43 protein-coding genes (1 of these 43 running past the window's edge) are annotated in these 57,671 nt (G+C 53.8%); 15 read left to right on the forward strand and 28 right to left on the reverse strand.

What is annotated here, in order from left to right:
* Nucleotides 1–200: 200 nt before the first annotated feature.
* On the reverse strand, nt 201–1,427 hold the full coding sequence (locus ACFO3I_RS15005) for a DcaP family trimeric outer membrane transporter (RefSeq protein WP_377335274.1): 1,227 nt from the start codon (nt 1,425–1,427) through the stop codon (nt 201–203).
* A gap of 187 nt (nt 1,428–1,614) precedes the next feature.
* On the opposite strand from ACFO3I_RS15005, the gene acs reads away from it, so the two are divergent.
* Nucleotides 1,615–3,564, forward strand: a complete 1,950-nt coding sequence (acs, locus tag ACFO3I_RS15010) for an acetate--CoA ligase (protein ID WP_377335276.1) — start codon at nt 1,615–1,617, stop codon at nt 3,562–3,564.
* A gap of 81 nt (nt 3,565–3,645) precedes the next feature.
* Nucleotides 3,646–4,317, forward strand: coding sequence for a LuxR C-terminal-related transcriptional regulator (locus tag ACFO3I_RS15015; protein ID WP_377335278.1), 672 nt, complete (start codon nt 3,646–3,648; stop codon nt 4,315–4,317).
* 21 nt (nt 4,318–4,338) lie between these two features.
* On the opposite strand, the gene ACFO3I_RS15020 is transcribed toward ACFO3I_RS15015, so the two are convergent.
* Entirely contained in the window at nt 4,339–5,379 is a 1,041-nt protein-coding gene (locus tag ACFO3I_RS15020) for an AI-2E family transporter (protein ID WP_377335280.1), read from the reverse strand.
* A gap of 39 nt (nt 5,380–5,418) precedes the next feature.
* Nucleotides 5,419–8,961: a hybrid sensor histidine kinase/response regulator gene (locus ACFO3I_RS15025; RefSeq protein ID WP_377335282.1), complete on the reverse strand. Its 3,543-nt coding sequence runs from the start codon at nt 8,959–8,961 to the stop codon at nt 5,419–5,421.
* Nucleotides 8,962–9,140: 179 nt separating this feature from the next.
* On the opposite strand from ACFO3I_RS15025, the gene ACFO3I_RS15030 reads away from it, so the two are divergent.
* From ACFO3I_RS15030 to ACFO3I_RS15050, 5 genes are all read left to right on the forward strand, one after another.
* The gene (locus tag ACFO3I_RS15030) at nt 9,141–9,407 is read left to right on the forward strand and encodes a DUF4212 domain-containing protein (protein ID WP_377335284.1); all 267 of its coding nucleotides are present in this window, start codon (nt 9,141–9,143) and stop codon (nt 9,405–9,407) included.
* A 10-nt stretch (nt 9,408–9,417) separates the two neighbouring features.
* Nucleotides 9,418–11,133 carry a sodium:solute symporter family protein gene (locus ACFO3I_RS15035; RefSeq protein ID WP_377335286.1) on the forward strand — a complete coding sequence of 572 codons (1,716 nt, stop codon included), beginning with the start codon at nt 9,418–9,420 and terminating at the stop codon, nt 11,131–11,133.
* Nucleotides 11,134–11,256: 123 nt separating this feature from the next.
* The gene (locus ACFO3I_RS15040; RefSeq protein ID WP_377335288.1) at nt 11,257–13,077 is read left to right on the forward strand and encodes a putative nucleotidyltransferase substrate binding domain-containing protein; all 1,821 of its coding nucleotides are present in this window, start codon (nt 11,257–11,259) and stop codon (nt 13,075–13,077) included.
* Nucleotides 13,078–13,734 (forward strand): 3'-5' exonuclease, encoded by a 657-nt coding sequence (locus ACFO3I_RS15045; RefSeq protein WP_377335290.1) that lies wholly within the window; start codon nt 13,078–13,080, stop codon nt 13,732–13,734.
* 323 nt (nt 13,735–14,057) lie between these two features.
* Nucleotides 14,058–16,403 (forward strand): beta-N-acetylhexosaminidase, encoded by a 2,346-nt coding sequence (locus ACFO3I_RS15050; protein WP_377335292.1) that lies wholly within the window; start codon nt 14,058–14,060, stop codon nt 16,401–16,403.
* Here ACFO3I_RS15050 and ACFO3I_RS15055 read toward each other — a convergent pair.
* From ACFO3I_RS15055 to ACFO3I_RS15070, 4 genes are read right to left on the reverse strand one after another with little or no spacing between them, the layout of a single operon-like run.
* Nucleotides 16,400–17,860 carry a M81 family metallopeptidase gene (locus tag ACFO3I_RS15055; RefSeq protein ID WP_377335294.1) on the reverse strand — a complete coding sequence of 487 codons (1,461 nt, stop codon included), beginning with the start codon at nt 17,858–17,860 and terminating at the stop codon, nt 16,400–16,402. The genes ACFO3I_RS15050 and ACFO3I_RS15055 overlap by 4 nt on opposite strands.
* Nucleotides 17,861–17,869: 9 nt before the next feature.
* Entirely contained in the window at nt 17,870–19,363 is a 1,494-nt protein-coding gene (locus tag ACFO3I_RS15060) for a sodium:solute symporter family protein (RefSeq protein ID WP_377335296.1), read from the reverse strand.
* Nucleotide 19,364: 1 nt separating this feature from the next.
* Nucleotides 19,365–19,757 (reverse strand): RidA family protein, encoded by a 393-nt coding sequence (locus ACFO3I_RS15065; protein WP_377335298.1) that lies wholly within the window; start codon nt 19,755–19,757, stop codon nt 19,365–19,367.
* Between the two features lie 6 nt (nt 19,758–19,763).
* The gene (locus tag ACFO3I_RS15070) at nt 19,764–20,627 is read right to left on the reverse strand and encodes a MurR/RpiR family transcriptional regulator (protein WP_377335301.1); all 864 of its coding nucleotides are present in this window, start codon (nt 20,625–20,627) and stop codon (nt 19,764–19,766) included.
* Nucleotides 20,628–20,799: 172 nt separating this feature from the next.
* Between ACFO3I_RS15070 and ACFO3I_RS15075 the strand changes: the two genes are divergently transcribed.
* Complete coding sequence (locus ACFO3I_RS15075) at nt 20,800–22,020, forward strand: alanine racemase (protein ID WP_377335303.1); 1,221 nt, start codon at nt 20,800–20,802, stop codon at nt 22,018–22,020.
* A gap of 77 nt (nt 22,021–22,097) precedes the next feature.
* On the opposite strand, the gene ACFO3I_RS15080 is transcribed toward ACFO3I_RS15075, so the two are convergent.
* The 4 genes from ACFO3I_RS15080 to ACFO3I_RS15095 form a co-directional block, all read right to left on the reverse strand.
* Nucleotides 22,098–24,395 carry an acyl-CoA dehydrogenase gene (locus tag ACFO3I_RS15080; RefSeq protein ID WP_377335305.1) on the reverse strand — a complete coding sequence of 766 codons (2,298 nt, stop codon included), beginning with the start codon at nt 24,393–24,395 and terminating at the stop codon, nt 22,098–22,100.
* A gap of 21 nt (nt 24,396–24,416) precedes the next feature.
* The gene (gene psrA / locus ACFO3I_RS15085) at nt 24,417–25,058 is read right to left on the reverse strand and encodes a TetR family transcriptional repressor PsrA (protein WP_377335307.1); all 642 of its coding nucleotides are present in this window, start codon (nt 25,056–25,058) and stop codon (nt 24,417–24,419) included.
* A 212-nt stretch (nt 25,059–25,270) separates the two neighbouring features.
* The gene (locus ACFO3I_RS15090; RefSeq protein WP_377335309.1) at nt 25,271–26,614 is read right to left on the reverse strand and encodes a DUF2252 family protein; all 1,344 of its coding nucleotides are present in this window, start codon (nt 26,612–26,614) and stop codon (nt 25,271–25,273) included.
* 80 nt (nt 26,615–26,694) lie between these two features.
* On the reverse strand, nt 26,695–28,332 hold the full coding sequence (locus ACFO3I_RS15095; protein ID WP_377335311.1) for an amidohydrolase family protein: 1,638 nt from the start codon (nt 28,330–28,332) through the stop codon (nt 26,695–26,697).
* A 223-nt stretch (nt 28,333–28,555) separates the two neighbouring features.
* Between ACFO3I_RS15095 and rimO the strand changes: the two genes are divergently transcribed.
* The 4 genes from rimO (at nt 28,556) to ACFO3I_RS15115 (ending at nt 33,380) form a co-directional block, all read left to right on the forward strand.
* Complete coding sequence (rimO, locus tag ACFO3I_RS15100) at nt 28,556–29,959, forward strand: 30S ribosomal protein S12 methylthiotransferase RimO (RefSeq protein WP_377335313.1); 1,404 nt, start codon at nt 28,556–28,558, stop codon at nt 29,957–29,959.
* Nucleotides 29,960–30,231: 272 nt separating this feature from the next.
* Nucleotides 30,232–30,927 carry a 3-keto-disaccharide hydrolase gene (locus ACFO3I_RS15105; protein WP_377335315.1) on the forward strand — a complete coding sequence of 232 codons (696 nt, stop codon included), beginning with the start codon at nt 30,232–30,234 and terminating at the stop codon, nt 30,925–30,927.
* Nucleotides 30,927–32,615, forward strand: a complete 1,689-nt coding sequence (locus tag ACFO3I_RS15110) for a GMC family oxidoreductase (RefSeq protein WP_377335317.1) — start codon at nt 30,927–30,929, stop codon at nt 32,613–32,615. The genes ACFO3I_RS15105 and ACFO3I_RS15110 overlap by 1 nt, the downstream gene beginning before the upstream one ends.
* Nucleotides 32,616–33,380: a gluconate 2-dehydrogenase subunit 3 family protein gene (locus ACFO3I_RS15115; protein ID WP_377335319.1), complete on the forward strand. Its 765-nt coding sequence runs from the start codon at nt 32,616–32,618 to the stop codon at nt 33,378–33,380. It begins immediately after the preceding gene.
* Nucleotides 33,381–33,437: 57 nt separating this feature from the next.
* Here the strand turns inward: ACFO3I_RS15115 and ACFO3I_RS15120 are convergent, their stop codons facing one another.
* From ACFO3I_RS15120 to ACFO3I_RS15140, 5 genes are all read right to left on the reverse strand, one after another.
* Nucleotides 33,438–33,887 (reverse strand): energy transducer TonB, encoded by a 450-nt coding sequence (locus tag ACFO3I_RS15120; protein WP_377335321.1) that lies wholly within the window; start codon nt 33,885–33,887, stop codon nt 33,438–33,440.
* A 224-nt stretch (nt 33,888–34,111) separates the two neighbouring features.
* Nucleotides 34,112–34,966, reverse strand: coding sequence for a DMT family transporter (locus tag ACFO3I_RS15125; protein WP_377335323.1), 855 nt, complete (start codon nt 34,964–34,966; stop codon nt 34,112–34,114).
* Complete coding sequence (locus ACFO3I_RS15130) at nt 34,966–35,346, reverse strand: DUF1761 domain-containing protein (RefSeq protein WP_377335325.1); 381 nt, start codon at nt 35,344–35,346, stop codon at nt 34,966–34,968. The genes ACFO3I_RS15125 and ACFO3I_RS15130 overlap by 1 nt, the downstream gene beginning before the upstream one ends.
* Before the next feature lie 63 nt (nt 35,347–35,409).
* On the reverse strand, nt 35,410–35,757 hold the full coding sequence (locus ACFO3I_RS15135) for a hypothetical protein (protein ID WP_377335327.1): 348 nt from the start codon (nt 35,755–35,757) through the stop codon (nt 35,410–35,412).
* An 82-nt stretch (nt 35,758–35,839) separates the two neighbouring features.
* Nucleotides 35,840–36,556: a hypothetical protein gene (locus ACFO3I_RS15140; protein WP_377335329.1), complete on the reverse strand. Its 717-nt coding sequence runs from the start codon at nt 36,554–36,556 to the stop codon at nt 35,840–35,842.
* 363 nt (nt 36,557–36,919) lie between these two features.
* Between ACFO3I_RS15140 and ACFO3I_RS15145 the strand changes: the two genes are divergently transcribed.
* Entirely contained in the window at nt 36,920–37,654 is a 735-nt protein-coding gene (locus tag ACFO3I_RS15145) for a hypothetical protein (RefSeq protein WP_377335331.1), read from the forward strand.
* Here ACFO3I_RS15145 and ACFO3I_RS15150 read toward each other — a convergent pair.
* The 9 genes from ACFO3I_RS15150 to ACFO3I_RS15190 form a co-directional block, all read right to left on the reverse strand.
* Entirely contained in the window at nt 37,648–39,399 is a 1,752-nt protein-coding gene (locus tag ACFO3I_RS15150; protein ID WP_377335333.1) for an ArnT family glycosyltransferase, read from the reverse strand. The genes ACFO3I_RS15145 and ACFO3I_RS15150 overlap by 7 nt on opposite strands.
* Nucleotides 39,399–40,115 (reverse strand): TVP38/TMEM64 family protein, encoded by a 717-nt coding sequence (locus ACFO3I_RS15155; protein WP_377335335.1) that lies wholly within the window; start codon nt 40,113–40,115, stop codon nt 39,399–39,401. The genes ACFO3I_RS15150 and ACFO3I_RS15155 overlap by 1 nt, the downstream gene beginning before the upstream one ends.
* Nucleotides 40,096–40,827, reverse strand: coding sequence for a glycosyltransferase family 2 protein (locus ACFO3I_RS15160; RefSeq protein WP_377335337.1), 732 nt, complete (start codon nt 40,825–40,827; stop codon nt 40,096–40,098). The genes ACFO3I_RS15155 and ACFO3I_RS15160 overlap by 20 nt, the downstream gene beginning before the upstream one ends.
* A 150-nt stretch (nt 40,828–40,977) precedes the next feature.
* Nucleotides 40,978–42,765: a monovalent cation:proton antiporter-2 (CPA2) family protein gene (locus ACFO3I_RS15165; RefSeq protein WP_377335339.1), complete on the reverse strand. Its 1,788-nt coding sequence runs from the start codon at nt 42,763–42,765 to the stop codon at nt 40,978–40,980.
* A 1-nt stretch (nt 42,766) separates the two neighbouring features.
* The gene (locus ACFO3I_RS15170; protein ID WP_377335341.1) at nt 42,767–43,306 is read right to left on the reverse strand and encodes an NAD(P)H-dependent oxidoreductase; all 540 of its coding nucleotides are present in this window, start codon (nt 43,304–43,306) and stop codon (nt 42,767–42,769) included.
* Nucleotides 43,307–43,346: 40 nt separating this feature from the next.
* A complete protein-coding gene (locus tag ACFO3I_RS15175) occupies nt 43,347–44,105 on the reverse strand; it encodes an NUDIX domain-containing protein (protein ID WP_377335343.1) in 759 nt (252 codons plus the stop codon).
* 64 nt (nt 44,106–44,169) lie between these two features.
* Entirely contained in the window at nt 44,170–45,372 is a 1,203-nt protein-coding gene (locus tag ACFO3I_RS15180) for an ABC transporter permease (protein WP_377335345.1), read from the reverse strand.
* On the reverse strand, nt 45,372–46,157 hold the full coding sequence (locus tag ACFO3I_RS15185) for an ATP-binding cassette domain-containing protein (protein ID WP_377335347.1): 786 nt from the start codon (nt 46,155–46,157) through the stop codon (nt 45,372–45,374). Before ACFO3I_RS15185 ends, ACFO3I_RS15180 begins: the two co-directional genes overlap by 1 nt.
* A complete protein-coding gene (locus ACFO3I_RS15190; protein WP_377335349.1) occupies nt 46,157–46,936 on the reverse strand; it encodes a DUF3025 domain-containing protein in 780 nt (259 codons plus the stop codon). Before ACFO3I_RS15190 ends, ACFO3I_RS15185 begins: the two co-directional genes overlap by 1 nt.
* Nucleotides 46,937–47,172: 236 nt before the next feature.
* On the opposite strand from ACFO3I_RS15190, the gene asnB reads away from it, so the two are divergent.
* On the forward strand, nt 47,173–48,837 hold the full coding sequence (gene asnB / locus ACFO3I_RS15195) for an asparagine synthase B (RefSeq protein ID WP_377335351.1): 1,665 nt from the start codon (nt 47,173–47,175) through the stop codon (nt 48,835–48,837).
* A gap of 170 nt (nt 48,838–49,007) precedes the next feature.
* Nucleotides 49,008–51,002, forward strand: coding sequence for a hypothetical protein (locus tag ACFO3I_RS15200; RefSeq protein WP_377335353.1), 1,995 nt, complete (start codon nt 49,008–49,010; stop codon nt 51,000–51,002).
* Nucleotides 51,003–51,035: 33 nt separating this feature from the next.
* Here ACFO3I_RS15200 and ACFO3I_RS15205 read toward each other — a convergent pair whose 3' ends face one another.
* The 3 genes in view from ACFO3I_RS15205 to ACFO3I_RS15215 are tightly spaced (at most 60 nt apart) and all read right to left on the reverse strand, a layout consistent with a single transcriptional unit that may run on beyond the window.
* On the reverse strand, nt 51,036–55,583 hold the full coding sequence (locus ACFO3I_RS15205; protein WP_377335355.1) for an EAL domain-containing protein: 4,548 nt from the start codon (nt 55,581–55,583) through the stop codon (nt 51,036–51,038).
* Complete coding sequence (locus ACFO3I_RS15210; RefSeq protein WP_377335357.1) at nt 55,576–55,953, reverse strand: MmcQ/YjbR family DNA-binding protein; 378 nt, start codon at nt 55,951–55,953, stop codon at nt 55,576–55,578. The genes ACFO3I_RS15205 and ACFO3I_RS15210 overlap by 8 nt, the downstream gene beginning before the upstream one ends.
* 60 nt (nt 55,954–56,013) lie before the next feature.
* Nucleotides 56,014–57,671 carry the 3' portion of a S9 family peptidase gene (locus tag ACFO3I_RS15215; RefSeq protein ID WP_377335359.1) on the reverse strand. The gene runs 364 nt beyond the window's last position, so the window shows 1,658 of its 2,022 coding nt (coding positions 365–2,022); its start codon lies beyond the right edge, outside the window — the gene reads right to left on this strand; the stop codon is at nt 56,014–56,016.

The raw sequence follows: 57,671 nt of genomic DNA on the forward strand, positions 1-57,671 counted from the left end.
TCACCACCAGAGTCGCTTTCGCTTCACCCCGTCGGCATGGCGCGCATTATAGGGGCCCCAGAACTTTACGCAAGCGCTAAAGTGACATTTTGATGATAATCACGCTCAACCGCTCAACAAACGAGCAAAGCGAAGAAATAAACTACGAAAAAGCAAAAAAGGCCGCCGGAGCGGCCTTCAGTTTGACGGAAATGCCGTTATTAGAAGGTATACATAGCGCTGAACTGCACGCGATTTAAGTCACCGTCAGCACCAGACACCACTTCACGGGTGGCATGACGCAGTTCGACACCATACATCAGCTTACTGGCAGCCTGATAAATCAGGTTCACAGCAATGCTGCTGGTCTTGTCGGTTACAGCGCCACCGGTCAAGGCGGAGTCGTTGTCGATACTTTGCGCCGAATAAATAAAGTTAGAGCGCCATTTGTCGTCCCACATATGACGGTAAGCGAGCGCATAGGCAGTCACAGGAATAGCATCCAGGGTGCCATCAGCAGCTACGACTGCATCATTACTGGTATTCAAGCCTATATAGCGGCCTATGCCCTCCCCAGTGTTCACCGTGAAACGAATGTCGTCTTTGGGCGACAGATTGTATTTACCAGAAATAGACACGCCATAGCCATTAGTCTGGTCGTCGATACCTGCGGCCATATTCTCATAGGCGATTTCACGGGCGATCACCGCGACAGCAACAGAGCCCCAGGTATCCGCAAAGTTATACTTCAATGTCAGGTCAGGAATGCTGTTGTCATCACTGACGACACGGGCGCCACCACCAAAAGGAGTAATAGTGCTTTCCGGGTTTTCTGCAGACACAGACCAGCTACCTGAGGTGTAGCGCACCTGCGCCTGGCGGTTAAACACTGAACCGTCTGTGTTACCGACAAAATCCAGACTATCGGGTAATGACGCTACGTCCATAAAGTTCGACCAGGTCTGGCCAAAAATAAATCCATCGTAACTAATAAAGGCGTGACGAATTTCCGGTGAGTAACCGTTGGTGATCCGCTCATCCCCTATTGGGGTTGCCATCATGTCAAACTCGATACGACCGGTAATGGATTTACCATTATCCAGCTTGGTTGCACTATTAAAGAAGAAACGCGATTGACGCGCGTGAGCGTCAAACTTGCCGGATTCACCTTCGCCTCCGACAGGCGTCAGGCTAGGCACATAGAAGTCACGGCCAATCCCTGTGGTCAACTCGCCGTCCGGCGTGTCTGTATATAAGAAGTCGAGTTTAATGTAGCCCCCGTAAGTGAACTCGGTATCGCCAAAAGTCACTGCAGCCTGAGCAGGCACGGATAAAGTGGCAAGGCCAAGCCCCACAGCTACTGCCAGAGTGTTTTTTGTAAGCATTGTTGTTGTCTCCTGGTCCTGATTGATTTGTTTTTGTAGATAAGTCGTTTCAACTCTGGTCACTAAAAACCGATCCAACAATTAGCCTTTAGTCGCAGATGCTTTTTTATCCACACTGCAAAGCTGCTGCAGCAGTTTTGGCTAGACTAATGTCTAATATGGCCTTCGCAGTGAAACAGGTAGAACGAAGTCCATGACTTATCAGAACGTGACTTATGCGATCACGTCACCACAACAGGGGAACTTATCTATGACGCAAGCCCAGCTTTATCCAGTCCCGCCACAAGCCAAGGCCAGCGCGTTGGTCAATAACGAGCAGTATCTGGCGATGTATCAGGAGTCAGTTGAACAACCGGAGCAGTTCTGGGCGAAACACGGTCAGCGCATTCATTGGTTTACACCTTTTACTCAAGTGAAAGACACCAGCTTTGAGTTGGGTAATGTGCATGTGAACTGGTTCAGTGATGGCAGTCTGAACGCCAGCTATAACTGTCTGGACCGCCATCTGCCAGCAAAAGCAAACCAGGTCGCTTATTACTGGGAAGGTGATGAACCCGGCGTACAGAAAGCGGTCACCTATCAGGAACTCTACGACGAGGTGTGTCAGCTTGCGAATGCGATGCGCAAGCTTGGCGTCGGCAAAGGTGACAGGGTTACAGTGTACCTGCCGATGATCCCACAAGCGGCAGTTGCGTTACTGGCCTGTGCCCGCATCGGCGCCGTGCATTCAGTGGTTTTCGCCGGTTTCTCACCAGACGCGCTTGGCAGCCGTATTGTTGATTGTGATTCCAAGCTGGTGATCACCTCGGATCAGGCCGCCCGCGGCAGCCGTTTAACCTATTTAAAAGACAACACCGATCAGGCGCTGACTCATTTGGGCGACGCCAACCCTGTGCAGCACGTGATTGTGGTGAAGCATGTGGGCGAAAACATCGACCTGCACCCGGGCCGTGACCTGTGGTATCACGAGCTGGTTGACGCAGAGCCTAAGCACTGTGAACCTGAAGTGATGAGCGCCGAAGATCCGCTGTTTATTCTGTATACCTCAGGTTCAACCGGTAAACCAAAAGGCGTGTTACACACCACTGGCGGTTACATGGTGTGGGCGTCGATGACCCATCAATACGTGTTTAATTACCAGGAAGGTGACATTTACTGGTGTGCGGCGGATGTTGGCTGGGTGACTGGCCACACTTATATTGTTTATGGCCCCTTGGCTAACGGCGCAACCAGTGTGTTATTTGAAGGTGTGCCCACTTACCCAAGCGTAAAACGTATTGCGCAGGTGATCGACAAATACAAAGTTAACATTCTTTATACTGCTCCTACCGCTATCCGCGCGTTAATGGCGCATGGTTCTGCTCCTGTTGAAGGCGCAGACTTGTCCTCACTTAAAGTGCTGGGCAGCGTCGGCGAGCCAATTAACCCGGAAGCCTGGACCTGGTACCACGATAAATATGGTAAGGGCCAGTGCCCCATCGTGGACACCTGGTGGCAGACCGAAACCGGCGGCATCCTTATTACCCCACTGCCAGGCGCCACTGATCTGAAGCCTGGTTCTGCGACACGACCATTTTTTGGCGTGAAGCCGGCTATTGTCAGCAATGAAGGCGACATCCTTGAAGGCGCGGCCGAAGGCAATCTGGTGCTGCTGGACAGCTGGCCAGGTCAGATGCGCACCGTGTTTGGTGATCATGAGCGTTTCGAGCAAACCTATTTCAGCACCTATAAAGGTATGTACTTTACCGGTGACGGTGCTAAACGGGACTCTGACGGCTATTACTGGCTGACCGGCCGGGTGGACGACGTACTGAATATTTCCGGCCACCGTCTGGGGACTGCTGAGATTGAAAGCTGCCTGGTGGCGCATGAAGCCATCGCTGAAGCCGCAGTCGTGGGCTATCCGCATGACATTAAAGGCCAGGGCATTTATGTGTTTGTTGCGCCTCGGGTTGGCGTCGAACCCAGCGACGATTTAACCAAAGCTGTGCGGGATTGGGTGCGTAAGGAGATCTCCCCTATCGCGTCGCCGGATCTGGTGCAGTGGACACCTGGTTTACCCAAAACCCGTTCCGGCAAAATTATGCGCCGTATTTTGCGCAAAATTGCAGCCAATGAATACGATCAGTTGGGTGATATCTCCACTCTGGCCGATCCGTCAGTGGTTGAACACTTGATCCAAAACCGGTTAAACCGTTAAGCTCCGTACACTAAGCTGCCACTTTTTTACGTGGCAGCAATATCTTAGCTAAACCCGGCTACGGCCGGGTTAGGAGTTTATATGGCAAAACTCATTGTCGCAGACGACCACCCGTTGTTTCGTAATGCCCTCATTCACGCCATCAGCAATACCTTTGTCACCAAAGCCACTATTGAAACCGATAGTTTTGAGGCCACCTGCACTGCACTGGAACAACACCCGGATGCGGATTTGTTGTTACTGGACCTGCATATGCCGGGCAATTGCGGTTTCTTGGGACTGATCCAGCTACGCAAACAATACCCGACCCTGCCTATAGTGGTGATTTCTGCCAGTGAAGACACCGACGTGATCCGTCGTGTGATGTCCTTTGGTGCGTCAGCTTTTATTCCGAAATCAGCGCATCCGGCCGAAATAGGCAAAGCGCTGAGCGCGGTGATGGAAGGTGAACTCTGGGTGCAACCGGCATTGCGGGATCAGGTGCTGGACCAACACAACCAGACCGATTTGGACCTGGCAGCCAAAGTGGCCGACCTGACCCCACAACAATACAAGGTATTGTTTTACTTAACCGAAGGCTGGCTGAATAAACAAATCGCGTATGACTTACATATTTCCGAAGCCACGGTGAAAGCGCATATCACTGCAATATTCCGCAAACTCGGAGTCACCAACAGAACACAAGTGGTGATCCAGGCGCAGCGCTTACAGCTGGAGCCGCCAGCCGATAAGCTGCTAAACGCCCAGTTCTGAGGCCTGAACAACAGGAGCTGTTCAGGCGTTAAACTCTTCCATAAAAATTTGCCAGAAGGCTAAGAACAGCGCGGCCACCATAGGGCCCAGCACAAAGCCGTTGATCCCCATCAGCGATAAGCCACCCAAGGTAGAGAACAACACCAGGTAATCCGGTAGCTTGGTATCACGCCCCACCAACAGCGGCCGCAGTATATTGTCAGCCAGACCAATCACCAGGGCGCCATAGGCCACCAGGATGCTGGCAATCAGCCATTCGCCTGTCCCATATAAATACAAAGAGACCGGCAGCCAGACCAAAGCCGCGCCAACCGCCGGCAGCAGCGATAAGAAAGCCATCACCACGCCCCAGAGCACGGGCGCGGGTAAATCCAGTAACCAGAAAATAAAACCGCCCAACGCACCTTGCACCACAGCCACCACCAGATTGCCTTTCACTGTAGCGCGGGTCACTTCAGCAAACTTGGCAAACAACAAACGTTCACGCTGATCCCCCAGCGGCAGTGCTTTGACCATCAGCTCAACCAGGTGATGACCTTCACGCAGCAGGAAAAACGCCAGATACAGCATCAGGCACAAATCCAGCACAAAGCCAAAGGTATTTTGACCAATAGACAAGGCTTCTTTAGCCAGTAACCGACTGGCTTCCACCGCGGCACCGGATACCCGCTCACGCAGATCATTGGTCTCGATGCCAAGTTTGTTTAACAGTTCGGTAATGGCAGGAAAGGCCTGTCGGATGGTTTCAACAAAGGCTGAAGGGCTGACTTCACCACGTTGGATTTTGTCGTAAAACAGAGCGCCTTCCTGAATAAAAGCAGCACTGATCGCCAGAACAGGTAATACCACCACCAGCATACAAATCAGCAAAGTTAACAGAGCAGCCAAGTTAGGCCTGCCCCCCATCCACCGCAGCAGCAAGCGCTGCACCGGGTAGAAAATGACCGTAATGGCACAGGCCCAAAAAATGCAGCCCCAGAAGGGTTCAAGCAACCAGCCGAATGCCAGGCTGACCAGCACCAGCATCAATAGAAAAAAACGTTGTTCCAGTTTGGCTTGCATAGTCGTCCTTGCAGGTTTTTTAACTGTTCAGTCCGTATTCTACGAGGCTGAACCTTTTGTTTTCAAATGATTAATGCCTGCGCGCAATGCCGCCGGCTTGATCGGCTTGGCCAGAAACAGCAAACCAGCCTCTTTGGCGCGCTGCGCTAAATCAGGTTCTGGTGCGGCAGACACCAGAATGCCAGGAACCTTACCCCAAATCTGCAGCAACTGCTGATACAGCTGCAGACCGGTGAAACTTTGCCCCAGCTGATAATCCAAAATCAGTAAATCAGGTTTAGCCAGTGTCGGCGCTTGCTCCAGCAATTGCTCTGCCCGCACATAACTGCGTACCTGCCCCAGCTGCCACTGTTCCAGCAACAGCTGCAATGCCGCCAGGTTTGAGCTGTCATCATCGACGCAGCATACAGTCCAATCCGGCAACTGCGTGGTGGCATCTGTACCCAGCTCCGCTTTGCCAGCTTCACGTCGCTGTGGGCTTAACGGTAACCACAAGCTAAACACAGTGCCTTTGCCTACGGTGGAGCGTACTTCTATTTTATGACCCAGCAGTCTGGCCATCCGCTGAACCACCCCCAGTCCCAATCCCACGCCTTGCTGACCCCGCGCCGTACTGTCGACCCGATAAAAATCGTCGAAAATATGCCGCAGCTCCTGTTCCGCAATACCTGGACCAGAATCCCAGATTTGCAACAGCAGCTGGCCTCCCCGGCGGCGGCAACTGATCAGCACTTTGCCTTTGGGGGTGTACTTCACTGCATTGGATAAAATGTTTTGCACAATGCGGCGCAAATAGGTGCTGTCACTCTCCACCTGCCAGTCAGAAAACTTGCCACGGATTTGCAGTGCTTTTTGTCGCGCCAGCAGCCGGAATTCGTCCAGCAGCGGGTCCAGTAAATGGCGGATTTGCACCGTTTGTTTCTTCGGCAACAAGCGGCCGTCGTCCAGCCGGGCTATATCCAGCAGCGTGCCTATCAGCTCCTCAGTGGCCTTTAACGAGTTATCCAACTGGCTGACGACCGTTTGCTGTTTGTCCGACAAACTGCCGTCCTGCAAAGCTGCAGTAAAGAGTCTGGCGGCATTCAAAGGTTGCAGAATATCGTGGCTGGCCAGCGCCAGGAACCGCGTTTTGGACGCATTGGCCGCTTCGGCTTCGGCTTTTGCCTGCAGCAGTTGCTGTTCGGTCTGGCCACGCCGGTTCACCTCCTGCACCAGTTCCTGGTTAATTTCGCTGACCCGTTGGGTGCGTTCCTGCACCCGCTGTTCCAGATGGTCTTTAGCTTCCGCCAATTGCTGCACAGCGCGGACATGGTCGGTCACGTCGGTAAAGCTGGTGACAAAACCACCGCCGGGAATTGGATTGCCACGCATCTCAATTACGCTGCCATCAGGCCGCACGCGCTGGAACACATGGGTGGTGCCTTTTTGCATATGGCCTATGCGCTTGGCCACATGCTCTTCGGGCGCGCCTTCACCAAACAGACCGCGTTCGGCATTAAACCGTACGATGTCGGCGACAGGCCGGCCGATGCGGATCATGCCTTCCGGGTAATCAAACAACTCCAGATAGGCCCGGTTCCAGGCCACCAGTTTTAACTCCCGGTCAACCACACTGATGCCCTGACTCAAGTGTTCCAGCGTGGAAAAAAGGATTTTGCGGGAAAACTGAATCGCCTGTGTGGTGTCGTCAAATAAAGTCACCACGTCTTCCAGTTCAAGCTGACGGCCTTCGGTGGCGGCACTGACGACGGCCAGTGCTGAGGCCGCACCAATGACCCCAGCCAGTTCACGTTCAACGAAGGCCACCAGTTCCGGGCTGGCCCAGGCCGGTTGGTCATCAGGTTCCGGGTACCGGCGACGGTAATCGGCAATGGCCTCGACGGTGCGCTGGGCACCGATAAAACGTTCCAATAGCATCACCACGTCGGTGCGGCGAATACGTAACTTTTTCACCGGGTTTTCGCGGTGTTCAAGCGGTAAGGTTGGCTTCACAAAAGCAGCAGCCTGCAACCTGTCTTTAAAATTGACTTTAAACAGCAGGGAGAACAGCAGGTAACAAAACAGATTCAGACCCAAAGACCAGAACACACCATGGCTCAGGGTATCCAGTTCCAGCCCAAATAAAGCGGTTGGTTTGAGCAGTGCCAGTCCGAACAAGCCCTGGCGTACGATGGAATCGCTGAGCACACCCACAGCGGATAACTGAGGCACCATCAGGCAATAAAACCAGAGGAAAAAGCCCACAGCGAGACCGGCATAAACGCCAAACGCATTGCCGTGACGCCAGTACAGGCCGCCAATCACTGCAGGCGCCAGCTGTATAGCCAGCGCAAAGGCCAGCAAGCCGGTTTCTGCCAGCTCGTAGTTGCGGGCGAATAAGGCGTAATAGCCATAAGACAGCATCATCACCGTAATGATCATGGCGCGGCGCACCAGTAAAATCAGGCCGCTGTAGTCTTTCTTAAGTTGCTGGTTGGACGGGCGGCGCAGGATGGTCGGCATCACCACGTCGTTACTGATCATGGTGGACAGGGCCAGGGTGGAGATAATAATCATCGAGGTCGCCGCGGAAAAACCGCCGATAAACACCAAAGCACTTAAGGTATGCCAGCCGGACTGCTCCGGGATCAATAAGACAAAACTGTCGGCCAGCTGACGATGATCCGGAAACATCAGCATGCCGGTCAGCGCTATGGGGATCACCACCAAGGTGACTATCAGCAAGTAACTGCTGTACCAGCACCTGGCATGGCGTAAATGCCGATGGTCAACGTTTTCAACAAAACCAACATGGAATTGACGGGGCAATAAAAAAATCGCCGCCATCGCCAACACCGTTTTTGTGAAAAATGCCAGCCAGCTTTGCTCTTGATGGTCTGCTTTTAACGCCGTGGCGTGTTCAACAAAGCTGGATAACTGTACCTGTTCCGGCAGCAGCAACCAATAGGTCATCAGGGCGAGGCAAGTTAAGGCAAACAGCTTTACCAGCGATTCAAAGGCGATAGCCACCATCACCCCACGATTTTGCTCGGTCAGTGTCACCTTGCGGGTGCCAAACAGAATGGAAAATATCATCATGGTGACAGCGCAAAACCAGGCGGTGTCCTGCCACCAGGGGGCATCATGGTCGGCCATGCCCGCACCAAGCAGCACCTGATACGAACTGGCCACCGCTTTGAGCTGCAAAGCGATATAAGGGATCACTACCACCAGGCATAACAACGCAGTGACCAGCGCGATGTTTTTCCGTTTGCCGTAACGGGCGCTGATAAAGTCGGTAATAGAGCCGATATTTTGTTTTTTCGCGACGTACAGCAGCTTAAACAGAAAAGGCTGGGCAAACACAAAAATCAGGATAGGGCCCAGGTAGATAGGAATATAGTCCCAGCCCTGAGTCACCGCAGTGCCAACCGCACCGTAATAGGTCCAGGAGGTGCAATACACCGCCAGCGCCAGACTGTAGAGCAAGCCCCCATACTTTCGTAGCAGATGATCGCCAGCGTGCCGCTCGCCCCAGTTCGCGATAAAAAACAACAAACCTACATACATCAAGGCCAATACAGCGACAATCCACGCAGACAAGGCGCTCTCCTTATTATTTTTCTGCCCCTACTGTTGTGCTCCGGCCAGCGAAAGTCAACCTGAAGCCGAATCACCTTCGACTAAAGTCGGGCTATCACTCCATTAAGCCCCTGCTATGGTAAGGAAGCAAGTCAACAGATTTTTATAACAACCACAATAAACAACAAGAGGAAGACAACATGGCTTTTCAAAGCTCTGAACAGGCGCAGGCCTATTGGCGGGAGAATATCTCGCTGATGCTGAAGCTGCTCGTCATCTGGTTTGCCGTATCTTTTGGTGCGGGCATCCTGCTGGTCGATGTGTTAAACCAAATCCCGCTGTTCGGTTTTAAATTGGGTTTCTGGTTTGCCCAGCAAGGCTCGATCTACACCTTCGTAGTGCTGATTTTCGTTTACGTGACGAAAATGAATGCACTGGACCGTAAATACAACGTGCACGAAGAATAAGAGGCCAGCCATGGATTTACAGACCCTAACCTATATCATCGTAGGCGCGACCTTTGCGCTCTACATCGGCATCGCCATCTGGGCCCGTGCCGGTTCTACTCAAGAATTTTATGTCGCTGGTGGCGGCATTTCGCCGTTGGCAAACGGGATGGCCACTGCGGCCGACTGGATGTCCGCAGCGTCTTTTATTTCAATGGCCGGTATTATCGCCTTTATGGGGTATGACGGTTCCGTCTACCTGATGGGCTGGACAGGTGGTTATGTGTTGCTGGCACTCTGCCTGGCTCCCTACCTGCGCAAGTTTGGTAAGTTTACCGTGCCTGACTTTATTGGCGACCGTTACTACTCTCAGACGGCCCGTACTGTCGCTGTCGTCTGCGCCATTCTGGTGTCCTTTACTTATGTGGCCGGCCAGATGCGTGGTGTGGGTGTGGTGTTCTCGCGTTTCCTCGAAGTCGACATTGACACAGGTGTAGTCATCGGGATGGCCGTGGTGTTTTTCTATGCGGTGCTCGGTGGCATGAAAGGCATTACCTACACTCAGGTTGCCCAGTACTGCGTGCTTATTTTTGCTTATATGGTTCCGGCCATTTTCATCTCGCTGATGATCACCGGCCACGTCTTACCACAACTGGGTCTGGGTGCAACCCTGACCGATGGTTCAGACACTTACCTGCTGGCAAAACTGGACGGCTTATCGGCTGAGCTTGGTTTTGCGGCCTACACTGAAGGCACTAAATCCACCGCAGACGTATTTGCGATTACTGCAGCTCTGATGGTCGGTACTGCCGGTCTGCCACACGTCATCGTCCGTTTCTTCACTGTACCGAAAGTGCGCGATGCCCGTATCTCTGCGGGTTGGGCCCTGGTGTTTATTATGATCCTGTACACCACAGCACCAGCCATTGGCGCCTTTGCCCGCTATAACATGATCAACACCATTAACGGCCCGGATGCTCAAGGCACCTTAGTGACTGAAGCGCCGCAGTGGGTGGAAAACTGGTCGAAAACAGGCTTGATCAAACACGAAGATAAAAACGGTGACGGCCGCATGTTCTATTCAGGCGACGAGCGTAACGAGATGACCATCGACCGTGACATCATGGTACTGGCCAATCCGGAAATCGCTCAGTTACCAGATTGGGTGATTGCGCTGGTCGCTGCTGGCGGGATCGCAGCTGCCCTGTCGACCGCGGCGGGCCTGTTACTGGTGATCTCGACCTCGATTTCGCATGACTTACTGAAACGAAACCTGATGCCGAAAATAAGCGACAAACAGGAGCTATTGGCAGCCCGACTTGCCGCTGCGGTCGCCATTATGGTGGCGGGGTATTTGGGGATCAACCCACCGGGCTTTGTCGCGGAGGTGGTGGCATTTGCCTTCGGCCTTGCCGCAGCCAGCTTCTTCCCGGCCATTATTATGGGGATCTTCTACAAGAAGATGAATAAAGAAGGCGCTATCGCCGGCATGGTGGCAGGTATTCTGTTTACCGTCGGTTATATTCTGTACTTCAAAGGCATCTTCATCACCCCACTGGCGGAAAACAAAGCTGAAAACTGGCTGTTTGGTATTTCCCCGGAAGGGATTGGTACTATCGGTATGCTGGTGAACTTTGTGGTGGCCTTTGCCGTCAGTAAAGTGACCAAAGAAGTACCGCAAGACGTGCAGGATATCGTTGAGCAAATCCGCTTTCCAAAAGGCGCTGGTGAAGCTTCAGCTCACTAACCCCTGAAAGCCCAGACAAGGCGTGGTAACACGCCTTGTCTATTTCAGAGCTTTGACCTTTGCCTGTTATCGCTGGCCAACCGCCAAAGGTGAAATTTCTTTGCTACTCACAGGACAGATGCAATGGCCGTTCAGGATGTTGTCCATTTTCTACAGAACATTCCGCCTTTTGACGATCTTGCCCCCCATGTGCTGGACGAATTGTGCCGCGATATTCAGGTGTATTACGCAAGCCATGGCGAAGTGTTGCAACCAAAAACTGAACTGATGCTGGTCCGTTCCGGGCTTTTTGCGCTGCATGCAGAACATCAGCGACTGACCCACCTGCAAAGCGGTGATTTTTATGGCTACCAGTTGTTGTTAACCGGACTGGCCGACCCAGACCGTCTGGTCTGTGAAGAAGATGGCTTGCTGTATTTCTTTAGCCAGCAGCGCTTTGACGCTTTACGCCATCAGTACAAGAATTTTGATTTATTCTTCCAGCGCTTATTTGGTCGTCGGCTGCATCTGTACCAAAGCAGCCGGGAACAAAGTACGTCGACCTTAAAAGTGGCCGATTTATTAACCCGCCGCGTGGTGGCCATAGCGCCAGAGCAAAGTATTCAGCAGGCCGCCTCTCTGATGACTGAACAGCGGGTGTCCTGTTTATTGGTGGAGCAGCAGGATGAGCTGGTCGGAATCCTGACCGACCGGGATTTACGCAGCCGGGTACTGGCGAAAAACCTGCCTGCCTCTACCCAGGTGCAGCAGGTCATGACCAAACACCCGCATAAAATAGAACTCGACCGTTATGCCTTTGAAGCCATGGAGCTGATGAGCCAGCACAATATCCATCATCTGGCGGTTGAGGATAAAAACAAAGCCGTCGGCGTGTTGACCACCACGGATCTGATCCGCAGCCAGCAGGAACATCCGGTGTTTCTCATTAGCCACATTCACCGCCAGCAAACACCGGACGGGCTGACGGATATTCAGCCACAGATCCGCCAGTTGATGCTCAGCCTCGGTCAGCAAAAGCTGCCAGCGTCCGAAGTCAGTGCCATTCTCACCAGCATTATGGATGCACTGACCCACAGCTGGTTGCGGTTGGCCGAAATGCAACTGGGCCCGCCCCCCTGCGTTTACAGTTGGTTATGTTTTGGCTCGCAGGCCCGGCGCGACATGTTGCCAAGTGCCGATCAGGACAATGCGCTGCTGCTGGAAAAAGAACCGACCGGCCCGGTCGCCGACTACTTTGCTGCGCTGTCTGAATTCGTCTGTCAGGGGCTGGCCCAATCCGGTCAGGCCTTGTGCTCTGGATTAATTATGGCCAATCAGCCCAAATTACGGCTCAGCCTGAAAGGCTGGTCGGCCCGCTTTGCCCATTTCCTGCAAAGCCCGGATCCGCAGGCGCTGCTCGACAGCAGCATCTTTTTCGACTTACGGCTGGTGCATGGCAGCAAAGGCTTGTTTAACGCCTTGCAGCAGGATGTGCTTGCGCGGGCTCAGGGCAATGAGTTGTTTTCGTTCCATCTGGCCAAAAATGCCACAGAACGCCATCCACCGCTGGGCTTTTTCAAACACTTTTTATTGGAGCAAGACGGTCGGCAACGCAAAGGGCTGGATATCAAAAAACGTGGGGTCAGCCTGGTGACCGACTTGGTGCGGGTTTATGCGCTGGCTCATGGCATCAGCACCGTCAGCACTAAAGAGCGGCTGGCAGAACTGGAACAACTGCAAGCGATCAGCCGCTCCCAGCAACAAAATCTGTCCGGTGCCTACGATGTACTCGCAAGCCTGCGCTGGCAGACACAATGGCAGGATTTGCAGCGAGGCCATCATTTAAGCAACTTGCTCGACCCGGCTCAGTTGAATTTGCTGCAACGGCACCAGCTAAAAGATGCCTTTGCAGTGATCAGTGACGAACAACAAATTTTGCGGCAGCGTTTTTGCCGGGAGTATTAAATGTGGTCCTGGTTTCGCAAGGCTGAACCTGTGCATCAGCAAATCCGCCAGTATGAGACCGGATTGCCAGACAAGAGAGCACGGGCGCGCGACTGCAGCTACCTGGTGCTGGATTTTGAGACCACCGGGCTGGACCCTGGCAAACACCATATTGTCAGCGCTGGCTGGGTCTGCATTGAACAACAGCGTATTTTGCTCAGCTCCGCCCAATACCATCTGGTGCGGGCGCCGGTATCGGTCGGACAAAGTGCGGTGATCCATGGCCTGCATAATCCACAACTGCAAAGCGGCACCGAGCTGCATGAGTTACTGGAGCTGTTACTACAACAAGCACAAGGCAAAGTGTTGGTCAGTCACCACAGTGGGCTGGAGCTGAATTTTCTGCGTCAGGCCTGCCTGTACTGTTATGGCCGCCCTGCCCGGTTTCGCATGCTGGATACCCTGAAACTGGAGTTATTCCGGCTGCAACTGCAAGGCCGTTTGGTTGCGCAGGATAAACTGACCTTAGCGGCTTGCCTGGAGCGGCATCAGCTTCCAGCTATTTCCGAGCACCAGGCCTTATCAGATGCGTTTGGTTGTGCGCAGTTATTTCTGACGCAGCTGCAACAACGAGACAGCGGCACATCACTGGCCGATTTACTCAGCCAAAGCCGCTAACAGCGCCAATGCAGGGGGCTCGACAAGGTCTTCGTCCTCTGAAAAAACGGAGGCCAGGATGTTTCAGGACTTGGCACGGCTCGCACCCCGCACCGGAATGAAAACTTCAGTTCCCAGCCTCCGTTGGCAACCGCGTCTGATTGTGCAGGTTCATTCAGGCATGAACCATCACAGAACACCAAACACAATGTTACTTTGTACCATCAAAATGAAAAAGTAAAGATTAACTCCTTAAGTTTTGGCCATTACTTACACTTTGCTGATGGACTTCTGCTGAAATTTCGAATATCAATATGTTACCAAGTAACTTTAGCTAATCTCTTATGCGTGTATCTCTTTGGTTGGGGCTGTTGTTGTCCTGTTCAGTGTGCGCGGCCGAAACTGCGCTGATCCCGGCGCCCAGTCAGCTCGACCTGCGAAGCGGTCATTTTCGCTTGCCTACCAGGTTACAGGTGTCGGCTCCTGCCGAGGCAACCCGGCTTAAACAGCAACTGGCCAGATTCATCCGAAGCAATCAGCTCGACATTGAGCTGCGCTGGGTTGACCCCTCCCAGGCGCAGCTGATCTTTGAATTCAGCCCAAATGCAGACAGTCAGCACAGCCAGTCCAGGCGAGGCGCTTATCAGCTCAACATCGGCTCCCAGCAAATCCGGGTAAGCGCAGCCGATCCGGATGGCTGGTTTTATGCGCTGCAAAGCATGCAGCAACTGCTGCTCCGCACCCCGCACGCACAGCTGCCCGCTCTGACACTGACCGATAGCCCGCGATTTGACTGGCGCGGCCTGTTGCTCGACCCGGCCCGGCACTTTTTGTCGATCCCACTGTTAAAACGGCAAATCGACCTGATGGCGGCAGTAAAATTAAATGTGCTGCATTTACACCTGACCGACGATCAGGGTTGGCGCTTTGAATCCAAACGTTTCCCCAAACTGCAACAACTGGGTGGTCAGGACGGCTATTACACTCAGGACGAGCTAAAAGAACTGGTGCAGTATGCCAAAGCACAGGCGGTGCGCATTGTGCCGGAAATCGATTTACCCGGCCATACTACCGCCTTAGGTTTGGCCTATCCGGAGCTGATGGCCGCACCAGCGCCCAGTCAGATAGAACAGCATTGGGGCGTGCATAAAGCCGTGCTCGACCCAAGCAACGAGCAAGTCTATCGTTTTTTGCACCAGCTGCTGGAAGAGCTCACCAGCATATTTCCGGACCAGTACCTGCACATAGGCGGTGATGAAGTGCTGCCTGACCACTGGCTGGCCAGCCCAGAGATCCGCCGCTTTATGCAACAGCAGCAGCTGCAGGATGCCCATGCACTGCAGGCTTATTTCAACCGACGCTTGCTCTCGATAGTGCAGCTACTGGGCAAAACTATGATCGGCTGGGATGAAGTCATCGATCACCCCTTACCGGCGAGCGTCACAGTGCAATCCTGGCGTGGCACCGAATCATTATTGCAAGCGACAGCGCTTGGCCATCCGGCTATTCTGTCGACCGGTTATTATCTGGACCAGCCACAAAGCGCCGCCTACCACTACCGCAACGACCCACTGCCGGCTCAGGTCCGGTTGCCGGACTCCGCCAGCCTGCGCGGCTGGTCACTCTATAGTCTGGAGTTTGCCCGCAAACGAGGCACCCCGGTGACAGGTCAGCTGCTGATCACTGACCTGCAGCAGTCACAACCCAGAGCCTTTTTATTATTCGCTGGCAAAGCTTTGATTGAAGCCAGACTAAGCCCTGCGACTCAGTCCAGCACCAGCTGGCAGCTGCACTTTGACAGCTGGATGGGACCGGTCAGCGCCGACCTCGAGTTGTCAGAGGCATTATCCGGAACCCTAGTGGTCGGGAACGCGCCCTACCCGGTTGCTGGCCAGGCGCTGACGCTGCAAAGTACCAGCGCGCTACCGTCCTCCTTTAGCGCCGCATCCAGCACCACAGCACGCCCTGAACTGGTGTTGGGTGGCGAAATTGCCTTATGGAGTGAGCTTATCAGTACTGAGCTTATCGATATTCGTTTGTGGCCCAACGCGCTGGCAGTTGCCGAACGCTTATGGTCCGACGCCCGAATTAAAGATGAGCAGAGTTTTTATCAGCGCCAAAGCCACTGGCTGCAGTGGGCCGAACAGTACAACAGCCTGCAGCTACAGCAGCAACAACGGGCAGGTTTGCAGCGACTGGTGAAACCGGCACAGCTCGGTGCGTTAATGACCTTAAGTGAAGTGATGGAACCGGCGCATTATTATCACCGCTTGCATGAGAAATCGGTGGCGGGCCGCTACTTCCGTCAGCCATTAACAGCCTGGGTCGACTTTTTACCGGCAGAGCACCAAGCCATGCGCCAGTTTGAACAACTGGTGCAGCGCTGGATCCAACAACCCAAGGCAGGACTGACACAAAAGTTAATCCAACAATTACAGCGCTGGCAGCAGGCTGCGCTGGTGTTCAGCCAACAACCACAACTGGAATTTGCACCCTTGGCGCAACAAACCCATGCCTTAAGCCAGATTGGCATGGCGCTAGTGCAACAGCGGCAGCTGAGCCCGGCTGAGCTCAACCAGGCCAGGGCAGCGCTGCAGCAGGCTGCAGGTATCCAACAGGAAATGATTATTGCGCTGCAGCGACCTTTACAGCAGCTGCTACAACAAGCCGAAGGAAACAGCGCCCGTTAACTGACGTCAAAGGGCGCTTCGACACGTGGCCAAATCGGACGCTGCAATTTTTGGTAGGCATTGGTTCTAGGGTTACTTGGGTAAGGCGCACCGGCATCCACATAAATAATGCGCTCGGCCAGGCCAACAAAGCCCTGGTAAAAATGATTGGTCGATTTAATCAGCAGCACCTGATAATCGGCCGGTTTCAGTCCCAATGCGCAAAACAGGCTGGGGTCAAACGACTGGCATCTGTTGCTGTTTAGAATCACATCAATGCCGTCAAAATGGATCAGCGCACAATCCCCCATCGGCACCCGGCTGCCGGCAAAGTTCTGCTCGGCGTTCGCTTGCAACCGTCGCACTGTCACTTTTTTATCAACAGGTGCACCGGCACTGGCACCGCTTTTGCCACCAAAACGCAATTCAATTTCAGCCCCTTCGCCTGCCGCCTGACAGAGCCGCACTGCCATCGGATCCCATAAGGTCCCCACCGCCACGCCACGTTGTTGCCGGCGGATCAGTTCATGCAAAATCAGCGTGCCATCACCGGCCACACCACCGCCAGGGTTGTCCCAGACATCGGCCAGCACCACGGGTGCCTGCGTCAGTTCCAACTGGTCCAGTGCCTGTGCAATGCTGTAAAACTGCGGTAAAGTGCGACCACGAAAGGAAAACAGTTCCTGCCCTAATTGCTCTGCCAGCTGTGCCCCCTGCGCGGCGGCATTGTCGGTAATCACCAGGATTTTGCTGCCCATATCGGCCACGTCACCGGCCATAAAGCCATGGATCACCGACACCGAAAGCACGGGCGCTTGCTGTTCCAGTTGTTTAAGTTTGCTGATAAACGACTTCATCGGCTCATTGCTGGTCGGAAACACATCAATCATACGGCAGTCAAAGCTACTCATCACAGGCTGGATTTCCCGCCGTGCCGCACGAAGCGAGAGCTGCAGTAATTCTTCCGCCCGCTGCATAAAGTCCAGATGAGGAAACTCCTTAAATGCAATCAACAGGTCAGCCTGCTGCTGCCGCAACGCGGTCAGGTGGCTATGCGGGTCCAGCGTGGCGCCAATGATGGCGTTCGGGCCAACCAACTGCCGCACCCGTTGCAACAAGTCACCTTCGCAATCATCGTAGCCCTGCGCCACCATAGCGCCGTGCAGGCCCAACATCACTAAGTCCACCGGCAGCGCCGCGCGAAGCTGAGTCAGAATTTCATCCCGCAGATGCTCGTACGCCGCACGGTTCAGCAAACCACCTGGTTCAGCCCAGGTGCAGGTGCCTTCAATCAGGCAGACCTCTGGGTGCGAAGCGGCATAGTTACGACAAGCAATCAAAGGCGCACTGCACAACGTTGGCGTGGCAGGATGCTCGCCAGGCGCCGCATAAAAACACTGATAAAACGACTGCAAGTCGGTGTACATCGGCGAAAAGGTATTGGTTTCGGTGGCCAGTGAAGCGGTAAAAATGCGCATAAATCCCCGTCAGGATAACTTTGGATCGGAACTGCCCGGCAGTACGTCGTCAGAATTCGTGTGGTTGCTGCATACAGGGCTTTGCTGATGCAGCTTGAGCAGCGCCTGCTGTCTGTTCAGGCCTGGTTTGGTCCACAAGCTCACCAGTACAGAAGCTGTACTTGCCAGAGCAAGCGCAGGCAGTACCGGGTTGCCCCAAAACGCCAACCAGTCTGCATGGCTTAAGATACTCAGCGAGCTGCTGACCGCCACCACCAGTGCCGCAACGCCTCCTTGCCAGGTTAAACGCAGCCAGAAGCGCCCCAACAACCCCACCACACATAGACCAGACATCAGCGTCGCAATCATGGACGTGATATAGCCCACCAGATTATTGGATAGCAGCGAAAGCGTAAAAGCCGACAGTGACACGAGCAGTACGGCTAACCGTGAAGCCCAGACGGCACGGCGACCAGTTAATGGAGGCCGTCCCAAGCCCTGCTGCAAGTCATGCATCACCACAGTAACGGCAGCGATAGAATCTGAACTGGCCGACGATAAAGTGGCAGATAAACCCGCCAGCAACACCAGCATGGCGGCCAGCGTCGGCAATACCAGCACCGCCAGTGAGGTAAAAGCAAATTGCGGATTGGCAAGCTCAGGCAACAAAAAACGGGCGCTGACGCCAATTAATGCAGGGATAAAGGCAAAGCAAAGATACAGGCCCCCGGCAAACAAAAAGGAGCGGCGCACGCTGCTGACCGAGCGGCCGGAATAAATACGCTGGCGAAAGGATGGCGTCGCCAACACGCCAACAGCCACCGCAACCGCCAGCGAAATGGCAGGCAAGGTATTCAGCGGATGAAACAGCTGTTGTGCACTGGCCTGTTGCCAGAACTGAGTCAGCGGCTGCCAGCCACCCACTGCCTGTACGGCACTGAAGCCCATCAATAAAAAACCACTGAATAAAATAATAGCCATCAGGCTGTCAGTCCAAACCACAGCTTTATAGCCGCCAATAGCCACATAAATAGTAAAGGCCAGGGTGATCAGCAATTTGGCGCTGAGCATATCCAGCCCGGTCATCCAGGACAGATACAAAGCGCCACCAATAATATGGGCGCCCAACCAGCCCAATGAGGCCAGAAAAATCAACAGCGCACTGCCTTGTTTCACCCAGCGGTTGGCACCCGTGTAATAACTGAGCTCTTCGCTCATGGTGGAGAATTTCAATTCGCGCACTGAGGCAAAACAGCTAGCAAGCAGCAAAATACCCACAGCACCGCCAACACCATACATCATGCCGGTCCAGCCATGGCCGTAGGCGTAGCCGACTGCGCCCATACTGGTGCCGGTGCCAATCATAGTGGCAATGGTGGTGCCAAAGGTCAGGCCGCCGCTGACTTTGCGGCCGGCCAACAAAAAATCATCCTGATTTCGCTGGCCACGCGACACCCAGAAGCTTAAGCCAATCATCAGCAGCAGATAACAGCCAAAGCCCACCAGGAAGTACAGGGGGTTCATCTCAGGTCCGGTCTGCGCGGTAACAGGTCAGGTCAACTTCCACTTTGCAGTCGACCACCAGATCGGCCACAGCACAAATGCGGGCCGGTGGGGCATCGGCAAAAAACTCGCGGAAGACCTGGTTAAAGCTGGAAAAATAACGGGCATCGGTCAGGTACACTTTGACATGCACCACGTCCTGTAAGCCATAACCAGCCAACTGCATAATGTCGACGCAGTTCTGAATAGCTAAACGGGATTGCTCCACAATACCCCCTTCCACCACTTCGCCGTCCCGCATCGGGGTTTGGCCCGACACGTACAACCAGCCGCCTGCTTCCACTGCCTTGGCAAAGGGCAACTGCTGCCCGCCTGTGCCTTTGCTTTCGTCTATTCCATAGCGCTTAATGGTCATTGGTCCTTAATCCCCTAATGGCTGGCGTTCATCACCACCGCGGCTGCTGTCGAGCGACAACTTCACCCGCCGTAATTTGTCGCGTGATTTGCGTTTGTTTTGTTTGGCTACTTCAGTCGCCAGTACATCAATTACCGCCAGCATGGCGTAGCGGGACGCTGAAGGTTTATAAATAAAATCAGTCTCAGGTGCCTGCAAACCCAGCACAATATCGGCATTGTTGGCGAGCGCCGACCCAGGTTTGGTAATGGCGATCACTTTGGCGCCATACTGCCGCGCCATCGCGGCTGAATCGATAATTTCGCCAGTGTTGCCGGTCAGAGAAATGGCCACCATCACGTCCTGTGGCTCAACAGAAGCCGCCACCATGCGGGTCAGCAAACCATCCTGATAACTGCAGACCGGCATGCCAAAACGAAACAGCCGGTACTGCAGCTCCTGCGAGCCGATCGACGAGCCGCCGCCCATGCCGATACAAAATATCATCCGCGCGCTAAGCAGGTGACTGACCGCCTGGCGGATATCGGCTTCCACCAGCAGTTTGCGGCTTAAATCCAGGGTATTTTTAATGGCTTCGTATACGCCCTGAATACCGTCCAGATCGGCCGGCTCTTCGACAAAACGCTGGCCAACCGCCAGCGATTGCGCCAGTTTCACTTTCAGCTGCCGCACATCTTTGCAATCGACAGTACGGGCAAAGCGGGTCACCGTCGCCTGACTGACGCCTGCCCGCTCCGCCAGCAGCGCAATGCTCATTTCAGTCGCCGCTTTTACATTGTCGAGGATCAACTGAGCCACCCGCTGCTCCGACTCACTCATTTCAACAAAACGCTCTGATATACGTGACAGTACATCAATTTCATAGGTCATAACGTCGCCAACCTCAGGTTAGAATGTCACATGAAAAAACTAACAAATTTTTTCAAATTTAAGATACTTTGTACCATAAAAACAGAAATGTAAATATCTACCAGGCCTGATTACAATGCTTTACACTGAAGCCACTAGTAAAACAGCCCGTTTCAAACTCAGGCGAAATGTTATGAAGTACCAACGAATAAACGAAAAATCGGGTTCTCCTTTTGCGCAGCAAGTTGCAGCTAACCTGCTGCAGGAGCATGTTTGTCTGCCGGCCGCCCTGCTGAAAAAACAGCAGCTGCAGCAGAATATTGACTGGATGAATGGCTTTGCCGCCGCTCACCAGGTGCAGTTAGCGCCGCATTGCAAAACAGCCATGATGCCAGCGCTGATGCAGCAATTGTTGCAATCCGGCGTCTGGGGTCTGACCGTTGCCACTGCCTATCAGGCCCAGATTGCCGCAGAGCAAGGCGCTAAAAAAATCCTGCTGGCCAACCAGTTAACGGGCCGGGCCACTATGGCAGTAATAGCACGCCTGCTGGCACAAGGCATCGAGGTCTTTGTTTGCCTGGACCACAGCTCGCAGCTTAGCCCGTTGAACCAATTCTTTGCTGCAGAAGGCCTGGTGCTGCCTGTCCTGATTGAACTTGGCGTACCCGGCGGCCGCTGCGGTTGTCGCAGCACTGAGCAGGCGCTGCAACTGGCGACTAAGTTGCAGCACTACCCCGCGTTGCAGCTGGCGGGCATCGAGTTTTATGAAGGGGTGCTCAAAGGCGAGGATGCAGAGCAACAGATCCGGCTGTTCTGTCAGTCGGCAGCAGCTTTACTGCAACAACTGCGGCACAATGGCACTCTTACCCGGCCCAGAGCCTTATTAAGCGGCGCAGGTTCGGTCTGGTATGACGTGGTGGCCGAAGAATTTCAGCAGAGCCAGTTGGCTGACAACACAGATTTATTGCTTCGCCCTGGCTGCTACATCAGCCTGGATGTGGGGATATACCAGCAAAGCCAGCAACAGATTGAACAACGCAGCAGCACCGCCTGCATGCAAAACGGCGCCTTGCAAAATGCGCTGGAAGTCGCCTGTTATGTGCAGTCGGTACCAGAGCCGGGTTTTGCCGTAGTAAACCTTGGAAAACGCGACGCCGCATTTGATGCCGGCTTGCCGTTGGTGCTAGCACAGTATCGGGATGGCCGCTTGCTAACACGGCCAGATAAAGCCAATCAACTGAGTAAAATGATGGACCAGCATGCGTTCTGGCACTTTGCTGAACTGGACGTACAAGTCGGCGATATGCTGCTGCTCGGTACTTCCCACCCCTGCCTGACTTTTGATAAATGGCGGCAAATCTGGTTAGTGGACGACGATTACAACCTATTGGAAGCACTGACGACCTGCTTTTAACCCTTTAAGCTGCAACAGAGCAGCCATAAAAAAGCCCGCCATCAGGCGGGCTTTGCTTTGAATTTAACAGTCAGGCGTTAGATAGCGTTGTCAGACAACACTCCTGGCTTAAAGCTGTCGACGCTGATGGATTCAAAACGCAGTTTGTTCATCACCCGTAACTGAGCCGCTTCATCGCTGCTGATCACAGTTGCTTCCAGCGCTTTTTCAATCAGAATATCCATCGGCAGTTTGCGGGCAATAGTGCCTTGCTTCTGTGCTGCGTATATTTTCTTCATCACTGGCTGGGCTTCATGCACCGCAATAAAGGCTGATTCCATTAAACCTGTCGGGTCATTTTCACCTTCACCGATAAAGCACAGGTGAGTCAGGCGGTCACGGATCACACCAGGTTTCAGCAGCGCATCACAGATATCCTGAGCCGTCTCATCGGCAGGCATTTTGTAGCCAATACCAAAAGGGAACACCAGCGTTTTCAGTACGCGGGCCACCACACGGCTTGGGAAGTTCTGTAAGAAACCATCCAGCGCTTTGCCAATTTCAAACAGGTTACGTTCTACGGCGTAACGCACGAAAGGCAAATCAGCGACCTGACGGCCATTGTCTTCATAGAACTTCAGCACAGCGGACGCGATATACAGGTGGCTTAATACGTCACCTAAACGGGCGGACAGCATTTCTTTGCGTTTTAAATCGCCACCCAGCATCAGCATGGAGAAGTCAGCACACAAAGCCAAAGCACGGCTCATCCGGCTTAACTGCTTGTAGTACTTAGCGGTTTCGCCAGCCACCGGACTCGAATTAAAGGCACCGGCAGTTAAGCCCTGGAACAGCGCGCCAAAGGTGTTGCCCATGGCAAAACCAATATGCTTCATCAGCAGGCTGTCGAATTGTTTTAAGCCTTCTTCCGCATTCGGATTAGCGGCGGCTTCCAGTTCCTGCAATACGTACGGATGGCAACGGGTAGCGCCCTGACCGAAGATCATCAGGTTACGGGTCAGAATGTTGGCACCTTCTACCGTGATGGAAATGGGCATGCCCATGTAACCGTGCGCCAGATAGTTTTTCGGGCCGACCTGAATAGCACGGCCTGAGTGAATATCAAAGGCGTCGTTCAGCAAGGTGCGCGACATTTCTGTCATATGAAACTTGGCAATAGCCGTCACCACAGACGGGCTCAGGTTCAGATCAATGGCACCTGCCGTCATCACCCGCATGGCTTCGAGGCTGTAGGTGTAAGCACCAATACGGCCCAGTGCTTCCTGCACGCCTTCAAATTTACCAATCGACATACCAAACTGCTGACGGACATAAGAATAAGCACCTGTCATCCGGGTGGCTAAATGGCCCGTGGCGGTCGCCAGTGCCGGCAGTGAAATACCACGGCCTGCGGACAGACATTCCACCAGCATACGCCAGCCACGACCCGCGTAATCCGGACCACCGATGATCCAATCCAGTGGAATAAACACGTCTTTACCGTAGGTGGTGCCGTTCATAAAAGCCATGTTCATTGGGAAGTGGCGGTCGCCAATTTCCACACCCTGGTGGCTGGTTGGGATCAGCGCACAGGTAATACCCAGCTCGGTTTTCTCGCCCAGCAGATTGTCCGGATCGTACAGCTTAAACGCCAGACCCAGTACAGTGGCCACAGGCGCCAGCGTAATGTAACGCTTGTCCCAGTTCAGGCGAATCCCGACCACTTCTTTGCCTTCGAATTCACCTTTACAGACCACACCAGTATCCGGGATACCGCCGGCGTCTGAACCCGCTTCCGGGCCGGTCAGCGCAAAACAAGGCACTTCTTTACCGGCAGCCAGACCTGGTAACCAGCGGTCTTTTTGCTCTTGGGTACCGTAGTGCATTAACAGCTCACCCGGGCCTAAGGAGTTAGGCACCATGATGGTCACCGCGGCCGTTAAGCTGCGGGTGGCAATACGGGAGACGATGGTCGAGTTGGCGATGGCAGAGAATTCACGGCCGCCGTAGCTCTTTGGAATAATCATCGCAAAGAAACCATTGCCTTTAATGTAGCTCCAGACTTCTGCTGGCAGGTCGCGTTGCTCCTGCACAATCTTGTAGTCGTCCAGCATCTTCAGCAGGGTTTCCACTTCATTGTCCATAAAGGCCTGCTCTTCGGCAGACAATTCGGCTTTTGGAATGGCGTGCAGTTTGTTCCAGTCTGGTTTGCCTTTAAACAGCTCACCGTCCCACCAGACATCGCCCGCTTCCATCGCTTCACGTTCGGTGTCCGACAGTGGCGGCAGGATCTTTTTAAATACAGCAAAAATAGGCTTGGTAATGAGGTTACGCCGGATATCGGCAACACCCAGCACCACAATCAGTGCGACCAGTAGCAGGATCACAATGGACATACGTTTTATCCTTCCGCGAGCTTAGTTAGGGTTTAAAGGTGAGGCGATACCGGCAGCGAGGTAAGGGATCAGCCGCTGGATCACGCCTTCTATTTCTACGTTTTCATTAAAATCTGCTGCAGCAATTTCCTGCAGCGCCTGGTTGGACGCCATGGTAAAAACAATGGTGCCCAACGAAAAATGCAGCCGCCAGAAGATTTCACTGGCCGGCAACTGCGGGCACGCCTGTTGCACCAGCAGCACAAATTTATCCAGTACCCGGCCATGGTGATGATTAAAAAACCAGCGCAAGTGGCCTTGTACGTCGGTGTAACCGCGTCCCAGCAACTGTAGGAAAATCCGCGTGCCTTGTGGCTTGACCGTATTGAGTTCCAGCAAAGGTTTGACAAATACCGTCAGCACCGTTGTCAGGTCGTGCGCTTTGGTCTGCGCCAATAAACGGCTGAACTCCTGGTCCAGCCGAGGCATAAGCACCGACAAATACCGCTGCAGCACCGACTGGATCAGCTCTTTTTTTGAACCAAAATGATAGTTCACTGCCGCCAGGTTCACTTCCGCCTCACTGGTGATCTGCCGCAATGAGGTATCGGCAAAACCACTGCCTGCAAACAGCTGCTCCGCCGCATCAAGAATTTTTTGTTGGGTATTGAGTTTCGCCGACATGCAAACACCAGATTAAAACACTTGTTTGAAATGTACGTTTGAAACCAGGCACTGTCAAGCCGCCAAAGCGCAAAAAAGCGCTTCTGGTCGGACTTGTTTTGATGTTGTGGAAAAATCAGCCAACAGCAGGCTGAAAATAGCGGCCGATACGAGGGAAACAAACGACAGAGGAGCCCATTGGCTCCTCCATTCATTCAAGCAATACGGCCCTTTTAGTGCGCTTCAGCCAGCAGCTGTTGAAGCAAGCGGCAGTCCTCGGCCTGCTGACGGGCATAAGCCTGGCAGCTTTCGACCAACTGTGCTGCCACCTCTGGCAGGCTATCGACCACCGCCTGCTCAAAGCGAAATGATCGTCTGTCTCCCCGGCTGTGGCACAGCGCCAGCGCCTGACCACAGGCCGTAGCGTAATCACGCAGTTGAGCTGCCACATCCACTTCGCCCAGGCAGACAGTTTCAGGGTCGACATCGACATTGGCATGGTGCAGCGAACGCACCAAAAAATGCGCGCCGTTAAAATAATGCTCATCCAGCACTAAATCTGGCCGGCGCTGCATCTGGCGCTGACAGTCGACCGTCAGATGCGCAGCATTCAGCCGGTTCACCGGACTTAGCTCTGGAAAATGATACAAAGGCGCCGCGTCCCGCTGCTGTTTCGCTTCGACCACATGGCACAAGCTAAAGTCGTCTTCACTTTCGATGGCCGCAGGGCCGACCAGAAAATAATAACGCTTCATATTCAGTGAGCCGGTACCCGCCCCCTGCCGGCTGACCAGGTCCAGAATATGGTCATTCAGATAAGGCCTGAAACTATGACTGACCGCCTGATACTCCTCTGCCGGCAAGCGGGTAAATTTACGGGCATCCTGTTTGAATTGCAGCGGTTGCACCGACAAATCGGCTAATTTCGCCAGCGTGCTTTTACGTAAAAAATCGTCCCCTTTGGCCGAGCGTTTGATGGCCTTTTTCAGCAATGGCTTTAACACATGAGATTTGGGGAAGTCATCCAGCGCGCTGTAGCGCAGCTCTGGCTCTGCCACTATGGCTTTGCACTGCTGGCGATACGCATTTAAGAACGCGTGCAGCGCAGCCGCCGCCTGAGCTTCAGTCGCTGCCTGTAGCCCATCCAGCACCAGCCCTTCCTCATTGGGGTAAGCGCCACTGAGCACGCCGCGGCAATAGTCCGCCGCGAGCAGCAAACTGACCATAAAACGACTTAAATCCCAGCTCGCCTGGCCAACACAGGCATCGTCAAAATCATTGGGCGCGAAGATCACCCGCTCGCCACTGGAGCCTTCCTCGGTAAAAAAACCGAAATTCGACAGATGGCAATCACCAACCACAGTAGTCAGCGGCCATTGCTGCAGCGCAGCCGGTATCGCCAGTACACCGGTTTTGATATCCAGATAAAATAAACCGGCGCTGCCCCGTAAAAAACGAAACGGCTGCTGCGCCATTTTCTGGTGTTTAGCCAGTGCAGGTAACTGTGCCGGATCGCAGTGATCGGTTCTTGCTAACTCAGCGCGGATCACTGCGCTACGCGATACTTGGGTTGCCATCCTCACCTCCTGTAAAAATACGGCCTTATCCTAACGCCAGAGCTGTTGCCAAACCATTAAACTTTGTAAGCAAAGGTAGGTTACACAGCTGCCAAACATTCCACTTCCACTCTGGCCCCTAAAGCAAGACCGCTGGCGGCAAAGGCACTGCGGGTTGGCAACGGCGCTTTAACATACTGCAGATACACTTTATTGGCCGCGCCCCAGTCCTTGATATCCGCCAGCATCAGCGTGCATTTAAACAAGCTGTCGTAGCCAAGCTCATGCTCCTGCAGCACAGCACCAATATTCTGCATGGTCTGATGCATCTGACTGTCAATGTCGGTGCCTTTCAGCGTCATGGTGCCGGGTAAATTGCCCAGCTGACCCGACAGATACAACACGCCATTGACCGCTTTAGCGCTGCTAAACGGCAGCTTCGGATCGTCGCCGCGGTAGACAAAACGGCCATTTTTCAGTACGTGACTAATTTGCGTGGTACGGTGAATATCCTCAGCCGGGTTGGCTGCAAGCACCAGCAGGTTGGCCTTTTTGCCAACCTCAATACTGCCCAGTTGCTGTTCCACACCAATGGCTTTGGCGCCATTGAGCGTGGCCGCCTGAATAGCCTGCAGCGGGGTCAGACCGGCCTGCTCCACCAACAGTTGCAATTCCTGATGCACCATGGGGTATGGCAAACCCGTCATTTCACTTTGGTAATCGGTTCCGGCCACGATAGGAATGCCTTGCTGATGCGCCAGTTTGGTCAGCAGAATGCCATGCTGATAAATGCGCGGCGCATTGTGATTGCGCTGCTGCAATTGATTGAAAATGGTCAGGGTCGCGTCCAGCATGGTGCCTTTGGCTTTCATCTGTTGCAATAAGCCCTGGTAACGCGCCGGGTCGAAGGACGCCTTTTCAAGCTCAGCACTCACCGGTTTGTCCTGGCGTCGCCATAACTCAAAAGGAGAAATCACTGTGGCGGCTAAATCAGGCGCATGGGAAATGACTTCGACACCCGCCTGCACAGCGTCTTCCGGTTTGGCCGGGCCTACATAAGCATGGGCCCAGACTTTAACCCCATGCCGTTTGGCGGCGTCCGCCAGTTTAGGCATCAGCTCAGGGGGAACTTTGGCGTAAACTTTAATGCCGGTGGCACCTGTACCTAAGGTACGCAGCACCAGTTCATCCATATTGGTCGAGCTGGTGACCGCCCGCATCCAGTCGGTGTTGCCTGGTTCACGGCCGCGGGCAGACGCGATGGTGCGTGGGTCGGCAAAAAACTCAGGCCCGCCAATAATCACCGAATAATAAATATCGGGAGCTTGGATCAGATCAAGCTCCGCCTGACGCTTCAAGCCTGCCAGCACCCGTACATCGCCGCCCATATCGCGCACTGTGGTCACGCCACCGCGCAGCAATAAGCGCATACGCTGCAGCACCAGCGCTGCATTATCGCCGCCTTCCGGCTCTGTGGCGTTATGCACATGGGCGTCAATCAGTCCAGGTAGCAAGTACTGGCCGGTTAAATCCACCACTGTGGCGTCTTTCGGCGGCTTACGGCTGTCACTCGGATAAATAGCCACAATTTGGCTGCCATCAATTTCCAGGGTCTGCGCCGGGATCACTTTCAGCGCTTTTACATCCACCAGATTGGCGTGGGTCAGTAGCAAAGGCTGCGCCGTCACATAAAAAGCTGCTGTCGTGAAAAGCAGCAGCGCTAATGAGTTTATCTTCATGATTAACCTGTTGTTATTGTGATTCTGTTGTTTTTATACCCAAGCTGACGCCAATACACCAGCCTAATGGCACAGCGGCGGGCCTTTTTGGCGGACCACCCAGCAGATCCTGCTGAAGGTGCGACAGTGCTGCGCATTTTTTGACCAGAAGGCACTGTACCTTTGCTATGGTTCAGGTATAATCGCGCGCACTTTTTTCGCCCCCTAACTTTGCAGGACATCCATGACAGTCGAAACCTTTGACCCGAAACAAACCACCACACTGGAGACCCCAGTGAAAAGCCTGGCGGAACAAGCAGCAGTGGCCAATGGCACAGGCGCGAAAATCGGGTTTGTCAGTCTGGGTTGTCCAAAGAATCTGGTGGATTCAGAACGTATTCTGACTCAGTTAAAAACTGAGGGTTACCAGATTGTGCCGACGTACAATGATGCCGAACTGGTGATTGTGAACACCTGCGGCTTTATCGACAGTGCTGTGCAGGAATCGCTGGACACCATTGGCGAAGCCCTGGTGGAAAACGGCAAAGTGATAGTGACCGGTTGTTTAGGTGCGCGCGAAGATGAAATTCGTGAAGTGCACCCCAATGTACTTGGCATCACAGGCCCACATGCCTATGAAAACGTGCTGAAACAAGTGCATGATTTTGTGCCAAAACCTAAGTACGACCCTTTTATTCAACTGGTGCCGGATCACGGCGTCAAACTGACCCCTAAGCACTACGCTTACCTGAAAATCTCCGAAGGCTGTAACCACCGTTGTACCTTCTGTATTATTCCGTCCATGCGTGGCGATTTAGTCAGCCGCCCTATCGGTGAAGTGCTGGACGAAGCGGCCCGCCTGCAAAAGGCCGGTGTCAAAGAGCTGCTGATCATCTCTCAGGACACCAGCGCTTATGGGGTGGACGTGAAACACCGCACCGGCTTCTGGAATGGCCAGCCAGTCAAAACCTCGATGCAGTCACTCTGTGAAGCGCTGGCTGATTTGGGCATTTGGGTGCGTTTGCATTATGTCTACCCATACCCGCATGTGGACGATGTGATCCCACTGATGGCGGCCGGTAAACTGTTGCCTTACCTGGATATCCCGTTCCAGCATGCCAGCCCGCGTATTCTGAAGTTAATGAAACGCCCTGGTCAGTCTGACCGTGTACTGGAGCGCATTAAAAAATGGCGTGAGATCTGCCCGGATTTAACCATCCGCTCGACCTTTATTGTTGGCTTCCCGGGTGAAACCGAAGAAGAATTCCAGGAATTGCTGGAATGGCTGGAAGAAGCGCAGCTTGACCGCGTCGGCTGCTTTAAATACAGCCCGGTTGAAGGCGCCAAAGCCAACGATTTGCCTGATCCGGTACCAGAAGAAGTAAAAGAAGACCGTTACCACCGCTTTATGCAGACCCAGCAACGCATCAGCGCTGAGCGTTTACAACGTAAAGTCGGCCGCACTATTGCCGTACTGATTGACGAAGTGGACGAAGAAGGCGCCATTGGCCGCAGCTTCGGTGATGCACCGGAAATTGACGGCGCTGTGTACCTGAATGGCGAAACCCAGTTAAAGCCAGGTGATTTAGTGCAGGCACTGGTCGAAGAAGCTGACGAATACGATTTATGGGCCAGTCTGGTCAGCTAAACGCAGCCGCCTTTTCAACCTCAAAGCCAGAGTTTCACTCTGGCTTTTTTGTTTAAGCTCAGCTGCACTTTATCCTGAGTTCGCGCCTGTACAACTCAAATCCCTTTGCTGCGCCTTGCAGCAGCTCCTCGGGCTTGTTCTGATGGGCGTTTTGTCGTATTAAAACTTAACAGCGCAGACAAGTTCGCCTTCTCAGGGCGCCTTGTGTTAAAACCAAGCAATACGCTGAAAACAAATTACAACAAACTACAGAAAACGATGGGGTCTTTTTGATGCAACGACGAATTCTCTCCACTCTTTTATTTTGCTCTGCACTGGCAGCGCCCGCCTTCGCCGCCGATAACCAGCTGAGCCCGCAGGAGCAGGCGGAAGGCTGGAGCCTGCTGTTTAACGGCAAGGATATGCAGCAATGGCGCAATTTTAAAAGCGACAGCTTAAGCCCGCTGTGGGTGATTGACCAGGACAGCATCAAGCTGACCGGCAAAGGTGGCGGCGATATTCTGACCAAAAAAACCTACACCGATTACGACCTGATGCTGGACTGGAAAATCTCCGAAGTCGGTAACAGCGGCGTGCTGATTATGGCCGATGAAAGCGGTCAGTATATTTATTCGCATGCGCCGGAAATTCAAATCCTCGATAACGAGCGTCATCCGGACAACAAACTGGCCACCCATTTATCAGGCTCCCTCTACGACATGGTCGCCTCCCCTGTTGCTTCCCAGAAAAAAGCCGGTGAGTGGAACACTGCGCGCATCCGGCTGGAAAAATCCCGCCTTCAAGTCTGGCAAAACGGCACCCTGGTGACCGATATTCAAATTGGCAGCGACGACTGGAAAAAACTGGTCGCTGCCAGCAAGTTTGCCGACTGGGCAGGTTTTGCCAGCAATAAAAGAGGTCATATTGGTCTGCAGGACCATGGCGACCCGGTTTGGTTTAAAAACATCAAAATCAAAGAGCTGAACTGATGAGCACAGAGCAACAAACTCTCCATGAAATTATTGTGGTCGGTTCTGGCGCTGGCGGCGCCATGGCGGCTTATGAACTAACCCGTCAGGGCCGCAAAGTCCTGCTGTTGGAAGCTGGCCGGGATTACGACCCAAAAACTGAAACTCCGATGTTTAAACCCAATCACGCAGCGCCGCTGATGGGGGCATCCACAGTCGACAAAGACTTTGGTTACTATGATTCCACCATCGACGGCGGTTGGACAGTGCCAAACGAGCCCTATAGCTCGGCCGAAGGGTCTGACTTTTTATGGTGGCGCGCCCGGATGCTGGGTGGTCGCACCAACCACTGGGGCCGCTATTCGCTGCGTTTCAGTGAGCATGACTTTAAGGGCAAAAGCCGTGACGGCCTGGGTGCCGACTGGCCCTTTAACTATGAAGATATTGCGCCCTGGTACGACAAAACCGAAGCCTTAGTGGGTGTCTGTGGCACCAATACAGGGCTGGATGATATGCCGCCTTCACCTGAAGGGGTATTGCAACCGCCGCCAAAACCGCGGGTGCCGGAACTGCTGGTTGCGGCGGCAGCGAAAAAACTCGGTATTGCGACAGTGCCTATGCACAGGGCGGTGCTGACCAAACCATTGGACAACCGCGCCGCCTGCTTTTATGCCACCCCGTGCGGCCACGGCTGCTCCATTGGCGCTGCGTTTCAGACCACCACGTCGTTAATTCCTATGGCCAAAGCCACAGGCTTATTGGAAGTACGCACCAATGCCATGGTACGGCGGGTGGACACCAATGCAGAAGGCCAGGTGACCGGCGTGACCTACGTCGACAAAACCACCGGGGCTGATGTGACCCTCAACGCCAAAGTGGTGATCCTGGCCGCCAGCGCCTGCGAAACCGCGCGCTTGTTGCTGAATTCCAAGGCAGAAAAGCACCCGAACGGCCTCGCTAACTCCAGCGGCCAGGTGGGTAAGAACCTGATGGACTCGACCGGAGCCAATATAGGCGCCATGATCCCTGCCCTGCAAGGACGGCCACGCTACAACGAAGACGGTCATACCGCCAACCACTTATTTATTCCCTGGTGGGGCCACAAGGCGCATGCAAACAAAGAACTGGATTTCCCGCGCGGTTACCATTTTGAAATTGGCGGACGTTTCTCTGAACCTGGTGCTTATGTCAGCGGTCAGTTCCAGGGCTATGGCAAAGACTTAAAACAGCAGGTTCGCCAGCAATACGGTGCCTCGGTCGGCTTTGCGCTGCGGGGTGAAATGCTGCCCAATGACGACTGTTACATGGATATCGACCCTGAGCTGAAAGACAAATGGGGCATTCCGGTAGCGCGTTTTCATTGGAAATGGTCCGAGCATGAACTGAAACAAGTGGAGCATGGTTTAAAAACCGCTAAAGCCATTTTCGAAACCATGGGCGCCACTGTAGGTGAATTGCCCAAAGCGGAAGACGCTATTCTCAAAGGCGGTCAGATCATTCACGAAGTGGGCACCACCCGAATGGGCGACTCGCCCAAAGACTCAGTCACCAACCAATGGGGCCAAAGCTGGGATTGCCCGAACCTGTTTGTGATGGACGCTGGCGTCTTTGCCTCGAACCCACACAAAAATTGCACCCTGACCATTATGACGCTGGCAATGCGTAATTCGTCCTGGCTGGCTGGACAACTTGCCAAAGGAGCGCTGTAAATGAGCAACGAAACTGAACAAAGCTACCGCTCCGGCCTGACCCGGCGTGAATCGCTGAAAATCATGCTGGCGCTGGCCACCACGGCGTTATTGCCAGGCCTGGCCGGTTGTGAAGACCGCAGCAAAACAGCAGCTGCCAGCCCGGCAGTGGCCAAAGCCACAGGCGAGCATTGGCCTGAACTGGATCTTGCGCCTGTCACCGCCAAGGGCTATGGCAAAGACCCGAATCTGATTATGCCCCCCGAATCGCCCTGGCCACTGACCATGACCGCCAGTCAATTGACCTTACTGGCGGTAGTGGCCGATATTCTGGTGCCCCGCGAAGGCTCGGTGCCTTCAGCTTCTGAAGTGCATGTACCAGCCGTGGTGGACGAATGGGTCAGCGCACCGTACGAGACGCAGCAACAGGACCGCGTCACCATTCTGAGCGCCTTGGCCTGGATAGATGATGAAGCAAGCCAGCGCTATGGCAAAAGCTTCACTGGCTTAAGCAAAACAGAGCAGCTGAGCATTATGGATGACATCGCCTACGACAATGCACAGACCAAACCGCAGTTTAAACGTATAGCCGGCGCCTTTAACCGCTTACGTGGTCTGGTGCTGGCCGCGTTCTTCTGCACACCGGAAGGCATGAAAGACATCGGCTATATGGGCAACACGCCTATCGCCGGTGAATACCCGGGCCCCAGTGCTGAGGCTTACAGCCATCTGAACTCGGTACTGAGCCAGCTTGGCCTGACCGAACACGCCTACCCGGTAAGCTAGCTCCAGCATAAAAAAGGCGGCTTGATAGCCGCCTTTCTCCTGCCTACTCATATTCTGCTACTGACAAGGGTACTGCGACTGCACTTCACAAGCCGCCTGCACTTGCTCTGGTGCTGCTTTTGCCATACAAAAATCAAGCCTGACTAACTGCTCTGCTGGCTGAGCTGTCTGTCCATCCGCAGCAGTCCAGCGCCAGCTTTTAATCTCTTTCACCGCCGGGCGAATTTGGTGATTGCCCGGGATGGCGCTCAGTACATTCACATCCCCGGTCTTGCCTTCGGCATCAATACTGACTTTGAATACACCACAACCGACCCAGCCATTTTTGGCCATCACAACAGGGTATTTAGGTGGACTGGCGTCTGCACGGGTCCAGTATTGACTGACACCTTCTGAGCTCACCGCGCTGTAAACCACAGTGCCACTGCCGCTGATTGCGGGTTTGGCCGACACAGCCAGACCACTGCACAATACCGGCAGTATCAGCAAGCTGCTGCTTAATTTCATCACATTCTCCTGGACGATCACTGATTTATCACTCTGCCTTCTTCACGGGCAGAACCTTTTTTATATCAGCAGATTACATGGGCCAAATTGGCGTCGTCCAGATGGGCGGAACCAAGCAAGCGGCAGATTCGACAGGAAGCAGCGCCAAGCCGACAGGCGGAGGGGGGTTCGCACTACAGTGCCTTACGCAGCAAGCAAATAAGCGTTTTTCCAGGCGTAGAGGCTCAGGTTTTGCTTCTTAACACCAGGCCAACACCGCCCAATACGGCGCAAGAAGCCAGCGCCAGACGCAGACTAATAGCCTCCTGTAAAAACAGCACGGCGGCAAAGGCGGCAATCACAGGCACACTCAACTGCACTGTGGCCGCCGTCGTAGCTTTGAGCGAGGGCAACACCGCATACCAAAGCGCATAACCCAGGCCCGAGGTCACAGCTCCCGATACCACCGCATAGACGACACCAACAGCCTCGAACGACTGAGCCTGCCAGTACCACAGGCTCAGCAGCAGACAAAGCGGTAAAGTGCGGATAAAGTTGCCAGCGGTCTGTAGCAGTGGGTCGCCGGCCCCTTTGCCACGTATCGAATACAAAGCCCAAGCCACACCAGCACCGAGCATCAGTACCGCCGCCAGCAAAGGCGGCGCTGAAGCCCCTGGCAGCAATAACGCCAGCAAGCCAGCTCCTGCCAGCAACAGGCCGGCCCACTGAGGCAAACTAAAACGCTCTCCCCGATAAAAGCCGTAGCCAATCATTGAAATTTGTACCGCACCAAACAGGATCAAAGCGCCAGTCGCGGTGGTCAGCTGCAGATAAGAAAACGAAAAACCGGCGGCATACACAAACAACGCCAGGGCAGAAAGCCAACTGCCGGACAGTTTTGCCCGAGCCACCAGCGGTGCCAGACCAGCGCGCAGTGCCACCAACAGGGCCAGTGTAACTGCGCCCGACAACAAACGCAGGCTGGTAAAACTGGCAGGGTCAATAGTGCCGTTCAGCAGGGCTGCGCGGCACAGCAGGGAATTACCGGCAAACGCCAGTAATGCAAGGCAGGTCAGACTAACAACTTTCCATACAGGCATCAGCTACAAAGCCAAAACACCAGACCAAACAGCATAAACTGCAGTGTGTGGTAGCCTCCGTCAATCAGCCACAACTTAAAAGAGCGTTGGGCAAACTGATAGTTGATGGCAAAACTGGCGCCGACCAGCCCTAACCCGACCAGCAAGCCCATATGCAGTGCATGATGCAGCTCAGGCGCCGGGCCAACCAGATGGGCAAAGCAAGTGGCCGCCAGTAGCGAAAATACCAAACTGACGCCAAACACCCTGGCCGGATGGCCGGGGTGCGGCACCCCACCGTTTTCATCATTCCATACCTTGCCAAACAGCAGCGGTGAGTACCACAAGCCACCCAGTACAAAACTGGACACCGCCGCCAGTACTATGACCCAAATTGCCATCTTGCCTCCTTGTTGCACTCTTGCTGCCGGTCAGGCACTGTGTGATTGACTGCCTTGATGGACTCAGCCCTCGTGTTTATCCACTTGCAGGCTCAGTTTGCGCCCTTCAATCTCAATGGTCGCAGGCTGGCCATAACGCACAATCAGTACAGGTTGTACCGTTTCGCCATTTAAGGTCAATGCAGTCACCAGTTTGGCGCTGTCGTTTTGCTCCGAAGTCATGGTCAGCTGGTAACTGAACTTGTCGTCTTCCCTCACAGTGGCCGTTTTACCGGCCTCAACCACCAGCACAGGTGAGGCAATAAGCTCGCCATTGTCATAAATGGACGTGGATACTTTGTACAGTTCGTCTGCAGCACAAGATAAAGTCGTTAACAGCGCCGTGCTGATTAACAAAGTGGTCAGTTTCATCTTTATTTCCTTATTGAATGTTAACTTAGGTTATTCACTATCCGATGTACTGAACGCTGGCGCGTTGCTTAGCACCGTCATTTCAATTGGTTTCATAGTAATAAAGGTCATCCGCCACCCTATCCAATATGGACAGCTGTTTAAGATCGGCCAGTGGCTGACTTAATTTGGGTCGGTTGGCACCAGCCTTCAGCAACAGAACACCGGACTCATTATCACCCACCCCAACCCCAACCAGGCGAATACCCTCTTTTTCCCGTCTAAGTGCACTCAGGCCAATATCACGCATTTCTGCAGTCAGCGTATCAATTTGCGCTTCGGTGACAGCAATACTATCCAGATACGCCGTCAGACTCGGCCATTTTTTCCAGACTCCAGACGGCACGAACCCCATCTCGGCGCTGGGAATGGCTTCTTTGGCTGTACCAGATAACACAAAGAGATCATTCACTCTCACCTCGTCTTTGGGTGCCCAGACAGACAGCAACTGCAGCCCGTCAATCTCCGTAAATCGCTGCGCCAGCGTGCGCAACCTTTCAGGCTGGCGGATCAAATGAGCTTTGCGACTGGGCGAGCAGAGCGGGCCACAAAAAAAGTAATCTGTGATCCTTTCCGCCTGAAGCCTGCATGCGTGAGCTGTTGCCCCCAGGTGCAGGTTTCTCAACTCGTTCGCTTCTTTAGCGTTGCTGGCTTTGCGAACTTCCAATCCAAGCGGACCAAAAGTAAAGGTGCGATAAGGAAAGATAGCTGGATTGGCCCGAACCACTTCACAAGTGTCCATCAGATCAGGGATCAGCAAACGGTACTCCGACTCACCACGAAAGTTATTGTCCGCGACTACCGGACAAACCACTAAAAATGTCAGCGCGACTAACGATATCCTTATCATTGATGATCCTTGTTTGAATGAGGCTGCGCTCTGCGGCTAAGCCTTAGGCGCTTGTGTCAGCACTTTGCTACAGAATTCGAATCTGAGTCAGCAGCAGAACCTTTCCATCATCAGGTATTTACAAAGAAAATCAATGGCTTTTATCGGCTTAAGCTGTATTTATTTTCGGGATGCCGATCATTGTCTGCTGATTATTTAGTGCCCGGCTTTGCCCGACTTGACCGGTTGACCCATACTGACAAGCCGCCAACACCCTTTGTGGAGAGGATACGAATGCCTTTGAGGCTACACCTTTTATCACTGCTCGTTATCCTGATCGCATCCTCCAGCCTGGCAGCTGAGCCCGCCAACAAACCCGGCAAAGTCCGGCTAGGCATCCATAATTTCCCGCCCGGTTTTGTGATGTCTGAAGATGGCAAAATCTGCGGTGGCCGCGCTGTGGCCATTCTGGACCGGATATTAAAACCTGTTGATTTACAAATAATGCCGGTCTGTGGCACCGCGGCCCGTATTTACCGCCAATTGGACAGCGGCGATATGGATATGGGGATCAGTACTGCCACCAACCCTTTAGTCAATCATGCACATACCTTTTTAACTCCGGCCTATACCGAACTGGTGCTGGTGTTGTACAGCCATCCGAAGCCTCTGACAGACGCAGATGCCAACTCAGTGGTCGCGATACGCGGTTTCGAATACCAGGGCCAACGACTACTGATGCAACAAAAAGGCTATGATTTTATTGAGATGCCGGATGCGGTCAGTGCCATAGGTTTTTTTCTGCACCAGCGCGCTCAACACCTGATCAGCTATCAGGACCCTTTTTTATATTATTTGCAGCAACATAAAGCGGACGTCTTGTCGCACATACAGCAGCGGCAACTGATGACTGTGGATGCACAGTTGGTGGTGTCTGCCCGTTCGGTTTATAAAGACCGCATCATTCAGGCGTTGGCCACCTTTGCCGCTGCACATCCTTGCCACTACCTGACCGAATGCGCTCAATGAGCGCCAGGTTCCGCCCCTGCGGCTTTATAATGAAACACTGGCAACTCAGCAGGCGCCGGACACTGTGCTCGCCGGCTTTCGGTATCCAGCATCACCCAATCGGCCCGGTGGGCAAAACCCAGATGGACCGCTTTATCCGGGTCATAGCACTGGCCATCCAGCAGACTGAAATTTAACAGCACCACCGCTTCCGGGTGGCTGCTTTGCCACTGATAAGCTGCCCACAGTTGCTGATCATTGGGCGTATTAAAGCCAAAATGGGTGATCGGGAAGGGTGAAAACAACACAAACTGTTCAGCAAAATCAACCAGCACCACCTCGGTTCCAGGCCTTACCTGCTGCGCCAGGCTGCTTAAAATATGTTTCGGCGTTTTCACCCCTTCCAACATCGGATAGCCCCAAAAGCTGTACAGAAGCCACAAGGTACTGACAAACAACGGCCAGCTTAACCAACGACGGCGACGGTAACTCAGCGCCAACAAAACCAGGCCGGCGCCACCCAGCACCGCCAGAAAACTCCAGGGAGCGACATCGAATTTATCTGCCAGCTTTTGCATGGCGTGCAGTCCGGCCAAGCCAGCAAGTCCACTTACAGCAAGCGCCAGTGCAATCAGGGCGGTCAAAGCAGCCAGCAACCCGGTAAATTTGCGTTTTGCCAGCACCTCTTTGGTATAAGGCGCCGCAATCAATGCCAGCATTGGCAGGGCCGGAAAAATATAAACGCCCCGCTTGCCCGGGCTCAGGCTAAAAAACAGCAGCAACAACAGTATCCAGCCCAGCGGCAATAACACCCGGCCGTCCCATTGTTTCAACGCCAGGGTCCAGCGCGGCACCAGCCAGGGTAACGCCAGGCTCAGCGGCAACCAAAACACTGGGATCACACTAACCAGGTAGTACCAAAACGGCTTGAGGTGATGCCAGGAATTGGCATAACGGGTGACCGTCTGATGCCAGAGAATATTGTCGCGATAAGCCAGCAACTGCGGGTCCTGACTGTGCTCGACGAACCACCACATAGGGACAAACCAACAGCAAATCGCCAGCAACATCACCACAGGACCAGCCAACCAACGCCATAGGTTCAGCCGCTGCGCCGAATGCACCGCAGCTTGTTGCCCGACGGTCCTGTACAACAGATAAGGCACTAACATCAGCGCAGGCAAAAAGCCAACCCCTTTGGTGATCACCCCAAACCCCATCGCTGCCCAGGCCAGGTAATACCAGCGCCAGTTGCCGTCAATCAGCATAAAACGCAATAAGCCGTAACAGCCAAGCGTGATCCAGCCACACACCAGCGCATCTATCTGTGCTGTTTTCGCCTGCAGCATAAATTGCAAACTAAACACTAACAGCAAGCCGGCAATCAGCCCGGTCTGGCTATTCCAGAGCTTGCGGCCTAAATCCACCACCAAATACAGGGTGAACATCGCAGCCAGGGCTGAAGGCAATAAAAAGGCCAGGTTTAAGCTGCCGGTAATTTGATACCAAAAGGCAATGCACCACAAAAAGATAGGGGGTTTGTCGGCATAGTATTCACCAGCCCTGCGAGGAAAAAACCAGTCCCCACTTTCGACCATTTCTTTGGCAATCAGTGCAAAACGCGGCTCATCGGCAGGCCATGGGTCGCGCAGGCCCAAGCCAGCACATATCAGCACCAAAGCCAGCAGCATCAAGAGCTGCAGTTGTTCAGTGTCAGTGCGGGCATTTAGCCAGTTTTTTGTCGCGGTAACGGCGCTTGACATCATCAGAGCAGGTCTCCATTGGTCTTGATGGCGGCTTCTGGCATCGTGGAAGCTGATTGACGCTGACGCTGGTACAAACGCCAGCTCAGCACACTGGACAGCACAAATAACATCAGGCTGAGTGCAATTTTCCAACCTGATTGCAGCAGCACACCTTTCCCCATCAAGGCAAACACCAGCATCTGAGGCAGATAACCTAAGGTGGAGCCAAGTAAAAACGGCAGTACAGCCACAGAGCAAACACCTGCGGCAAGGTTGGTCAGTAAGTTATTGCCGACCGGCAGCAACCGCAGCACCAGGGCCTTGCTAAACGGCTGTTGTTGCAAAAAAGGCGCTATCTGCTGCACCCGTCGCAGAAAAAAGTAATTCAGCAGCGGCCTGGCAAAAGCGCGAGACAGCAACAGCACCAGTAAACAACTCAGACTGGCCGCTAACGTAGACAACAGGACGCCCTCGACGAAACCAAAGGCATAACCGCCCAGAAAAGCCGCCAGTTGGCGCGGCAACCCGACGCTGATAAACAGTGTGGCTACCCAGAGGTAGTTCAGCATGCCCCACAAGCCGTTGTCTCTGGTATGACTGTCCATCCAGCTCTGGTCAAAAGCGCTGATTGACGGCAGTTGCTCAGCCACCACAGAACCCAGAACACACAGCAACGCCAGCAGGCAAACCCGGCCACCAAGCCGCAGCAGATAATCCTTATGGCTTGGGTTCAACATCAACCACCAATTCAGCTTTTTTGCTGCGACGTTGCAGCCACATCACGCCCGCCATATCCACCAGACCTACGCCGAGCCGCCCCAACATGGTGTAATTCGACTGGCCGTGCTGACGGTCACGATGATTCACCTCAACCACGACAATCTGCCCACCCAGACGACGCACCAGGGCAGGAAGAAATCTGTGCATATGGTCGAAATAAGGCAATTGGAGATAGGTGGTTCTGGGCAACAGTTTCAGACCACAACCTGTATCCGGCGTGTTGTCTTGCAGCAAGCGGCTACGAACTGCATTGGCAATACGGGACTGCAATCGTTTCCAGGCGGTGTCTTTGCGTTTTTTCCGGTAACCTGCAATGCAGAAATGCTGCCCTTCACTAAAGGCAGCGGCCTGCTGCAACAAAGCGGGAATATCAGCCGGATCATTCTGACCGTCTGCATCTAAAGTCACAATCCAGCGCCCTCTGGCCTGATTGACACCAGTCCAGACCGCGGTACTCTGGCCACAGGACTTTTTGTGGCGTATTACACGAAGCTGAGGGAACGGGCCTTTGGCGAGGGTTTGCAGGGTCGCCACTGTGCCATCCTCACTGCCGTCATCCACATAAATGATTTCGAAATTCTGCTGCTGCAGTGCCTGAACCAGTTCTTCAACCAGCGGCTGAATATTTCCCTGCTCATTTTTGGCCGGGATAACTACGGATATATCCATCAAAATTTCCTGAAACCTTGTCAGCTAATGCCTGTGATAGATTAGATTTTGCTGTATCAGTAAAACCTTCCAATATGGCAATCATATGACAGAATACTCAAGATTCCAGTCTAAGATCTTGAATTATACGCATTTCCACCTTCGCAGTAGTTAACCTCCCTGCTGATAGCGTTGCGGTGTTTCCCGGCTTTCACGCTCCAATTGGCGTTGCAATTCTTCGCGGCTTTGTTTGAGTAACTGCAGGTAGCTTTTTTCATCCTGCTGCTGGCGGATTAACTGCATCTTGTCGATCAGCTCATAGTTGGCCGCGCGGAACCGGTCGGCCAGCTCCTTCGCTTCGTAGTGGCCCAGCCCCAGCTGAGTCAGCACATCACGGCCTTGCCGTAACGAGGCTTCAAACAACTCACGTTCGATAAACTTCACCCCCAGCGAGCGCAGCTGGTACAAATGCGCCACATCTTTGGCGCGGGCCATCAGCGTCAGATGCGGAAAATGCTCACGGGCTGCAGTAACAATACGATTAATGGCATCCACATCGTCCACCGCCACCACCAGCACCTTGGCTTTGGCCGCTCCGGCCGCTTCCAGCACGTCCATCCGGCTGGCGTCACCGTAATACACATGAAAACCGAACTTGCGCATGTTCTGAATGGTGTCGGAATCGTGGTCCAGCACCGTCGGCACCACCCCGTTTGACAGCAGCATGCGGCCTAAAATCTGCCCGTAACGGCCAAAGCCGGCAATAATCACCGGGCTGTCATTGTCTTCCACGTCACTGGGGCCTGTGGGCTGCTGCGCCGCCTGGCACTGCCAGCGGTCGTATAATTTCATCAAGAGTGGCGACAAGGCCATCGACAAGGCAATCACCAGGTTCAGCATGGCGCCTTCAGTGGCGTTTAATAAGGCTCCTGCTGTGGCCAGTGCTGCCAGCACAAAGGCAAATTCGCTGCCTTGTCCCAATAACAGCGCATAGCCCAGCCGGTCGGGTTTTGACAGCTTGAGCAGCGCCGCCACCCCATAAAGCAGGACCAATTTGACCAGCAGAAACAGCGCCAGCAGGCTCAGGATCAGTGGCCACTCTTGCAGCAATAACGGCAGATTAATGGCGCTGCCGATGGTGATAAAAAACAAGCCTAAAAACAGCCCTTTGAATGGTTCTAAGTCGGCTTCCAGCTGATGGCGGAACTCCGAACTTGCTAGCAGCACCCCGGCAATAAAGGCGCCTAACCCGGCGGACACGCCAGCCATGGTCATCAGCTCCATGACACCTATCACCAGCAGCAGTGCCAGCCCAACAAAGAGCTCCCTTGAGCCGTAATGCGCCACCCAGTGCAGCAGGTAGCCAATCAGGTAACGCCCAGCGACTATTAATGCGGCCACCGCAGCCAGCGCCCATAAAGGTTCAAAGCTTTTGCTGTCAGGCGATGGTGCCAGCACCGAAATACCAATTAACAGCGGGATTGCCACCATGTCCTGCAGCAATAAAGCGCTGAACACCGTCTGCCCGGCCTGAGTGCCCATCAGGTTACGGTCCTTCATCAGCTGAACCGCCACCGCGGTCGATGACAAGGCCAGCGCCAGACCAATAAACACCGACAAGCCCCAGGATAACCCCAGCAGCAGACTGGCGACGGCAATACCAGCCGCACAGGTCAGCACCTGCAAGGAGCCAAATAAAAACACCCGGTGACGCATGGCCCACAATTTTTTCGCATCCAGCTCCAGACCAATGCTGAACAGCATCAGCACCACCCCAAGTTCCGCCAGCAGCGCAATATCATCGGTGTTTTGTGCCAATGCCAGCCCGGCAGGGCCAAGCGCGAGCCCGGCCAATAAATAGCCCAGCACCACGCCAAGCCCCAGCCGTTTAGCCAGCGGTACCACCAGCACCATAGCGGCCAGATACACCATCAAATACGTCAGGATCGTCAGATGCATATCAGCTCCGCTCGGTTTGGCTGGTCAAAGCCAGTTGTTGCAGCCCACTGCGGTACTGCTCAGCAGCTTGAGTGGCTGAGGTGGCATCGTTCAGCACCGGCAACAGCAGCGGCTGCTGCCAAACCATACCGCAAGCGTCGGCCAATTGGTGCAGAGGTTTATACAAACTCTTGGGATCACAGCAGTCCGGGTCCTTTTCTTTACCAACCGCCTGCGACACCAACCAAAACCCTTTCCCCTGCATGGCACCGGCGCTGGCCCCGGCAGTGTCGCCGGAAAATGCCCAGCCTTTGACAAACACCTTGTGCAGGTACTGCACCAACAGCGCTGGCGGTAAGCCCCATTGCAAAGGGTAATGCAGCACCACAGCGCTGCTGTGGCTCAGCATTTTTTGCTCTGTCGCCACATCAATGTAAAAGTCGGGATACAGCTGGTAGAGATCGCGCAGCTCAAGGCCTGGCCAGTTCTGCACTGCATTCAGTAACAGCTGGTCTTCCCTGGCATGCAAGGAATAGGGGTGTGCGTACAACAGACTAATCATTCTTCCTCCCTGCTATGCGCCTGCAGGCGCTCCGCCTGGCTCAGCCTTCAGGTGTTAACGCAGAAAAAATTTCATAAGCTTCGGGTGACTGCATATAGCCTGCAATTTTATGCGGATGCAGCACCACGCCCTTAAGAGCAGTTTTTAACAATAACTTATTGTACGGATTGGCTTTGTCGTCCTGCAGGTAGGCATCAATATCAAACCAGCGCACCTGCAATATCTCATTAGGATCCGCGACCGGTGTTTTTTCTTCCGCATACAGACGGCAAACAAAATAAATATTGGACGCACCAAATTGCCCCTGATGATGGTGGCGCAGGGCCAGCATGCTGTCAAAGCGCGCTTCAATGCCGGTTTCCTCCCGCACTTCGCGCACCACCGCCTCGGCCAAATGCTCCTTCGCATCCACCATGCCACCTGGCAATTTAAAATAACCCGCGGCTTTGCCCGGCAGCGGCTTTTCCTGCACCAGCAGCACCCGGCCAGCCGGAGACAGCACCACAGCGCCGACCCCAATACTGTGCGTGGCCGCCAGTGGCAGATAAGCGTCTGGCTGTAGTTTGATCACCAGCATCAGCAACTCTGGCTGGCAATGGTGAAACTCAAACCCCAGAGCAACGGCATAAGGCACCAAATCAGAGCGCTGAGCCGGTAACTCCAGCCAGCACAACCGGTAGAGCGCACGCCAGGCATCTATACTTTGCGCCAGCCGGTCACTAAACTCCGCTGCCGAAGCCGGTAACTGCTCCGGCGCTATATAACAACCGCCATAAGGGTTCACTACGGCGTCAAACATGCCCTGCTCCTGAAAAATGAAAAACAAACCCGGCATTGCCGGGTTTGTGCTACGCAACGACCGCTTAGCGGAATAATACCTTTTCTTTCTGGAACCAGCTGACACAAAACGCCAGCATGGCACCAGCTATGACCACAGTAGAGCCCAGGATCGCCACCAGCATGCCGGTGTCCATAGTGCCTTTAATCAGCTCTTTAATGGCCAGCGCCACATTGGTCACAGGCACCATCGCCATTCCCCAGTTCAACTCAACCCCTGGTAACAGCGCGACCACCAGTGGCATGAAGATCACCATACTCAATGGCCCGACATAGTTTTGCGCTTCTTTAAAGCTGCGGGCGTAAATCGACAGGCTCAGCAGCAAAGAGGCGAAAATGGCGGACAGCGGTATCAGCATCAATAAAATCAGCACCAAATCAGCCACGCCCAGCGTGCTCATGGTTTTTTCGACAATATCCACGCCCATAATGGAGCCAATCAGGAAACCCCAGCCACCAAAACTGCTGACCGTGATGAGCGCTGTCGCCAGGCCTGTGGTCAGTACCGTCAGGAATTTACCCAATACAATGGCGGTACGGCTGATTGGACAAATGAGCAAAGTTTCCAGCGTGCCACGTTCTTTTTCACCGGCGCCAATATCAATGGCCGGATAAGAGCAGCCAATCAGGCACAGAGGAATTAAGATATAAGCGATAAAACCACCAATCTTCTCGCCCAAATTCTCCCGGCTTTCCGCTGTATTAACTTTGTCCAGCTTGACCGGTTGCAGCAAGGCATCCACCTGCTCTTTTGCCACGCCCAGCTTGTCCATTTTGGCCAGCTGCAGCTTTTTACTGTAGTCCTTCAGCACGTCATTGAAGTATTTATCAATCATGTCCAGCTGCGAGGACATGTTGTACACCACAGTCCAGGTGCTTTGGTTCAGTTGACCCGCCGAGGCGTCAAAATCGGCCGGGATGATAATGGCCAAATCAAATTTGTTGTCACGAATGGCTTGTTTCAGGCCGTCGACATCGGTCAGGTCAGACTCCACCTGTTTAAAGTTTTTGTGATAGAACAAGGCGTCCGCCAGCTCTGGCGCCTGAGCGGCATTCACAATGACATAACGGTGTTCTTCTGATTCGGCTTTTTTTACCACATTGGCCATCACAGCGCCCATAATGCCAAACAGCACCGGGAACACCAGAATGGGCAGCAGGATCACAAAAAACATGGTTTTTTTGTCACGGACCAGTTCAGTCAGTTCCTTCAGATACACTTGCCACATTAGTTCTGCTCCTTCTGAATCACGGCCAAAAATGACTGACGCAAATCGCCGCCCGGGCTTAACGCTTTAAAAGCATCCAGGCTGTCGGCAAAGGCGCTGATGCCTTTATCAATCACCACCACCCGGTCACACAAGGACGACACTTCATCTAAGTGATGGGTCGAGAAAATCACCGGAGTGCCCTGTTGCTTCAGTGACTGAATAAAATCCAGCACCGTCTGGGTGGTCATAATATCCAGGCCTGTGGTGGGTTCATCCAGAATAACCACAGCTGGCGAGTGCACCACAGCGCGGGCGATGGCGGTTTTTTGTTTCATACCGGTCGACATGGCGTCAGCGCGGCGGTTGGCAAAATCATGCATATTCAGTAGGGTAAACAACTCATCGATCCGCTGCTTCAGCGCCACTTCACTCATGCCATGCAAACGGCCAAAATAGGCCACATTTTCCAGCGCAGTTAAGCGGCCATACAGCCCAGTATTGCTGGATAAAAAGCCAATTTTTTTGCGCGCCTGCACCGGTTTTTTCAGCACATCGGCACCGTCAATCATCACGGAGCCAGCGTCCGGCTGCAGCGCGGTAGATAAAATACGTAAGGTGGTAGTTTTCCCTGCACCATTGGGGCCAAGCAGGCCCAGCACTTCCCCTGCTCCGCAGTGAAAGCTGACATTACGTACCGAATGAAAGGCGTCTTTGCTGTAGCGCACGTCCTGCTTTTCACTGTCGGATACTTTCTGGCCGCGACTGATGGCAAAAGATTTTGCCAGTCCGCTGATTTCAATCATCAGGAAACTCCCTGTTCTGTCTGTTGCCGTTTTGGCCGGAAATAACTGGTGTTCTGATAAAACGCCAGGTCCTGGCCCGCAAACCACCCAGGTACACCTAACAAAGGCAATGGGCTAAGTTGCTGATGATTCAGCAGTTGATCAGGGTTGGCAAGTTGTTTCGCTAATAATTCATCAACAAAACTGTAACGCTCTGTATCAAAACGTTGCTGCTGCTCAGCTGTAATTTCCAGCACCCACAGCTTGGCGGTCAGGCCAATAAAGGGCCGGGTGGCCATTTCATAGTTGGCATGGCCAAAGATCAGCGGCTTTAACTGCGACCAGGCACCCCGGTGTTCATAAAACGCCTGTTGCCATTGATGTGCTCTGAGCGCGCTTGCCAACTGTGCCTGCTGCGGAGTCAGGCACAGCAGCACACCACATTCATCCAGCAAAGTCAGTTTATGACGGATTTTGCTGCGCACTTTCTGGCCATGGGCTTGCAGCTCAGCGCGGTGTAACGCATTGATCTGGCGCTTGGTCGCTGGAAATATGCACCAAATCAAGGCACCAAATAAATCGTGCCAGTTGCGCTCGCGCAGCGGAATTTGCCGGGTTTCATAAATAAAGTCTTCGTAGTAGCGGCCGTCCTGCTCCAGCAGGCTTTGCTCGACAAAACACCAGTCGCTCAAGCCTGTGTGCTGATGCAGCCACAGCGTGAGCTGCCGGCAATCCGGAAAGTCGGTCATTTCACAAAGAGGAAATTTCGAAGCAAGGTCGCTAAATAGCTGATTTGTCATAAAAATATCCGGCTCCCACTGCTGTGGTGCGACAAATCGAGCGGGTTTTGCTGCATCGGTCATAAGTTCATCCTGTCGCCCTGGCTGAAAACTTCAGCCCGGCCTTACCAGCGCTGTTGCTGAAAAAACCTCTTGCTTTTTCTGATGCAAATGGCAGAGTCGAAGGGTACGTATAGACGTACATACTGCCAAAACAAGTGAATTTTAAATCGGATTGAATTAAACAAGAGGTTATCATGTGTTCGATATTTGGGGTGCTTGACATCAAGACGGATGTTAAAGCCTTGCGCCAGCAGGCGCTACAGTTATCTAAGTTATTACGCCATCGTGGTCCGGACTGGTCCGGTGTATGGAACGACGACAATGCTATTTTAGTGCACGAGCGTCTGGCTATTGTAGATACTGAAAATGGCGCCCAGCCCCTGATTAATCCGAATCGAAATCACATTCTGGCAGTGAATGGTGAAATTTATAATCACAAGAATTTAGAGAAAAACCTGAACGTCGACTATCAGTTCCAGACCAAGTCAGACTGTGAGGTGATTCTGCCGTTATACCTGGAGCATGGCGCCGACTTTATCGACCAGCTGCAGGGCATGTTTGCCTTTATTCTGTATGACGCTGAGCAGCAACGCTACCTGGTGGCACGTGACCATATTGGTATTATCCCGCTGTACTACGGCTATGACGAACATGGCCAGTTGTATGTCGCTTCTGAGATGAAAGCGCTGGTGCCTGTGTGTAAGCAAATGCAGGAATTCCCGCCGGGCCATTACTTTGACAGCAAAGTCGGCAAACTGGTGAAGTACTACCAGCGAGACTGGATGAGCTATGACGCCGTCAAAGACAACCCGGCTGATTTAGGCGAGTTAAAAGCCGCACTGGAGCAAAGCGTAAAAAGCCACCTGATGTCCGACGTGCCCTATGGCGTGTTGCTGTCTGGTGGTCTGGATTCGAGCTTAATCTCTGCCATTACCCAGCAATTTGCCCGCACCCGGGTGGAAGACAATGATCAATCGGAAGCCTGGTGGCCGCGGCTGCACTCTTTTGCTGTGGGTCTGCAAGGTTCGCCGGATTTAGCCGCAGCCCGTAAAGTGGCCGATTCCATCGGTACAGTGCACCACGAAGTGCATTTTACCGTGCAGGAAGGCATCGACTCGTTGCGCGACGTGGTGTATTTCCTCGAAACCTACGACGTGACCACCATTCGTGCCTCTACACCTATGTACCTGATGGCGCGTAAAATCAAAGCCATGGGCATTAAAATGGTGTTGTCAGGCGAAGGCTCTGACGAAATCTTCGGTGGCTACCTGTACTTCCATAAAGCGCCAAACGCCAAAGAATTCCATGAGGAAACGCTGCGGAAACTGGACCGCCTGCATATGTTCGACTGCAACCGTGCCAACAAGGCGATGTCAGCCTGGGGCATCGAAGCACGGGTGCCGTTCCTTGATAAGCACTTTATGGACACTGCTATGCGGTTAAACCCGCAAGCGAAAATGTGTGGTGGCGGCAAAATGGAGAAACACATTCTGCGTGAAGCCTTTGAAGGCTCCTTGCCAAAAGAAATTTTATGGCGCCAGAAAGAGCAATTCTCCGACGGTGTCGGCTACAGCTGGATTGACAGCTTAAAAGCCTATGCAGAAAAAGAAGTGACGGACCAGCAAATGGCCACCGCCGCCTTCCGCTTCCCGGTCAATACACCGGACACCAAAGAAGGCTATCTGTACCGCACTATCTTTGAAGAGCATTTCCCGCATCCGGCCGCTATTGCCTGTGTGCCTGGCGGTAAATCTGTGGCCTGCTCCACACCGGAAGCCCTGGCCTGGGATGCCAAAATGGCGCAGCTGACTGACCCTTCAGGCCGTGCTGTGCGTGACGTGCACGAACAAGCCTACTGATCGCTTTAGGGATCCGGACCAACGGCCGCTTTTGCGGCCGTTGTTTTTTCCACCAGAAAGAGTGATTTGTGCGTTAAATTAGGTTTTTCATCGGGTTTGTACTGGCGAAATGTCAGCACAGATCGTATGTTAAGCGCCAAATGACCCCCTTGTTTCGGGCCTTTGAGTTTATGAGATCCATTCTTGTTGTACTGGCAGTCGTGATGACCTCTGGTCTGTGCCAGAGTGCTTTTGCTGAAACCGCGCTCACCGGGCGCTGGATTAAAGATTTGGCCCAGCAACCTTTGCTGGACCCACAAACCTCCGGACTGACCTTCCGTAAAGGTGAGCTGATTGCGGTTGGCGACCAGAGTGCGGATGAAAGCACCCGGATGAAACTGTTCCGGCTGAACCCACAAACCGGCCAGGCCATTACCGCCCCTATTCCGATCACCGTCTCAGACCAGCTGAAAACCAGCTGTTTTTACCAGTACCTCAGTGAAAAACCGGATTTGGAAGCACTGACCTGGGACAGGATTGATGACACCACGCTGATCACAGTCACCGAAGACGCCTCCAACTTCAGCTTAACGCCGGAGTGCGCACGTAAATTTGCCAAAACCAACTCCACGCTGTACCCAAGCTTACTGGTAAAAATTCAGGTCGATCCGGCGCTGACCCGCGCTGAAATTGTCGCGTTGCGCCCGGTGCAGTTTCCACTCGAAGCCAAACTGGGCAATTTCCCCAATGACGGCGTGGAAGGTCTGGCGGTGGACAGTCATCTGAACCTGTACCTGGCTGTTGAACAGGACATCGCCAATAAACCGCGTATTTTTAAAACCCGGCTTACCTCCGATTTCTGGGCCCGCGACAACCTGGTCAAAGTGATTGACGCCAATCTGACGATGCCGCCGCTGGATGATGCCGACCACCCAATTAATGGCATCGAGTTTATTCCAAGCCCACTGCAAGGCCACCCGGGTTATCTGGCGGCTGTGGCGCGCAATGACGATGAGTTATGGATTTTCGACCTGACCAACCGCGTGCCGCCTTATGTGCAGAAGCTGAGCTTTTATGTCAGCACCGACGACTCCGGCTTGTGCCAGCCTTATGACAAACTGGTGCAAACAGCGCTGGAGTCCATTACCTATCACGACGGTATGCTGTATCTGGTGAATGACCCGTGGAAACAGCACTACGGCGACAATATTCAGTGCGGTACTCATGCCGACAAATTTAAGTCGATGTCGCCTTTATTGTTTCAGCTGAACCTGGACCCACGTTGGTTCAGCCCGCTGCGCAGCAAGGTACAAAACGCACTGCCGGCCGTCAGCGGTCTGGCCAGCCATGATGGCGTCAGCTACCTGGCCGTACAGGATAAAAAAATTCAGCGCCCGGGCGATCGGCTGATCAGCATTCAGCTGGCACCAAATCAGCCACCTGTGCATCAGCCGCTTTATGTCACCAACTGGCCGGCCGGTCAGATGGCGAGCGATCTGGAAGCGCTCTGTGCCCTGCCCGGCCGGCCTGGTGAGTACCTGGCCGCCGAAAGCGGCACCTGGCAAGGTGCTTTTGGTCGTTTGTTCCATTTAAAAGTCTTTCCGTCCTATGCTCAGGTACTGGGCTCGTATGAACTGCCGGTGGAACGTGACAATACGCCGCAGAGCGACGGCGATAACTTCGAAGGCCTGGCCTGTGCCAGCCTGGCTGAGCAGAACTACCTGCTGATCCTGGGCGAACGCGGTGGCGCTGGCCAACCCGGCTTTCTGCAGTGGGGCCAGCTGAATTTAGCCAGCTCGACGCTCAGCTGGAACAGCCAGAAGCTGTTGGTGTCAGGCCCAACCGGCGTCGACAGTGCGGTGTATCCGCGAAAAATCGCCGACTTATATCTGCAAAACGATGTGCTCTGGGCCAGTGCTGTCGCCGACAATGGGGACAACGGCCCCTTCCATTCGGTGATTTATCCGCTGGCACTGGTCAACCCAAGCCAGCCACAACCTGTGAACCTGATGGCACAGCGCCCGGTATTCTGGCGCCTGGATGGCCTGAAAATCGAAGCCATTGCCATGCCAGCGCTGTCAGTCGAACAGGCGGCCTTAATGGTTGGCTCCGATGATGAGAATTATCAGGGCGTGATCCGGCCGCTGCAGAAAACCAGCCTGAGCCCTTATGGCACTGTGAAGTAACTATGCTGATCAGACCTTAAAAAACAGCCAGCATTATGCTGGCTGTTCTGTTTTAGCGGCGGCTAGTAGCGCTGCAAACTCAGCCGCAGGTACAGGTTTACTGCAGAAGTAGCCTTGGTAATAGTCGCAGCCCTGCTCCAGCAAAAACTCGACCTGGCTGGCTCGCTCCACCCCTTCGGCCAATGCTTTTAGTCCCATTATATGCGCCATCGAGATAATAGCGCTGACGATGGCACGGCTTTCCGGGTTGAACTCCACATCATCCATAAAGCTCTTGTCGATTTTCAGCACATCCAGACGGTAACGCTGCAAATAGGCAAACGACGAATAGCCGGTGCCAAAGTCATCAATGGCCAGGTTAACGCCCATCTGGTGCAGCCCGGTCAGCAAGACAGATGCTTCCAGTTCGCGCTCCATAATGGCACTTTCTGTCAGCTCCAGCTCCAGCAGCTCAGCCGGGAAACCGCTTTGCTGCAGGATCTCGGCGGTACGCTCACTGATATTGCCCTGGGTAAACTGATGCGAAGATAAATTGACCGCCAGCTTCACCGGCGCCAGCCCGGCATCCAGCCACTGCGCGCCCTGACGGCAGGTTTCTGCCAGCACCCAGTCGCCAATAGGACCAATCAGGCCTGTGTCTTCAGCAATAGGAATAAAGCGACCCGGCGGGATCAACCCTTCCACCGGGTCCTGCCAGCGGATTAACGCTTCAGCCCCGACAATCTGGCCTGTACTGAGCTCAACCTGCGGCTGGTAATAGACTCGGAACTGGCCTGCTTTAAGCGCCGCACGTAAACGCCCTTCCAGGTCAATCCGTTCACGGGCATAGCGGGTTAAATCATCCGAGTAGTAGGCAAAGCGGCCACGGCCCTGCTCTTTGGCCCGATACAAGGCAGCGTCGGCGTGGCTGATCAGCATAGCGCCGTCAGAACCGTGATCAGGGAACAGTGATATCCCGATGCTGGCACCGATACGCACTTCCACATCATTGCCCAGCACCCAGGGCTGGCTGAGTAACTGAATAAGCTCACTGGCAAAACGGGCGGCGTCTTCGGCCTGGTTCAGCCGTTCCAGCAGAATAATAAATTCGTCGCCACCAAAACGCGCCACAGTGTCGGTGCTGCGCAGGCGCTGGCTCAGCGTGCTGGACACCAGTTTCAGCAAGTCATCGCCACTGGTATGGCCAAAGCTGTCATTAATGTATTTAAAACGGTCCAGGTCCAGCATCAACACGGCAAATTGCTGTTGATCGCGGCTTGCTTGCTGTACCGCATTTTGCAGGCGGGAATTCATCAGCAAGCGGTTGGGTAGCCCTGTCAGCACATCATGGTGGGCCAGGTATTCCAGTTCCTGCTCCGACGCTTTGAGTTGGGTAATGTCAGCAAACACCGCCACATAGTGACTAAGCGCCTGCTGGGTGTCGCGAATAGTGCTGATACTCAGCAGCTCCGGGTACACTTCCCCATTTTTACGGCGGTTCCAGACTTCGCCTTGCCAATAGCCTTTGTCTTGCAGCTCCCGCCACATCTGCTGATAAAACTCTGCGTCATGCCGACCCGACGCAAACATCGCCGGACTTTGCCCCAACACTTCGTCTTCCTGATACCCCAGCATCCGCAGCAACGACTGGTTCACCTGAATAATTTTGTTGTTGGCATCGGTGATCATAATACCCTCGCGGGTACTCTCGAACACAGCGCCAGCCTGACGTAACGACGACTCAAAGCGCTGACGTTTAATGGCGGCTCCCAAGGCTGTGGCCAGCATTTTCAGCGCATCCATCTCAACGGTATTCCAGTGCCGGTCGGCCGCTCTGGATTCCACCCCTAAAACGCCCCACCAGCTGCCGTCCAGCATCACAGGTACCAGCGCAATCGCACTGACGCCCACTTTGGCCCATAAAGGCCGGATCAGCTCAGGCAGCAGCTCCACCTGACCGGCAATGGTCTGGCCCGCCGCAAAGTGCACGGTCAGATAACTTCTGGCCAGATTATCTTTTGCCCCCAATTGAAAACGGGGAAATCTGTAGGTTTGGTCCTGTTGCCACAGTGCCAGCTGCTCACTGAGTTCAGAGCTTTTGTTCTGGTACAGATAAATCGCATCGGCTTCAAGCGTCTGGCCCAGCTGTGGCAGGCTTTGCTGCAACAGACTCAGCCAGTCACTGTGCTGCAGCAGCGACGACGCCAGGTCCGCCTGCTGTGCCATTACCCGCGCCCGCTGCTGCAATTCTTTGCGGTGATGAATACTGAGGCTGATATCTTCAATGGTCACCAGCGCGCCTTTAAGCTCGCCATGCTCCAGCAGCGGTTCAGCATTGGAACTGAGCCAGCGCACCGAATCGCCGGTACTAAAACCCAACACCCGGTCGCGCACGGAAGCTCCGGTGGTTAGCACCAACCGGCTTGGCAATAAGCCCGTCGGTACTTCCATGCCCTCTTCGTCAATAAAACGCCATTGGTCGCCTTGCTGGTTTTCACTGATAAGCTGCTCTTTACCGCGTCCCAGAATACGCTCTGCGGCCGGATTGCAGTCCAGCAAACCTGCATGCTGGTCATACAAAATCAAACCTTCTGACATGGTATTAAACAAGGTTTGCAAGCGGTTTACTGTGATCTGTTGCTGCCGCTGGCTTTGCGCCAGTTCGGTCACATCCAGCATGGCGCCAAGCACCAACTGCTGGCCATCTCGGCCCGGCGGTAATAACCGCAAATCATCGCGGATGTATTTCAGGCTGCCATCGGCGGCAAAGAAGCGGTATTCATGGCTGTAATAACCATGCTCCAGTGTTTGTTGCAACGCCTGCGTAGCCAGCGGCAGATCGTCAGGGTGCACCTGCTGTTCCCACCAGCCGTCACTCAGACAGGCTTGCGGTTCAAACCCCAGTACCCGGCTGACGTTGGCACTGACCCAGGTGGTGGCACAGCCCAGGCCATCCAATTCGATACGGTGCAGCACAGCGGAGCTGGCATTGAGAATACTGTCCAGCTGCTGTGCGCTGTTTTGCAACTGCAGATTACTGCGGCTGAGATCAGCGTACAGCTGGCGCTTCTCGGTCACGTCATCAAAGCTGGCTAAGATCCAGTCGTGTTGCCCCGCCGCCTGCTGCTTCTGGATCATCAGCCGGATCACCCGCAACCGGCCGGAGCTGTGTTTAAGTGTCACATCCACATTCAATGGCTGGCCTTCGCGCAACTGGTCCATCGGCAATGCAGACCGCTGTTCTTCCGCCAGCAAATCCCATAACGACAGCGCCAGCAGTTCGTCCTGGCTGTACCCCAGAATATCGCCCAGCCGCTGGTTCACCTGCAAAAATGGCTGGTGAACCCGGTGCAACACGGCCATGCCGAGAAACGGCAAGTCAAAAAAGGCCCGTAACTGTTTATCCTGCTGCTGTTGGCGGCTTTGCAATTCAAGCTGGTGGTTCTGCATCAGTTCACGCCAGTAAAACAGCACCAACAGCACCAGCAGCAATAACAGGCTGCCCGCCACCAAAGCCAGCCAGAGCAATAAAGTGTCTATCGGCGCCAGTACTTCTGCGGTGTCCACTTTGGTCACCAGCATCCAGTCGGTGTTGGCCACAGGCGCATAAGCGCCCAGCACTGCAGCACCGCGATAATCCTGGGTTTCAACGGCGCCGGACTGACGCTGACGTAACGCTTTGGCGGTCAGGATGTCCTGATCCAAACTAAATTGCTCAGCCAGCCTGGCGCGGGAATGGCGCAGTGGATTCAAAAACTGCACTGCCGCCTCAGAGCTCTTCACCAATAAGACTTCGGCGGTCGGGCTGCTGACCGGCCAGGTCTGCAGCACAGGGAACAGAAACTGACTGGCGTCCGCCACCAACTCCAGCTTATACAGCTGCTGACCTGCCGCCAGCTGTAAACGCCAGTTTAAGCTGCAGAACTCCTGCTGGGACTGCGTAAAACAGGTCAGTGCTGGCAGTTGCCCCGACCAATCAGTCGCCTGCTGCGACACTGACAACTGGCCTATTTCCAGCAGCAATTGCTCTTGTTGGTTATACAGACGGATATAACTGAACGCGTGGCTGGCAATCAGGCCGGTCAGGCGTAAACGAATATTCTGGCTGGCGTCCTGATCCTGCGCCATTCGGCTGAGCTGCTCACGAAAGGCATTGTCTTTCGCCACACCGCTGATGTCATAACGCCGCTCGGCTAACCATTGTTCCAACTGCTGCTTTTTAATTTCATTGATGGTGTGTAAATCAGCGTAGGCCTGACTTTTCAGCTGGCTGGAATACATCATTTTGGTCATCACCGCGAGGCTTGGTAACGCCAGCAGAAATGCAATTACCAACCCGAGCAGCCGCCATTGTTTCATTCGGGTGCTGACCGGGTCGTCGTAAAACTGCTGTTTACGCCAGCTGGTCAGCATCAGGTACAGCAAGGTCGCGCTGAACAACACAAAGGCCGAACCTTTGAGTGTACTGAGCACAGACACCAGCCAGGGATCGGCCACCATCAGATGCAGCACGCGGTCTGAACCAAAAATCCACAGCAAGGAAAACAGGCTGTATAACACAACGATTCGAAGGGCGCTTAGCGGGAACGCAGCTTTACTCATCAGGGCTCACACTGGCTTGAATAACCAGCGCCTTTTGTTGCAGCCGTGGCAATTTCGCCACCACTTGTTGCCAGGAATGCTCAATCTGGCGCTGCAGTTCGTTGTCGGGCACAGAGCCGTCAAGAACCACGGTATTCCAGTGTTTTTTATTCATGTGATAGCCAGGTTTTACCGCGCTGAACAGGTCGCGCAGCGCCTGCGCCTGGTCCGGGTCACACTTCAGGTTGATACTGCTTTGCGTCGCGTCGCTAAACAAAATAGCAAACACCTTGCCTCTGACTTTGTAGACGTAGTAGTCGGGGCCAAAAGGGAAATCCAGTTCGGCTCCGGTTTGCAACTGACAATGTTGCTGTGCCTGAATAAAATCCATGCGGCTCCTGCTCGAAAGGCTGCGCATGGCAGCCTTTAAGGTTTTTTCGCCATCGCGGTATTATTTCGCGGTCTGTAACTTCATCCAGCTGAAGACCTCGTTGTACCAGCGCTCCGCGTTCTGCGGTTTGAGGATCCAGTGGTTTTCATCCGGGAAAATCACCAGTTTCGATTCAATGCCTTTGCGTTGCAGCGTGGTAAAGGCACCTAAGCCCTGCGCATAAGGCACACGGTAGTCTTTTAAGCCGTGGATCACCAGCATAGGTGTTTTCCAGTTATCGGTAAAAGCAGCCGGGTTAAATTTGCTGTAATCCGCTTCTTTGTTCCAGACCGGGCCGCCCATATCGTGTTCCGGGAACCACAGCTCTTCGGTGCTGCCGTAGAAGCTTGGCATATCAAACAAACCGGCATGGGTCACCAGACACTTAAAGCCATCCGGCCAGTTGCCTGCAATCCAGTTCATCATAAAGCCACCATAGGACGCACCTAAAGCACAGGCGTTGTTACGGTCCAGCCAGGTCTCTTTCTCCGTGATATAGGCCATACCTTTTTGCAAATCCTGCAATGGCGCGCCGCCCCAGTCACGGGCAATAGAGTCGGTAAAGGCCTGACCATAACCGGTTGAACCGTGGAAATCGATCATCACTACGCCATAACCCTGCGCCGCCCAAAGCTGGGCATTCCAGCGGTAGTTAAACATATTGCCAAAGCTGCCTTGTGGGCCGCCGTGCACAATAAAGGCGATCGGGTATTTCTGACCGGCTTTGAAATTCCAGGGTTTCATCCAGTAGCCATGCACGGTTTCGTCTTTAGCGCCCGGGAAACTGAACTGGTCAAACTCAGCCAGCTGAATGTCTTTCAGGTTGTCAGCGTTGACACTGGTCAGCGCTTTTGGCATGCCGGTTTCAGTGGTCAGCTCATAAATGTCGGTCGGTTTATTCAGGCTGTGATTGGTGAAAATCAGCTTGTTTTTCAGCACATTTAAATCGCCCGCTGTGCCGTCGGCATAGACTTTGGCGATATCACCAAACTGGGTGTTAATGGCAAAAATGCCGTGCTGCCCTGTGTCCTGCGCCGTCACGTAAATAGTGCGGCTGTCTGGCCCAAAGGCAAAATCACTGACCGAGCGGTCCCACTCAGAGGCCAGCTCTTTGCGCTCTCCGGTCACCATATCCAGCAGCATCAGGCCAAACCGGTCGGCTTCATACACCGGCTTTTTCATCGCCAGGTAAGCCATATAACGGCCATCACCAGAGAATTTCGGGCTGGCATCCCAGGCCGGGTTGTCGCGGGTCAGGTTGACCTTTTCACCGCCATTCACCGACACCTGGAAAATATCAAAGTTGGTGTGCCAGGCCTGGTCCACCCCAGGAATTTTGGCACTGAACACCAGGTTTTTGCCGTCTGGTGTAAACGCTACCTGCTCAATACCGGCAATGTCTGTGTTCCATTCCGGCATCAGGTTTTTCGCTTCCGTCACTTTATCCTGACCCAGACGGGCTACGTACAGCTGGCTGCGAAAGCCATCACCCCAGGTATCCCAGTGGCGCACCATCAGTTGGTCAAATACCATAGCGCTGTCTTTCTGACCCGCCGCCACCTGTTTGGCTTCCACTGTGCAGGCCACAGTTTCGCAGCCAGGCTTGCTGGCCAGTTGCAGTGCCAGGTAATTTTCATCGCCGGACAGCACAAAACCGTCCACGTCCAGTGGTAAGTCCG

It is taken from the genome of Rheinheimera marina, from assembly GCF_042654345.1.
In the GTDB taxonomy this organism is placed as follows: domain Bacteria; phylum Pseudomonadota; class Gammaproteobacteria; order Enterobacterales; family Alteromonadaceae; genus Pararheinheimera; species Pararheinheimera marina.

Coding starts and splice junctions, on each gene's coding strand:
- ACFO3I_RS15055 (WP_377335294.1), bottom strand. CDS start 17,860: ATGCGCATTTTTACCGCTTCACTGGCCACCGAAACCAATACCTTTTCG.
- ACFO3I_RS15145 (WP_377335331.1), top strand. CDS start 36,920: ATGCCTTTGAGGCTACACCTTTTATCACTGCTCGTTATCCTGATCGCA.
- ACFO3I_RS15155 (WP_377335335.1), bottom strand. CDS start 40,115: ATGTTGAACCCAAGCCATAAGGATTATCTGCTGCGGCTTGGTGGCCGG.
- ACFO3I_RS15130 (WP_377335325.1), bottom strand. CDS start 35,346: ATGGCAATTTGGGTCATAGTACTGGCGGCGGTGTCCAGTTTTGTACTG.
- ACFO3I_RS15210 (WP_377335357.1), bottom strand. CDS start 55,953: ATGGATTTTATTCAGGCACAGCAACATTGTCAGTTGCAAACCGGAGCC.
- ACFO3I_RS15160 (WP_377335337.1), bottom strand. CDS start 40,827: ATGGATATATCCGTAGTTATCCCGGCCAAAAATGAGCAGGGAAATATT.
- ACFO3I_RS15110 (WP_377335317.1), top strand. CDS start 30,927: ATGAGCACAGAGCAACAAACTCTCCATGAAATTATTGTGGTCGGTTCT.
- ACFO3I_RS15095 (WP_377335311.1), bottom strand. CDS start 28,332: ATGAAGATAAACTCATTAGCGCTGCTGCTTTTCACGACAGCAGCTTTT.
- ACFO3I_RS15120 (WP_377335321.1), bottom strand. CDS start 33,887: ATGAAATTAAGCAGCAGCTTGCTGATACTGCCGGTATTGTGCAGTGGT.
- ACFO3I_RS15170 (WP_377335341.1), bottom strand. CDS start 43,306: ATGATTAGTCTGTTGTACGCACACCCCTATTCCTTGCATGCCAGGGAA.
- ACFO3I_RS15150 (WP_377335333.1), bottom strand. CDS start 39,399: ATGATGTCAAGCGCCGTTACCGCGACAAAAAACTGGCTAAATGCCCGC.
- ACFO3I_RS15185 (WP_377335347.1), bottom strand. CDS start 46,157: ATGATTGAAATCAGCGGACTGGCAAAATCTTTTGCCATCAGTCGCGGC.
- ACFO3I_RS15060 (WP_377335296.1), bottom strand. CDS start 19,363: ATGAACCCCCTGTACTTCCTGGTGGGCTTTGGCTGTTATCTGCTGCTG.
- ACFO3I_RS15135 (WP_377335327.1), bottom strand. CDS start 35,757: ATGAAACTGACCACTTTGTTAATCAGCACGGCGCTGTTAACGACTTTA.
- ACFO3I_RS15180 (WP_377335345.1), bottom strand. CDS start 45,372: ATGTGGCAAGTGTATCTGAAGGAACTGACTGAACTGGTCCGTGACAAA.
- ACFO3I_RS15045 (WP_377335290.1), top strand. CDS start 13,078: ATGTGGTCCTGGTTTCGCAAGGCTGAACCTGTGCATCAGCAAATCCGC.
- ACFO3I_RS15165 (WP_377335339.1), bottom strand. CDS start 42,765: ATGCATCTGACGATCCTGACGTATTTGATGGTGTATCTGGCCGCTATG.
- ACFO3I_RS15065 (WP_377335298.1), bottom strand. CDS start 19,757: ATGACCATTAAGCGCTATGGAATAGACGAAAGCAAAGGCACAGGCGGG.
- ACFO3I_RS15200 (WP_377335353.1), top strand. CDS start 49,008: ATGAGATCCATTCTTGTTGTACTGGCAGTCGTGATGACCTCTGGTCTG.
- ACFO3I_RS15075 (WP_377335303.1), top strand. CDS start 20,800: ATGAAGTACCAACGAATAAACGAAAAATCGGGTTCTCCTTTTGCGCAG.
- ACFO3I_RS15030 (WP_377335284.1), top strand. CDS start 9,141: ATGGCTTTTCAAAGCTCTGAACAGGCGCAGGCCTATTGGCGGGAGAAT.
- ACFO3I_RS15020 (WP_377335280.1), bottom strand. CDS start 5,379: ATGCAAGCCAAACTGGAACAACGTTTTTTTCTATTGATGCTGGTGCTG.
- ACFO3I_RS15050 (WP_377335292.1), top strand. CDS start 14,058: ATGCGTGTATCTCTTTGGTTGGGGCTGTTGTTGTCCTGTTCAGTGTGC.
- asnB (WP_377335351.1), top strand. CDS start 47,173: ATGTGTTCGATATTTGGGGTGCTTGACATCAAGACGGATGTTAAAGCC.
- ACFO3I_RS15090 (WP_377335309.1), bottom strand. CDS start 26,614: ATGGCAACCCAAGTATCGCGTAGCGCAGTGATCCGCGCTGAGTTAGCA.
- psrA (WP_377335307.1), bottom strand. CDS start 25,058: ATGTCGGCGAAACTCAATACCCAACAAAAAATTCTTGATGCGGCGGAG.
- ACFO3I_RS15035 (WP_377335286.1), top strand. CDS start 9,418: ATGGATTTACAGACCCTAACCTATATCATCGTAGGCGCGACCTTTGCG.
- ACFO3I_RS15175 (WP_377335343.1), bottom strand. CDS start 44,105: ATGTTTGACGCCGTAGTGAACCCTTATGGCGGTTGTTATATAGCGCCG.
- ACFO3I_RS15070 (WP_377335301.1), bottom strand. CDS start 20,627: ATGACCTATGAAATTGATGTACTGTCACGTATATCAGAGCGTTTTGTT.
- ACFO3I_RS15125 (WP_377335323.1), bottom strand. CDS start 34,966: ATGCCTGTATGGAAAGTTGTTAGTCTGACCTGCCTTGCATTACTGGCG.
- ACFO3I_RS15080 (WP_377335305.1), bottom strand. CDS start 24,395: ATGTCCATTGTGATCCTGCTACTGGTCGCACTGATTGTGGTGCTGGGT.
- ACFO3I_RS15205 (WP_377335355.1), bottom strand. CDS start 55,583: ATGAGTAAAGCTGCGTTCCCGCTAAGCGCCCTTCGAATCGTTGTGTTA.
- acs (WP_377335276.1), top strand. CDS start 1,615: ATGACGCAAGCCCAGCTTTATCCAGTCCCGCCACAAGCCAAGGCCAGC.
- ACFO3I_RS15115 (WP_377335319.1), top strand. CDS start 32,616: ATGAGCAACGAAACTGAACAAAGCTACCGCTCCGGCCTGACCCGGCGT.
- ACFO3I_RS15015 (WP_377335278.1), top strand. CDS start 3,646: ATGGCAAAACTCATTGTCGCAGACGACCACCCGTTGTTTCGTAATGCC.
- ACFO3I_RS15105 (WP_377335315.1), top strand. CDS start 30,232: ATGCAACGACGAATTCTCTCCACTCTTTTATTTTGCTCTGCACTGGCA.
- rimO (WP_377335313.1), top strand. CDS start 28,556: ATGACAGTCGAAACCTTTGACCCGAAACAAACCACCACACTGGAGACC.
- ACFO3I_RS15190 (WP_377335349.1), bottom strand. CDS start 46,936: ATGACAAATCAGCTATTTAGCGACCTTGCTTCGAAATTTCCTCTTTGT.
- ACFO3I_RS15040 (WP_377335288.1), top strand. CDS start 11,257: ATGGCCGTTCAGGATGTTGTCCATTTTCTACAGAACATTCCGCCTTTT.